Raw genomic sequence first — 56,885 nt, forward strand, 5'->3', positions numbered from 1 at the left:
TGGAGACCCAGCTGGCTCCGACCCTGTCGCACGGCGACGTCGTGATCCTCGACAATCTTCCGGCACACAAGAGTGCGAAAGCCGAGATGGCCGTCCGGGCCCGTGGCGCGTGGCTCCTGTTTCTGCCGCCCTACAGTCCGGACTTGAATCCGATTGAGCAGGTCTTCTCGCAGATCAAAGCGCACTTGCGCAAAGCCGAAGCCCGAACCATCGAGGCACTCTGGCGCGCCATCGGCGACATCTGCGATCTCGTGAAGCCTGAGGCGTGCCGCAACTACTTTACCGCCGCCGGATATGGATTCGTTTGAATGACCGCCGCTCTAGCCTCGCGGGTCCGGTTGCTTCATCGGCCGGGGCGCTCCCGGTTTCAAGGGTCCGAATCTGTCCTGCCCTATGGTTTTCAACCAGCGCTCGCGATGCCGTAGAGGCATGGCAAATGCGCCGCGAGGCGGCGGTACAGGGTGAAGAGGAATGCCTCGGCGACAGAGGGGGCAATTCTAAAGGGTGTAACGCAGCGCCTCGCTGGCCGTCGTCAGAACGGGCAGGAACCGCTCCTTCATCTCCTCCGCCGAGACGCGTCCGGCCTGAGCGCTGAGGTTCAGCGCAATCGTCACCTGACCGTCCTTCTGGATGACCGGGACTGCGATGGACCGCAAGCCGAACTCGAGTTCCTCATTGACGAGGGCATAGCCCTGGGAGCGGGTTTTCTCGAGCAGGGCGCGAAATGCGGCCTTGTCGGTCACGGTCTTCGGTGTCCGCGCTTCGAGGCGGACGCGCTGGAGATAAGCGTCAATCACATCCTCGGGCTGAAAGGCAAGGATAGCACGCCCCAAAGATGTGCAATAGGCAGGGAGGCGGCTTCCGACACCGAGGCCGATGGACATGATTCGGCGCGTTGCGGACCGGGCGATGTAGACGATGTCGTCCCCGTCCAGGATCGCAGCCGAGCTGGACTCGCCCGTTTCCTCCGAGACCCTTTCCAGGAAGGGCTGCACCCGGGACGGCAAGGATGCGGACGAGAGATAGGCATAACCCAGCCGCAGGATCCGAGGATTCAGTGTGAAGTATCGTCCATCGAAATTCGCATAATTCAACCTGGTGAGAGTCAGAAGGTAGCGCCGGGCTGCCGCGCGGGTGATCCCGGTCAGCTTGGCGACATCCGACAGGGTCAGACGCGGACGGCTCGCATCGAAGGCCTCGATCACGAGCAGGCCTTTTTCGAGACTTGCCACGAAGTCCTTGTCCGCATTGGCTGTCGCCGCACTTTCCTGCTCATCCATACTTCTCTCCAAGCGGCGGTCGCTGAACTTTGGTAGCCTTGACACCGCTGGGTCGTATCGTACTACATGTGCGATATAGCTTTCAATGTGCGCAAAGCGCACGAAAGGCTAGACAATAGGATGAAATGACCGCGATCCACGACCAAGATCGGGGCAATTCAGAGGGAGGAAACGGGAATGAAAGCCGCTAAGAGAATTCTAGGTGTTGCTGTCGGCGCCCTCATGCTGGGCGCGTCCTCCGTTGCCGCTGATACGATCAAGGTCGGCATCATCGGTCCATTTTCCGGCCCCTTTGCCCTCCAAGGGAAAAACTTCCAGGCCGGGGTCGAGGCCTATATGGCGCTCAACGGCAAATCCGTGAAAGGGCACGATATCGAGGTCATCTACCGCGACCTTCCGGCGGCCAATCCGGCGCAGTCGCGCGCCCTGGCGCAGGAGCTGGTGGTGAAGGAGAAGGTCCAGTACCTCGGCGGCGTCTATTTCACCCCTGACGCCATGGCGATCACCCCTCTGCTGACGCAGGCGAATACGCCTCTCGTGATCTTCAATGCCGCGACCTCCGCCATCATGACCCAGTCGCCCCTGGTGGTGCGCACCTCCTTCACGACGGCGCAGACGACGACCCCGCTGGGGAAGATCGCTGCCGAGAGAGGGGTAAAGAAAGTGATCTCGGCGGTCAGCGATTACGGTCCTGGTGTCGATGCCGAAGTCGCTTTCAAGAAAGCCTTCGAGGCCGCCGGCGGGAAGGTGGTCGAGGCCATCCGGATGCCACTGAACACGAATGATTTCAGCCCGATCATGCAGCGCGTGCGCGATTCCGGTGCCGATGCCGTGTTTGCCTTCCTCCCCTCGGGGCCGACGACTCTCGGCTTCGTGAAGGCTTACAACGAAACGGGCCTGAAGCAGGCCGGCATCAAGTTCTTCGCTCCGGGCGACCTGACGCAGGAATCCGATCTGCCTGCCCTCGGTGACGCCGCCGTGGGGCTTTTGACGACCTTCCACTACGCCGTCTCTCATGACTCTCCTGAAAACAAGCGTTTCGTTGAAGCTGCCACGAAGGCGATCGGCAGCGCCGATCAGCTCTCGTTCCCTGCCGTCGGCGCCTATGACGGGATGCATGTCATCTACAAGATGATCGAGGCGACGGAGGGCAAGCAGGATGCGCAGAAGGCGGTCGATGCCGTGAAGGGGTTGTCCTGGACCAGCCCGCGCGGGCCCGTCAGCATCGATTCCGAAACGCGCCATATCACGGAGAACATTTATCTTCGTGAGGTCGTGAAGGGCCCGGATGGGAAAACCTACAACAAGGAAATCCAGACCTTCCCGAACCAGAAGGATCCAGGTCTCGCGACCCAGTAACCGAGACGTCACGTGATTTGTAAGGAGACGCGGGCCGCCTGACCCGCGTCCTGCATCCAGCGGAAAGCCAGCGACCGAACCCCTTATGCAGACCATCCTCAGCATAGCGATCGATGCCCTTGCTTACGGCATGGCTCTCTTCATCATCTGCATCGGCCTGTCGCTCACGATGGGCCTGATGCGGGTGGTGAACCTCGCCCATGGCGCCTTCGCGATGATCGCAGGCTATATCGCCTCCTATGCTGCCCGGGATCTCGGCCTGGGCTATGCCGCCGCCATCCTTCTCGCCATCCTCGGCACCATCGTCATCTCGATCCCTTTGGAGCGTCTCCTCTATCGCCGGATCTATGGAAGCACGGAGCTGACGCAGGTGCTGATGACGATCGGCATCACCTTCTGCGTGATCGGCATCACGAATTACTTCTTCGGGCCGACGCTGAAGACCATCCCCTTGCCCGGCAGCCTGAGCCAGCCGGTCGATGTGGGCTTCCGGACCATAGCGGCGCACAGGCTCTTCGTGATCGCTTGCGGCCTTCTCGTGGCGGGAGGGCTCTGGTTCCTGATCGAGAAGACATCCTTCGGCATCAAGCTGCGGGCCACGGTCGACAATGCAGCCATGGCGGACGCCCTCGGTGTACGCACACAGGCTGTCTATGCGATCAGCTTTACCGTCGCCGTCGGGCTGGCTGCCCTGGGGGGAGTCGTCGGAGCAGAGTTCCTGCCCATCGAGCCCTATTACGCCCTGCGCTATATGGTGACCTTCCTGGTGGTGGTCTCCGTGGGCGGCGCCGGATCGATCCTTGGCGCCGTCGCCGCCTGTCTCCTGCTAGGAGCCGTGGATACGACCGGGCGCTATCTCATGCCCGATTTCGGAAACTTCTTCTTCTATGCCGCCGTGATCGCCATCGTCTGTGTGTTTCCGCGCGGGTTCTTCGGAAGGGCTGGGTAGCATGCAGCTCATCGCCCGAACGGAGAAGGTTGCGCGAGCGTCCTCGGCGGCAAGGTCGCGATGGATGCCGGACCTTGCCGGCATCGTCATCATCGCTGCCGTCGGCATGGCGGGTTACTGGCTCTTTCCGGACAATCTCGCGCTCTTGACCCGTATCGTGGCCGTGGCGCTCCTCGTTCTCTCGATCGATCTCGTCACCGGCTATTGCGGTGTGGCGACCCTCGGTCAGGCCGCTCTTTTTGGCGCAGGGGCCTATGCGGCGGGCATTGCCTGCGTGAACGGCATGACGGAACCGCTGACGCTCGTCCTGATCGGAGCCGTCGCGGGAGCTGTGGCGGGCCTGCTCATGGGATCGGTGATGCTTCGGGCCCATGGACTGGCCCAGCTCGTCCTCTCCATCGCCATCGTGCAGCTCTTCCATGAGGCAGCGAACAAGGCATCGGCCTATACCGGCGGCAGTGACGGTCTTTCCGGGCTCATGGTGAGCCCGCTTTTCGGCGTCTTCGCGTTCGATCTGTGGGGGAAGACGGCCTATCTCTTCGGACTTTCGCTTCTGGTTTTTGTCTTTATCGCTCTGAAATTCGTCGTTTCGTCGCCCTTCGGAATCCTCTGCCGGGGCATCAAGGAAGACCCGATCCGCGTGCGTGCCATGGGCGCTTTCGTTTTCCCGGTTCTCCTGAAGATGTTTGCGATCTCGGGCGCTGTTGCCGGCATCGGCGGGGCTCTGGCGGCCATCTCCACACAGGTGGTCGGCCTCGACAGCGTCAGCTTCGAGCTATCCGCCAACGCGCTCGTCATGCTGGTCCTGGGAGGACTCGGCACGCTTTACGGCGCTCTGGCGGGAACCGTCATCTTCATGGGGTTCGAGCACATGGTTTCCGCCATCAACCCCTTCCACTGGATGACCATGGTCGGCGCGCTGCTGATCGGCGTCGTGCTCGCGGCTCCCAGCGGACTGAGCGGCCTTCTCGGAACGATCTCCAGAGCCACCACGCGTGGCAAGGGAGGGCGGGGATGAGCCCACTCTTCCGCGTCGAAGGCTTGACCAAGAGTTTCGGCGGGCTTGCCGTGAGCCGAAACATTTCGCTCGCCATGAGCGAGGGGGAACGGTTGGCCCTCATCGGCCCGAACGGCGCCGGAAAAACCACCTTCGTCAATCTCGTGACAGGGCAGCTTCGGCCCAGTGCAGGCCGGGTCGTGCTCAACGGGGAGGACGTGACAGGTCTCGGCGCCGTCCAGCGGGTCCGAAAGGGACTGGTGCGCACTTTCCAGGTGACACGCCTCTTCTCGGACATGACCCCAGAAGAGCACGTCACCCTCACCGTTCTGCAGAGACAGGGCAGGGCCTCGCGCATCCTGGGCCGCTTCCATGGCCATTCGGAGGTGTCCGACGAAGTGGGGGCAATCCTCAGGACGCTCGGCCTGCTGGAGGTCGCACGGCGCAAGGTCGGCGAGATCGCCTACGGTCAGAGGCGATTGCTGGAGATCGCCATCGCCCTGGCCCTCCGGCCGAAGGTGCTGCTTCTCGACGAACCCGCCGCCGGCGTGCCCGCCGCCGATACGCCGAGGATCGAACAGGCGCTGGAAAGCCTCCCGCCGAGCCTCGCCGTCCTCATGATCGAGCACGACATGGACTTGGTCTTCCGCTTCGCTAGGCGCGTGGTCGTTCTGGCCTCCGGCGAGATCATTTTCGAAGGATTGCCGTCCGAGGTCGCCGCCGACGCAAAAGTCCGTGAAGCCTATCTGGGGAATTATGCCCATGCCCGCAGCGTCGCTTGAAGTTCGCGGATTGAGTGCGGGCTACGGCCCGACCCTTGTGCTGGAGGATGTGTCCTTTTCAGTGCCTGCAGGCGCACGGCTGTCGATCCTGGGTCGCAACGGCATGGGCAAGACGACGCTGCTTTCGACCCTCATGGGCCTGACCCGGCGCTATGGCGGCGAGATCCTCCTGAATGGCGCGAATGTAGCCTTGCTCAAGTCTTCCGAACGGGCCCGCAGAGGCATCGGCCTCGTGCCTCAGACGCGGGACATCTTCCGTTCGCTGACGGTTGAGGAAAACCTGATCGTCGGAGTGAAGGATCGGCCTCGCAGCGCCATTCAGGAAGCCTACGATATGTTTCCCCGTCTCCGCGAGCGGCGCAACAATCTCGGATGGCAATTGTCCGGAGGCGAGCAGCAGATGCTCTCGACTGCGCGCACTATTCTGGGCCGGCCGTCGGTTCTCCTGCTCGACGAGCCCCTTGAAGGGCTGGCGCCCGTGATCTGCGACGAACTGATGGACGCGTTCACGCGGCTGGCGTCCGCTGGAGAGATGACGATCCTCCTCGTCGAGCAGCGCCTGGAAAACGCCCTCGACTTCGCGGAATCCGTGCTGGTTCTGGAAAGGGGACGTATCGCCTGGCAGGGAACGAGCGAGGCTCTTCGGGCCGATGACGGGCTTGTCGAGCACTATATCGGCGTCGGCGCACTGCATTGAGGTAGAGCATGGCATTCGCACGCATCAACAATATCGTTCTGCATCACCAGGTGGTCGGTGCCTCGACAGGGCCTGCCCTTGTCTTCATCAACTCCCTCGGCAGCGATTTCCGCATCTGGCAGGCGGTCGTTCCGGCTTTCAGCGACCGCTACCGCGTCGTTCTCTACGACAAGCGCGGGCATGGCCTCTCGGATGCCCCTCCGGCCCCGTACCGGATGGACGATCATGTGGACGATCTTCTCGGGCTGCTCGACAGCCTCGAAATCGAGAAGGCGGCCTTTGTCGGCTTATCGGTGGGCGGCATGATCGCGCAACGCCTGGCGGCGCACGCGCCGGAGCGTGTTCAGGCCATCGTTCTCTGCTGCACCGCGGCCAAGATCGGCACCGCCGAGCTTTGGGCGGAGCGGATGTCTGCAATTGAGAAGGACGGCATCGAGCCGATCACGGACAATATCCTCCAACGCTGGTTCACGCCTCGTTTCCGCGACACGAACCCCGTCGACGTGGCAGGCTGGCGCAACATGCTGGTCCGCACCCCGGTCAACGGCTATCTCGGAACCTGCGCGGCGATCAGCGAGACGGATATGACCGCCGATGCCGGGCGCATCCGCGTTCCGGCCCTGTGCATCGCCGGGGACCAGGACGGATCGACCCCGGCTGAGGTCGTGCGCCATACGGCGGGACTCATTCCCGGTGCCCGTTTCGAACTGATCAAAGAATCCGGACACATTCCCTGTGTCGAAAAGCCGGTCACGCTGGCGCGGCTCATCAGCCAGCATCTTCAGGAGGCCGGATGTGTCTGAAAAGGAACCGAGCGAGCGCTACAGGACGGGCATGGCCGTCCGCCGTCAGGTGCTGGGCGACGCCCATGTGGACAGGGCGACGGCGCAGATGACGGAGTTCGATGCCGACTTCCAGACCTTCATCACCGAAGGAGCCTGGGGCTCCGTCTGGTCGAGGCCTGGATTGACGAGGCGCGAGCGCTCCATCCTCACCCTTGCGCTCCTGGCGGCGCTCGGTCAGGACGAGGAGGTCGCCATGCATGTCCGCGCCACGCGCAATACCGGCGCGACCAGGGATGACATCAAGGAGGCTCTGCTGCACGTGGCCGTCTATGCCGGCGTGCCGGCAGCCAACCATGCCTTCAAGATCGTCAAGAAGACCTTCGCCGAAATGGAAGCCAATCCCGAGCCACAAGAATAAGAGGCTGGGTATTCGCGCGATGCCGGACCTGGCATCGCAAGGGAGAGCCACGATGTCGGATCAGGGATCGTTCTATCAGCGGGATCGAAGCTGGCATCCTGCCGCCTTCACGCCGCAATACAAGACCTCGGTGCTGCGCTCACCGCAATATCCGTTGCTCTCGCTCGACAATACCGTTTCCGAAATGACCGGCCCGCGGTTCGGCCACGGCAAGATCGGCCCGCTCGACAACGACCTGATCCGCAACTACGCCAAGACCGGAGATCCCATCGGACAGCGCATCATCGTCTATGGCCGGGTGCTCGACGAGAATGCGCGTCCCGTCCCCAGTGCGCTTCTCGAGTTCTGGCAGGCCAATGCGGGCGGCCGCTACCGGCACAAGAAGGAAACCTACCTTGCCGCCATCGATCCCAATTTCGGAGGCTGCGGGCGCACCATCACCGACGAGGAAGGCCGCTACTGGTTCCGGACCATCAAGCCGGGCGCCTATCCCTGGCCCAATGGCGTCAACGACTGGCGTCCCGCGCACATCCATTTCTCGATCTTCGGCCATGCCTTCGCCCAGCGCTTGATCACGCAGATGTATTTCGAGGGCGACCCGATGATCTGGCAATGCCCGATCGTCACGACCATTCCCGACAAAGCGGCCGTCGAGCAACTGATCGCCGCTCTCGACCGGAACGGCACGCTGCCCATGGATGCCTTGGCCTACAAGTTCGACATCGTTCTGCGGGGCCGCCGCTCGACCATGTTCGAGAACCGGATGGAGGGGAACTGATGGTTCAGAAGCTCCGGACCTTGAAGGAATCGCCTTCGCAGACGGCGGGTCCCTACGTTCATATCGGCACCACGCCCAACTGGATCGGGATCACGGGCCTATGGGACGAGGACCTTGGCCGCATCGTCGCCTCTCCCGATGCCAGGGGCGAGCGGATCGTCATCAAGGGGCATGTGCTCGATGGAAGCGGAACGCCCCTCAAGGACGCCCTGATCGAGATCTGGCAGGCGGATGCCAATGGGCTCTACAACAGCCCCGAGGAGAAGCGCGGGCAGGCCGACCCGAATGTCTCCGGCTGGGGACGCCAGCCCACGGACGGCGTCACGGGCGAATACCGCTTCGAGACGATCAAGCCCGGCCGCGTGTCGTATAGGGACGGTCGTCCGATGGCCCCCCACGTCACGTTCTGGATCGTCGCCCGCGGCATCAATGTCGGCCTGCATACGCGCATGTATTTCGGGGACGAGGAGGCAGCCAATGCCGAATGTCCCGTGCTGGCACGCATCGAGCAAAAGCACAGGATCCAGACCCTCATCGCCTCGCGCGGAGAAGAGAACGGTGTGCCGACCTACACCTTCGACATCCATCTTCAGGGCGAGAAGGAAACGGTATTCTTCGACATCTGACAGCTGATCCGAAAGCAGATCATGGCCAAGTTTCAAAGCCTCAAGGAGGCTGTTGCCGAGAACATCCGCGATGGCGACACGGTCGCCTTCGAGGGGTTCACTCATCTCATCCCTCATGCCGCGGCTCATGAGGTGATCAGGCAGGGGATCAAGGACCTGACCCTGATCCGCATGACGCCCGACATCATCTACGACCAGATGATCGGCATGGGGCTGGCGAAGAAGGTCGTCTTCTCCTATGCCGGAAATCCCGGCGTCGGCCTGCTGCGCCGGATGAGGGACGCCATCGAGAACAACTGGCCCCGCGCCATCGAGACCGAGGAGCACAGCCACGCCGCCATGGCCAATGCCTATGAAGCCGGGGCAGCCGGACTGCCCTGCGCCATCTTCCGCGGCTATCGCGGGGCCGGCCTCAAGGAGGTCAACCCGAACATCAAGAGCATTCTCTGTCCCTTCACGGGGGAGGAACTCGCCGCCGTTCCGGCTCACCGGCCGGACGTGGCCGTCATTCATGCCCAGAAGGCCAGTAGGCGAGGCGATGTGTTGATCGAGGGTATCGTCGGCGTGCAGAAGGAGGTGGTGCTGGCCTCCAGGCGCTCCGTGGTGACCGTGGAAGAGATCGTGGAGGATTTCGACGATCTGCACCCGAACCTCTGCATTCTGCCGCACTGGACCGTCACGTCCATCGTCGAAGTACCCGGCGGGGCGCATCCATCCTATACCCATGGCTATTACGACCGGGACAATGCGGCCTATCTCGAATGGGACAGGATCTCTGCGGACCGCGATCTCTTCATGGCCTGGATGCGGGAGAACGTGCTCGATGCCGGCCCCGAGGTCTTCGCTCATCGTGTGAAGGGGCTGTAAGCATGACGAACCGTTCCGACTTCACGGCGAACGAGATGATGACCATCGCGGCGGCCCGGGCCCTGTCCAACGACGACGTATGTTTCGTGGGCATCGGGGCTCCTTCGGCCGCCTGCAATGTCGCCCGGCTCACCCATGCGCCCGACATCACCCTCATTTACGAAAGCGGCACCATCGGCACCGCGCCGAATGTTCTTCCGCTTTCCATCGGCGACGGCGAATTGTGCGAGACGGCCGTGACCACCGTATCCGTGCCGGAGATGTTCCGTTACTGGCTGCAGGGCGGTCGCATCTCCATAGGCTTCCTGGGTGCCGCCCAGATCGACCGTTTCGGCAACATCAACACGACGGTGATCGGCGACTACCGCAAGCCGAAGGTGCGCCTGCCCGGCGGCGGCGGAGCGCCCGAAATCGCCACTTCGTGCCAGGAGGTCTTCATCACCATGAAGCAGGCGACGCGAAGCATGGTGGAGACGATCGACTTCTATACTTCCTTCGGTCATGGGACGGGCGGGGACCATCGCCGGCGCCTCGGCATCACCACCAAGGGCCCCACGCTCCTGATTACGGATCTGGCCGTCTGGCGGCCCGATCCTGAGACCAAGGAGTTTACGGTCGTGTCCATGCACCCTGGCGTGGACCGCAACATGATTCAGGAAACCTGTGGCTGGACAGTGCGCTTCTCCGAAAGCGTGGAGGAGACGCCGCCACCATCCGACCTGGAACTGACGACCCTGCGCGAGCTTCAGGCGAGGACCGAGCGGGCACATGGCGGCAAGAAAGGAAACTGACAATGCGTGAAGCTTTTATCTGCACTTATGTGCGCACCCCCATCGGCCGCTATGGCGGCGTGCTCTCCGGCGTTCGCGCGGACGACTTGGCGGCCGTGCCGCTCAAGGCACTCATGGAGCGCCTCCCGAACCTCGATTTCGAAGCCGTCGACGACGTGATCTATGGCTGCGCCAATCAGGCCGGCGAAGACAACCGCAACGTCGCCCGCATGGCCATTCTCCTGGCGGGCTTGCCTGGGTCGATCCCTGGAACGACCATCAACCGCCTCTGCGGCTCGGGCATGGACGCGGTCATCGCCGCGGCGCGGGCCATCAAGGCCGGAGAGGCCGAGATCATGATCGCCGGCGGCGTGGAATCCATGTCGCGCGCTCCGTTCGTGATGCCGAAGGCCGATACGGCCTTCTCACGCAATGCCGAGATCTTCGATACCACCATCGGCTGGCGCTTCATCAACCCGTTGATCAAGAGCCAGTATGGCGTCGATTCCATGCCTGAGACAGGCGAGAACGTGGCTGCCGATTTCGGAATCTCCCGCGAAGACCAGGACGCTTTCGCCCTTCGTTCGCAGAGGAAGGCAGCGGCGGCGCAGGCCAATGGGCGCCTGGCCCGCGAGATCGTGCCGGTCACGATCCCGAGGCGCAAAGGCGATCCTGTCGTCGTCGACAAGGACGAGCACCCTCGTGCGGACACGACCCTGGAACAGCTGGCGAAGCTTCCGACGCCTTTCCGCAAGGACGGCACCGTCACCGCAGGGAACGCCTCCGGCGTCAATGACGGTTCGGCAGCCTTGATCGTCGCGTCCGAGGGCGCCGTGCGGAAATTCGGCCTCGAACCCATCGCCCGCGTCGTGGGCGGAGCGGCAGCCGGCGTTCCTCCCCGGATCATGGGCATCGGCCCGGCTCCCGCTACGAAGAAGCTCTGCGCGCGCTTGGGCCTCAAACCCAGTGACTTCGACGTGATCGAGCTGAACGAAGCCTTTGCGAGCCAGGGCATCGCCGTTCTGCGGGATCTCGGCATTCCGGAGGATTCGGAACACGTCAACCCGAATGGCGGGGCTATAGCATTGGGGCATCCGCTCGGGATGTCCGGTGCCCGCATCACCGGCACGGCCGCGCTGGAGCTCAAGCTCAGGGGTAAGAAACGCGCCCTTGCCACCATGTGCATCGGGGTAGGGCAGGGCATTTCCATTGCCCTCGAGGCGGTTTAACCTCGAGCCACACGATGACACAGACGCTCCCGCATTCCTTGCTGCAAGCGCTCGTCGGCGACGAGGAGGTGGGAGCTTTTTTCTCGGATGAGGCGGAGCTGGAGGCGCTGCTGCGCGTCGAGTCCGCCCTTGCCGTAGCCGAGGCCAAAGCAGGGCTCGTCAGCGAGGAAGCCGCAGGGCGGATCGCCGAAGCCTGCCGCGTCTTCCAGGCGGATTGGCCCCGACTGGCCTTGGGGCTTGCACAGGATGGTGTCATCGTTCCGGAGCTCGTGAGGCAATTGCGGAGGGCTGTCGGAGAGCCTTACGCCCAATCCGTTCACCTGGGAGCGACCAGCCAGGATATCATCGACACGGGTCTGATCTTGCGCCTGAAGGCGGTGATCGAGATTTTCGGTCATCGACTCGATGCGTTGATCCATGCTCTTCACGGCCTCAAGGACCGTGACGGTTCCATATCTCTGATGGCGCATACGCGGATGCAGCAGGCGCTGCCGTTTACTGCGGCCGACAAGATCGATACGTGGCTTCAACCTCTGGAGCGGCATCGGGAAGCCCTGGAGGCGCTTTCGCAACGTCTCCTCGTCGTCCAACTGGGCGGCCCCATTGGCACACGGAAAGAGTTGAAGGGCCATGGCGATGCCGTGGCCGATCGCATGGCGGAAATGCTCGGCCTTGGCTTTGCTCCGTCATGGCATTCGCAACGCGACAGGATCGGTGAATTCGCGGCCTTTCTCTCGCTCCTGACGGGGACCCTCGGAAAGCTCGGGCAGGATATCGTCCTGATGGCGCAAATCGAACTTGCCGAGGTGCGCCTCGCGGGCGGTGGCGGCTCCTCCGCGATGCCGCACAAGTCAAACCCGGTCCGTGCGGAGATCCTGGTCGCACTGGCTCGCTTCAACGCCGGCTTGCTCGGCACGCTCCATCAGGCGCTGATCCACGAGAACGAGCGCTCCGGCGCGGCCTGGACGCTCGAATGGATGGTTTTGCCGCAGATGACAATCGCATCGGCTGCCGCGCTGCATAAGGCGCAAGGTTTGATTGGAGACATACGCTTTTCGCGTTCCAAGGTGAGCGCCCGGTCGAGGGGGTAGGCTTCTTTCGAGAAGTTCTCTCCTTTCTCGATTGTCGTGATTTGCCGCATTGCGCGAGGGCGGGAAGAGACAAGCCTGTCTTCCGAAAGGGAGGAAATCGTTCATGCGCATTCAGGTCGCCATTATTGGAGCCGGTCCTGCAGGATTGCTGTTGGGGCGTCTCCTCGAGAAGGCCGGAATCGAGACGATTATCTTGGAGCGGCGCAGTCAGGACCATGTTCTCGGGCGCATCAGGGCCGGCGTTCTCGAGCAGGGAACCGTAGAACTGCTCGACAAGGCAGGAGTTGCGGAGAGGCTGCATGCGGAAGGCCTGATCCACGATGGCGTGGAGTTCTGCTTCGACGGTGACAGGCATCGTTTCAACTTCCGAGAGCTGATCGGCCGGACGGTCACGGTCTACGGCCAGACGGAAGTCACGCGCGATCTCATGCATGCCCGCGATGCCTCAGGCTCCAAGACGATCTACGAGGCGGACAACGTCACGCTCCATGATTTCGATGGCGACACGCCGCGGGTTAGGTATGTCAAGGGCGGCGTGGAGCATGAGCTGACATGCGACTTCATCGCGGGATGCGACGGCTATCACGGCGTTTCCCGCGCCAGTGTTCCGGAAGAAGCGATCAGGACATTCGAGCGTGTCTACCCTTTCGGATGGCTCGGTATTCTGGCCGACACGCCTCCGGTGGGGGAGGAGCTCATCTACGCTCACCACGAGCGCGGCTTCGCTCTCTGCTCCATGCGCTCGCCGACACGCAGCCGCTACTACATTCAGGTTCCTGCCGGCGAAAAGGTCGATGAATGGTCCGATGACCGCTTCTGGGACGAACTGCGGCGGAGGGTCGATGCAGAAACGGCGGGTACGCTGATCACTGGCCCCTCCATCGAAAAATCCATTGCTCTTTTAAGAAGTTTCGTCGCCGAGCCTCTTCGCTTCGGGCGGCTCTTCCTCGCCGGCGATGCGGCCCATATCGTCCCGCCCACGGGAGCGAAGGGCCTGAACCTTGCCGCGAGCGACGTAGGCGCTTTGGCCGAAGCGCTCATTGAATTCTATCGCGAGCGCTCCACCGCCGGCATCGATGGCTATTCATCCCGCGTCCTTGCGCGAATCTGGAAGGCGGAGCGGTTTTCCTGGTGGATGACCTCGATCCTCCACACCTTTCCCGATACCGATGCCTTCGGGCGGCGCATCCAGCGCGCGGAGTTCGACTATCTCCGGACTTCACCCGCGGCGGCCCGCTCCCTGGCGGAGAACTATACGGGACTGCCTTTCTGAGATCGCATCCTGCGGCCATCTGCCCTCAAGCGGCCCGCAGCAACATGCCGAAGAGATCGCGAGGCTCGTCCGGGTCGGCCAGGAGATCGAGTTCCTCATAAAAGTCACTGCCCAAGATCCGATCCTTCACGTAGCGAAGGGCCGAGAAGTCCTCGATGGCGAAACCAACCGAGTCGAAGAGCGTGATCTGCCGCTCGCTCGTGCGGCCGCTTTCCAGGCCGGCGATCACCCGCCAGAGCTCTTTCACGGGATGATCGGCGGCGAGCTGCTGGATTTCGCCTTCGATCCGTGTCTGCGGGGGATATTCGACGAAGATATCCGAGCGTTTCAGGATGTCGGGATGCAGCTCCGTCTTACCGGGGCAATCACCCCCGACGGCATTGATGTGGATGCCTGAGCCGACCATGTTGTCGGTCAGGATGGTCGCGTTCTGCTTGTCGGCGGTCACAGTGGTGACGATCTGCGCGGCCACCATAGCTTCCTCGACGGAGTCGCAGACCGTGATGTCGAAGCCCAATCCGGCAAGGTTGCGGACGCATTTCAGGCTGGCGGACCGATCGATATCGTAAAGCCGGAGCCTGTCGACACCGAGAAGAGCCTTGAAGGCGATGGCCTGGAATTCGGCCTGCGCCCCGTTGCCGATAATGCCCATGGTTCGCGCTCCTTTCGGAGCCAGATATTTGGCGGCAACCGCTGAAGTCGCGGCGGTTCGGAGGGCCGTCAGTATGGTCATCTCGGTCAGGAGCACGGGATAGCCAGTTCCCACATCCGCGAGCACGCCGAATGCAGTCACGGTCTGGCGGCCCTCGCGGGTGTTCTTGGGGTGCCCGTTGACGTATTTGAAACCGTAGACCTCGCCGTCGCTGGTGGGCATGAGCTCAATCACGCCCTCACGGCTGTGGGATGCCACGCGGGGCGTCTTGTCGAACAGTTCCCAGCGGCGAAAATCCGCCTCGATGTAATCCGCCAGTTCCCGTGTGAAGCGTTCCACTCCGATCGAGAGCACGAGCTTCATCATGTGGTCGACGCTGACGAAGGGAACGACATTGAGTTTGGTGTTCATGGGTCTTAACCGACTTTGGCAATGTGGCGGTAGCTCTGGGTCGGACGGTCGAGAACGCGCCGCCCCATGAGGCTTGCTACGAGATCGACCATGAGCAGAGCGGTGCGTCCGCGCTCATCGAGGAAGGGATTGAGCTCGACAAGGTCGAGACTGGTCACAAGACCGCTGTCGTGCAGCATTTCCATGATGAGGTGAGCCTCACGGAAGGTCGCGCCGCCTGGGACCGTGGTCCCCACGCCGGGCGCGATTCCAGGATCGAGAAAATCCACGTCCAGGCTCACGTGGAGGAGACCGTCAGCCGCGGCAACGCGCTTCAGGAAGGCATCGAGAAGCGGCGCCACGCCGTTTTCGTCGATGGCGCGCATGTCATGAACCGTCACCCCGGCTACGGCGAGGGCGGCCCGCTCCGCAGGATCGACGCTGCGTATCCCCATCATGCAGACATTCTGGGGCTTTACGGGCGATACGACGGGTGGAAAATACCCTTCGAAGCCTTCGAGCCCGGTTGCATAGGCCATGGGAATGCCGTGAAGATTCCCGCTCGTCGTGGTGTCGAGCGTATGAAAATCCGGGTGGGAGTCGAGCCAGAGGACGAAGAACTCGCGTCCGTCCTCGGCGGCACGGCGGGCCAGACCCGTCATGGAGCCCGCCGAGAGGCTGTGGTCCCCTCCGATGAAGATCGGCATGCCTTCGGCGCTGGCCTGAAACGCCGCTTCCGAGAGGGCTTCGGTCCAGGCCACCGTTTCCGGAAGAGCCTTGATGGCGCCGTTGGCGTGGCGGACTTCTCTGGGTGCGGGCGGAACGATATTGCCCCGGTCTTCCACCCTGTAGCCGAGATTCTGAAGCTCGCCCACCAGACCGGCCGTCCGGAATGCACTGGGCCCCATGTCGCAGCCTAGCCGGCCCGCGCCATCCTGAACGGGCGCGCCCAAGAGAATGCACGGCTTCTGCGTCGTCATCTGTCCCTCCGATATGCTGGGACACGCTAGCTGCAGAGCTTGGCGATCTGAACAGCCTAATTTGACAAATAGGTCAGACTAATAGAGCATTTTGGAAAGTATAATGTTTCATTTCGGTCAAGCATGGACGATCTCGATCAACGCCTGATCACGCTTCTGCGCCATAACGGCCGCCGGAGCGTCTCCGATCTCGCACACGACCTGGGCGTTTCCCGCGCGACCGTTCGCTCGCGGATGGAACGGCTGGAGCGGTCGGGCGATATCGTGGGTTACACCGTCATCCTGAGGGCAGACGCGGTCTCTCTTCCCGTCCGGGGCATCATGCTGATCGAGGTGGAGGGCAGGGCCGCGGACCGGGTGGTCGACGCGCTGGGGGGCTTTCCCGAGGTCAGCGCGATTCATACGACAAACGGCAAGTGGGATCTGGTCGTCGAACTGGGCGCAACCAGCCTGTCCGATCTGGACGCCATCCTCCGTCGCATTCGTCTCATCCCCGGCGTGATCGCATCGGAGACCAACCTCCTGCTGGCGACACCGCGCAGCACGCGTGCACGGCTCTAGGAGAACACCCATGACGATCAAGAGGCGCCTCACCGCACAATACGAACTGAACGGTGAGGCTCTTGATGGACTTTCCGCCTCAGGCATCGCCTTATCGGCGCGGTTACAACCTCACTGCGCGACCAGACCTGTAAGCCCCGGGGATCTGGTCACGGAGGGCGGGTTCCATCGACCGTTCAGCGCTTCCGGCCTCGGCGCATAAAGACGCATGGTCAGGTTGAAAGGCGCTTTCGGAGCAGGCAGCCAATTGGCCTCCTGGTCCTTGCCCGGGCTTTCGTTCTGCACATACAAGGTCAGTGAGCCGTCAGGATCATAGCGAAGGGGCATCCAGCTGCTGACGGCGAAGCGGTTGAGAGGATTGGCAACCTGGAAACCGTCAGAGTCGTAGAGTGTCAGCGACCAGAATGCGAAAGCCGGCGGGAGCGTGCCCGGCTCGAAACGCAGGGTGTACTTATTGGTTCCGTCGAGCGGCCTGCCGGCCTCGTCGCCGAGGCTTAACGGATAAATCGCATCCTCGGGCAGGTTGGCGCCAAGTCCGAATTGGGCCACGATGGCGCGCTTGAGATAATAATTGCCGTAAACGCCCATCGTGTCCGTGTTCATCGACCAATGATTGACGACACGCGCAAGGGTGGGGACCTTCCACTCCATGAGACGCTGCGCCATTGCAGGTGCGCTTTCAATACCCTTCTTCACGGCGGGGTCGAGCCGCGCGAAATCGAGATCTTTCCCAGGTTCGATGCCGATGCGCTTCAGGCGCGCGATGATCGGTTGATCGGTGATATGAGGCGGATGGAGCTTGAGAAGGTCAGCCGCATACGAAAAGTACTTCTCTCCAGGCATCGTATCGACCTGTATCTTGGGCGGCGTCTTCACGTCGACGCTCGGATCGATCTTTGCCGGCTCCAATGGTTTTTGCGGCTTTCCCCATTCCGACAAAGGCACAATCTTGAACCCGGCTTGGATTTTATGGACCGCCTCGTAATCCGGCGGGCCGTCCGTCTTGGTCCGTCCGATGATCCACACATAGGGTGTCGGCGCATCGATGCGCGTAAAGCCATTCGGGTCGCGTTACCGCGCCATCCCGGCGGAACGATCAGGAAATTGGCGGCCTGGGTGCCTGTGGTGCGCCAGCCGGGAGACGCGAATACATCGCTCCACATATCCAGCATGGGCAGAAGATAATAGCGCCCTCCCGTATCCGGCGCGGAGACGACAACGGGCTCCTTCGTCAGGTCGAGCCAGGCGCTGGAATAAAGGGTATCGAAGTTCGGGCGCACGACCGCCTTCATGTCGGCCGTGGGGAAAGCTTTGATATTGACGAAGGCGTTCATGGGACCGCCGATCCCGTCAACCCGAGGGTCCATGTTGATCAACTGCCTGCGGGTCACGTCCATCGTAACCATGGGATAGAAATAGACATAAGCCTCGATGGCGATGGTCTGCGCCTCGGCCTCGCTGAGCGGTTGGGCGCGGGTCTCAGTTCCGATGATGAAACTCGCCGCGCCAAGACCGATCGTCAACACGGTCCGCAGGATACGCCTTGCTCGGCCACGGGTGGGCAGCTCTTGATTGTCGTAAGCGCGATTGTGTTTCATGATGATATGTCTTCCCGGTAATGTTGCAGGACATGATGCGGATAAGCCTTTCCCGGAGATGCGCGAGGAATCGCCGGATGACAGTCGGCACGTTTGAGCGAGAAGGCTGCGGACGTGTCATGGCTTTTTGGCATTGTCGGTCGCCATCTGAATGCATGTGAGGATTTCGACGTAGCTTGGAGCGCCTCCGACTGACGTCTCCTGGGCGCACATTTCGCGCTGCCTGGCATCGAAGCCGCTCCACTGCCGCTCAAGCTGATTGCGGGCTTCGGTCTCGTCGCGGACGCAGTTAGGGTAAGGGCTCGGATCGCCGGATTCGAGCCGTGGAGCCGCCTTGCACATTGCTTCTATGTCAAATCGCGGCAGTTCATCGGCCCATGCGGCGACAATCATCAAAGGCAGCGCCATGAGACGTGCGATCCAGCTCATCCGGTTTCTCCATCCGTCTCGGAATGCCTCGCAGGATTGCAAACCCGTGAGATTCAGCGAAGCGCCACATACTTTATGCATCGCAATCGGCGATGCTTGACCGAACAGGGCAGGAGCTTGACATATTGGGACAGCGTGGCCGTACTTCTGGCGGCTCTTTCACTCCGCTTATTGGAGGGCATCCGTTCGCGCTGTCCTCAAGATTCATATTGCAGCCTGAGAGCTTGGCCGCGTATGGGTATGACGAATGTCTGAGACGGCATTTATTCCAGCGAGCAGGGCGCAGGTAACATTATGGCTTATGTCCAGTTCTACGACAGCCTTCCTTCCGGCTTTCGTCTGCTGAACCTGTTCGTTCGACCTGCGAAGAGTATTGCTCTTGCGGATAGTATTACACCGAATTTTGCCTCGTTCGGAATTCAGACAAGTCAAGGCTATGTGCCGGTCACATATTACGGCCCTGCTCTGAATCTCAATCAAGGTTCCGTATCCGCAATCACGTTCGGGTCGGATACCAGACCGTGGATTTTCTACGGCATCGCTTCGGAGACGACCGCTCTTTTCGAATATGCAAATGGTCTGGCCAATTTCCAGGCGAGCGGGGCCGCAGCCGCTGCGACAGTTATGGCCGGCGCCGACTCCATCAGGGGCTCGTCCAACGGCGACTATCTCGAAGGCTACGCCGGCAACGATACACTCAACGGCTCACGCGGCCAGGATACGATGGTCGGCGGCAGTGGCGACGATCTCTATTACGTCGATAACATGCAGGATCGTGTTATCGAATTTCACCGGTCTGGCCGCGATACGGTCGTAGCGAGCGTCGATTACATTCTTCCTGCCAGCATGGAGATCGAAGATCTCAGGGCTGCGTCGGGCACCAAGGAAGTATCTCTCACGGGAAACGGCGCCTCCAACCACATTATCGGCAACAGCGGCGCCAACACGCTTGCCGGAGGCGGAGGGCGCGACACGCTGGAGGGTGGAAGCGGAAGCGATGTCTATCTGGTCAACGACAGTCGAACGGTCATCGTCGAGGAGCACCGCAAGGGACGGGATACGGTCATGGCCCGCGTCGACTACGCGCTGACCGAAGGCAGTTCCATCGAGGATCTGTTGGCCGATGGAAACCGCAATATCGACCTGACCGGCAACAGCGAGGGCAACAGGATCACCGGTAACGATGCGGACAATGTCCTGCGGGGCGGCGGAGGTAACGACACGCTTTATGCGGGCGCCGGACGCGACGTTCTGCGCGGCGGCTCAGGAAAGGACGTCCTCTATGGAGGCAAGGGGCGCGATGTTCTCTACGGCGACGATGACAATGACATCCTCTATGCGGGCCCCGAGGGGAGCAGGATGTTCGGCGGCTTCGGCGACGATGTGCTGAACGGTTACTGGAATGACGATCTCCTGAACGGCGGCTATGGGAATGACAGGCTGAAGGGCCACACCGGAAACGACACGCTCTCGGGCGGTCCCGGAAACGATACGCTTGTGAGCGGCGAGGGCTATGACCGCTTCGTGTTCGATGCCCCGCTCAATTCACGCACGAATGTCGATACTCTCGAGGACTTCAACCCTTGGGCAGACCAGATCCGGCTCGATTCTTCCATCTTCAGCCGGCTCGGGAAAAAGGGGTTGCTCAGCGCCGACAAGTTCTGGATCGGCTCGAAAGCCCACGAGCAATCCGACAGGATCATCTACGACAAGGCCAAAGGTGCGTTGTACTACGATCCCGACGGAACCGGTTCCGTCCAGCAGGTCAAATTTGCGATCGTCGGCAAACTCGATCTCAGCGCGGCCGCCTTTCTCGTCATCTAGAATTTCTCGGTCCAGCGGATCGTGCTCGCACTTTCCCCAACTGACGCTCAACCTTCACGAGGGTTTCCGACCGGTCGCTAGAGGCTCGGTCTGATGCTGAGGAAGGGGCTCGAGAAGACCGATATCCGCTTTCCCGAGCCTATGCGGAAACCTTATGGCGTTCAAAACGCCCCAACCAACACTCGGATTTTCAGAGATCGGATTTTTGGGTGGGTTGGCGGAGAGGGTGGGATTCGAACCCACGGTGGGCTTGCACCCACGGCGGTTTTCAAGACCGCTGCCTTAAACCACTCGGCCACCTCTCCGGATACGCCCACTCGTAGTCTGGACTTCGCCCTTCTGCAAGGCCTCGCCCCTTTGGGTCATCAGTTCGCAACCCCGGGCGCTTCAAGCTTGGACGTCAGGCAGAAAAGGCCAGGAGACTCGTGTCCCGCAAGAAGGCACTTCGTTAACCACGGCATCGCGCGAAGGGAAAATGTCGCGCTTAAACCGGCATTGCCTGCGCCATATCTTGCGCGGCGGAATGTGCATTTGTCGTAAGGCTTTGAAATAATTATCGCATTTCCAGTTTCATGAAGGTTTTGGAGCGCTATGAAATTTCTGCTCGGGGTTTCTGCACATAGCGTCATTCCCGAATTTGCTTCACTTGGAGCCGTAGATTTCGGACTTATGTCTCTGATAAATTGAATCTTTTTGTGTTTTGAAATAATATTTCTTAATTTTCACCTTGGCCATTGACAAGCGGGGCCATTTAACTTTCCTTTAAGGACCCGAAAAACACTTTGGCTTGATGTTCGGCTGGAATGCGAGCCATGCGCCGTGCAAATCAGAGGATCCGAGACGACATGCTTTGTGATCGTGCTCAAGCGAAAACCGGACTGAAGGGAAGCTTTTCTCCCTTTCATCAACGGACTTTGCTCCGCATTGCAGGCGTGACCGTCATCGCGCTGACGGCGGCCAACTGCTCCTCGAATGTCAGAGGGGGAATTGACCCCAAATATGGTGTAGCGCCCAGCCCCAAAGTGGTTGCGGACGGTCAGCCGGTTCCGAAGGGCGGCGGTCGCAACATGGTCGGAAAGCCGTACACGGTCGCCGGTCGTACCTATGTTCCCAATGAGGCGCCGCGGCCGTCCGAAGGGCTGGCCTCCTGGTACGGCGTCAACTTCCATGGCCGGATGACCGCCAATGGCGAGGTGTTCGATCGCGATTCGATTGCCGCCGCTCACACGACCATGCCGCTGCCGAGCTATGCTCGCGTCACGAATCTGCAGAATGGTCATTCCATGATCGTTCGGGTGAACGATCGCGGCCCCTTCCATGGCAACCGCGTGATCGACGTTTCCGAGCGTGCGGCCGATGCCCTGGGCTTCAGGCGTCAGGGCACGGCCCGCGTCCGCGTCGAATATGTCGGGCGCGCCTCTACCAATGGCAGCGACGACCGCATCCTTCTGGCGAGCCTGAGGACGGACGGGCAGCCCGCGTCCCTGACCAACCCGGCCCCGACCATGATCGCTCAGGCTGCCCCTCAGCCGAACGCCCCGCGTCAGGCCATCGCCTTGCGCAGCTATGAGCCCGATAGCGAGGCTTATCCGACGCCCGCCCGCGCAAGCCAACCTTCCACCGGCGCTGGCGTCCTTGCCGGCAATGTGCCGCTCCCGCCCGAGCGTCCCTTCGACCTTGGGACAATTCCGAGCGCGGGTAGCCCCGTGGCACGGATGAGTTCGGTGTCGCCCGTGTTCGGCCAGGCGGCGCGCCCTGTTATGGCCAGTCTCTATGAGGCTCCGGCGAGCACCTCTCAGTCCGGCTTCCAGAAGACCAGCGCCTACGCGGCTCCCGCACCCTCGAAGTTCGTGGTTCGGTAAGCCTGCGGTCTCTGTTCGATTACTCAAGCCCAGCCATGCGCACAGCCTAACGTGGCTGAGCGTTGATTTGCGATTGACGCGCCACAGATTCGGGGTCTCCTAGGGGAAGAGCCTGAGGACATGACGATGCGTCAATTTCAGATCGCCCGGTTCGCGGCGGTAATCGGTCTTGCATGGGGCGGTCTTGCACTGGCTTCGGTCGGAGCCCAGGGCGTCCAGGCACAGGGCTTTCAGACGACAGCTCCCACGGCCATCCTCATCGATGCCGAGAGTCATGCGGTTCTTTTCGAAAAGAACGCCGATGAGCTGACGGCCCCTGCGAGCATGGCCAAAGTCATGACGGCCGAGATCGTTTTCAACGAGATCAAAAGCGGTCGCCTGAGCTTCGACAGCGAATTCATGATCTCCGAGAACGCCTGGCGAAAGGGCGGGGCCGGCTCCGGCGGCTCGTCCATGTTTGCCAAGGTGCATACCCCGGTCCGTCTGGAAGATCTCCTTCGGGGGTTGATTGTCCAATCGGGCAACGATGCGGCGATCGCCATTGCAGAGGGCATTGCAGGAACCGAGGACAATTTCGCCCGCATGATGAACGAGAGGGCGAAGCAGATCGGCCTCGCCAAGTCCACGTTCCGTAACGCGACCGGCTATGGGCATCCGGAGCAGAAGGTGACCGTGCGCGACCTGGCGAAGCTCGCCATTCACATCATCGAGACCTATCCCGACCTGTACAAGATCTTCGGGGAGAGGGAATTCACCTGGAACAAGATCCGCCAGCAGAACCGCAACCCCTTGCTGGCCATGGAGATCGGCGCCGATGGCCTGAAAACCGGTAATATCGAAGAGGCCGGCTATGGCCTGATCGGGTCCGCGGTCCAGAACGACCAGCGCCTGGTCGTCGTCGTGAATGGCCTCAAGACCGCCAAGGACCGGGCCGCCGAAGCCCGGAAGCTGCTGGATTGGGGCTTCAGGGCCTTCGAGAGCCAGCAACTCTTCGCAGCCGGTCAGGTTGTTGGTGAAGCACAGGTTTTCGGCGGGAACATGCGGTCGCTGCCGCTTGTATCCAAGAGGCCTGTTCGTGTACTTGTGCCTCGTGGAGAAGGCGAGCGGGTTACGGCTCGCATTGTCTACGCCGGCCCGCTCAAGGCTCCGATCCAGAAAGGAGCCGAGGTGGCCCGGCTCCAGGTTTATCGTGCGGATATGCAGGCCCTTGAGATGCCGCTTTATGCCAATGAAGATGTCCAGAAGGGCACGCTGAGCCAGCGGGCTTTGGACGGCTTCGTGGAATTCAGCACGGGCTGGGTCCGCCGCGCCTTCACGAGTCTTGTCGAAAGAATTTAATGGCGGGTTGTTTCATCACCTTCGAAGGCGGGGAGGGAGCGGGTAAGTCGACCCAGATCGGGAGGCTCAAGAATCGTTTGATCCAGCTCGACCAGCCCGTTCTCGTGACGCGAGAGCCGGGCGGCTCGCCCTACGCAGAGGAAATTCGCGCCTTCATCCTGGGGGGGCGCGCCAAGCATCTCGGGCCGTTTGCCGAGGCTCTGCTCTTCGCGGCAGCCCGGATCGACCATCTGGACACGACCATCGTTCCGGCGCTCGAAAGCGGGACTCATGTTCTCTGCGACCGCTTCGCGGATTCGACGAGGGCCTATCAGGGATCTGTCGGGAACATCGACACGACGCTGATCGACCAGCTCGAGAAAGTGACCCTGCGCGGCGTGAAGCCGGACCTTACCTTCATTCTCGATCTCCCGGCCGAGGTGGGCATTGCCCGGGCCGGAGCCCGTCAGGCCGGGAAGGGCGAGGGGGCCGACAGGTTCGAGGAGGAGGACATCACCTTCCATCAGTCCCTGCGCCAAGCTTATCTTGCCATCGCCCGGGCCGAGCCCAAACGATGCGTCGTCATCGATGCGGATCGGGAGCCTGACGCGGTGGAGACCGCGATCTGGGCCGCCGTGCGCGATCGCCTTCCCCAGATCGCCCAGGACGCCATGAGGCCCCTCGATGTCGCGTGACGATCAGGGCATGGCGGAGCCGGACCAGTTCGAGGGCGCCCCCCATCCCCGGGAGCAGTTTGCCTTTTTCGGCCATTCGGAGGGCGAGGAGGCTTTCCTCGAAGGACTGCGCAGCGGCCGCCTTCATCACGCCTGGCTGTTAGGCGGCCCTCAGGGCATCGGCAAGTCGACCCTTGCCTATCGCGTGGCCCGCACCGTGCTCGATCCGCACAAGGGAAGCGACAGGGCTCTGAGCAGCCTCGGCGTGCCGGCCGATTCACAGGTGGCCCGGCAGGTCGCGGCGCTTTCGCATCCCAATCTCGCGGTCTTGAGAAGGGCTCCTGCCACGGAGAAGAAGGCGGCTTCCACGACGATCCCCGTGGAGGCTGTCCGGCGGGCGCTGGGGATGTTCGGTTCGACCGCCGCCGATGGCGGATACCGGGTCTGCATCGTCGACAGCGCCGAGGACCTGACCGTATCGAGCGCCAACGCGCTGCTCAAGGTCATCGAGGAGCCGCCGCCACGCTCCCTCTTCCTCATCGTCAGTCATGCTCCCCAGAGGGTCCTTCCAACCATCCGCTCGCGCTGCCGCCGCCTGCTGCTGCGCCCCCTGGACGACAGCAGCATCAAGGCGGCCATCCGCTCGCTCGGCTCTCCCTGGTCCGAAATCCCTGACGAGGTGGTGGATCAGGCTCTTCGCTATGGAGAGGGCTCGGTGCGGCGCACCCTCGAATTGCTCGATGAAGAGAAGGTGGCCTTCATCGAACAGGTGACGAAGCTTCTCGACGCCCTGCCTCGCAGCGATACGAAGCAGGTCTTCGCCCTGGCCGAGGCCCTTTCCAAGCGGGATGCCGACGACAGTTATGAGCTGACCCTGGAAACCGTTCAGCGCTGGGTGTCCGAGCGGCTCCACGAGCGGGCGGGCCTCGGGGCCTCCCGCCTTGCGCCTTTGGTGGAGGTATGTGAGAAGATCGGCCGCGCGGCGCGCGAGATCGACGTGTTCAACCTCGACCGCCGGCCGTTCATCCTCACGATGTTCGACGATCTCGCCGACGCGGTTCGGCGAGCGGCCTGAAGCCTCCGCCGTCCATCGGATTCGAAGGGTATTGGTTTTTCAGGGTTTTAGGGATTCGACATGGCCGAGAAACAGAAATTCTACATCACCACGGCTATCTCGTACCCGAATGGGGCGCCCCATATCGGTCATGCCTACGAGGTCGTCGCCTCCGATGCGATCGCGCGTTTCAAGCGCATCGACGGCTATGACGTGTTCTTCATGACCGGCACGGACGAGCACGGCCTCAAGATCCAGCAGACGGCTGACAGAAGCGGCACGACGCCGAAGGTCTTCGTCGACGAGATGGCCGCCAAGTTCAAGGCCATGGCCGACCGGCTCGATTGCTCCTACGACCGGTTCATCCGCACCACGGATTCCGATCACCTGCCCTCGACCCAGGAACTCTGGCGCCGGATGCAGGAGAGGGGGGACATCTATCTCTCCAAGTATTCCGGCTGGTACTCGGTCCGGGACGAGGCCTATTACGACGAGAGCGAGCTGACGAAACAGCCGGACGGCAGCTTTCGCGCGCCCACCGGAACCCCGGTCGAATGGATCGAGGAGGAGAGTTACTTCTTCCGCCTTTCAGCCTACCAGGACCGCCTGCTCGCCCATTACGCGGCCCACCCGGACTTCATCAGCCCGGAAACCCGGCGGAACGAGATCGTCAGCTTCGTCCGGTCCGGCCTGCAGGACCTCTCGATCAGCCGCACGACCTTCAACTGGGGCCTGCCGGTGCCCGGCGATCCGAAGCACGTCATGTATGTGTGGATCGACGCGCTCAACAACTACCTGACCGGCTGCGGCTTCCCGGATGAGAACAATCCGCGCTGGCCCTACTGGCCGGCGGACGTCCATATCATCGGCAAGGACATCGTGCGCTTCCACACGGTCTACTGGCCGGCCTTCCTCATGTCGGCGGAGCTGCCGCTGCCCAAGCGCGTCTTCGGCCATGGCTTCCTGCTCAACAGGGGCGAGAAGATGTCGAAGTCGGTCGGAAACGTGGTCGATCCGTTCGACCTGGCTGACACCTATGGCGTCGATCAGATCCGCTACTTCTTCATGCGCGAAGTGCCCTTCGGCCAGGATGGCAATTACTCCCACGAGGCCATCGTCAACCGCATCAATGCGGATCTCGCGAACGATCTCGGCAACCTGGCGCAGCGGTCCCTGTCCATGATCGCCAAGAACTGCGACTCTTCGGTGCCGCAGCCGGGTGCGTTCACCCAGGCCGACCAGGACATTCTCTGGCTCGCAGACGCCTTGCCCGCGAAGGCGAGGGCGGCCATGAAGGACTTCGCCATTCACACCGCGCTTGCCGAAATCTGGGCCGTGGTCGCCGAGGCCAACCGCTACTTCGCATCCCAGGAGCCCTGGGTGCTGCGCAAGAGCGATCCGGCCCGCATGAACACCGTGCTTTATGTCACGGCCGAGGTTCTGCGCGCGGTCGGCATCCTGGCCCAGCCCTTCGTGCCGACGGCCGCGGCCAAGCTGCTGGATCTGCTGGCGGTTGCGCCGGAGGGCAGGGTGCTTGCGGCGGTCGGACCGGAGCATCGGCTCTCCGCAGGCATGGCCCTTCCGCAACCGGCGCCGATTTTCCCGCGTTATGTCGAGGCGGAGGTGTCCTGACGCGTCCGCTTTGATCGGCCCCTCTGGGCCCTCGGCGGAAGCGTTCAATGTACACCACCTTTATGTTCGCGACTGGGATCGAGAACAGCATTCCGACCATCAACAATGGCCGCACGCGCATCGATCAGATGGAGAAATGCGGCCATTACAGGCTCTGGCAAACCGATTTCGATCTCCTGAAGGAACTCGACATCCAGGTCCTGAGATACGGGCCGCCGCTCCATAGGACCTTCATAGGGCCGGGGCGTTATGACTGGTCCTTTGCCGACATGACCTTCGGCGATCTCGCTCGCCGCGACATCATTCCCATCGTGGACTTATGTCATTTTGGAGTCCCGGACTGGATCGGGAACTTCCAAAATCCCGATTTTCCCGAGCTTTTCGCCGTTTACGCCGAGGCCTTTGCGCGCCGTTTTCCCTGGGTGCAACTCTATACGCCGATCAATGAGATGTTTGTCTGCGCCCAGTTCTCGGCGGCTTATGGCTGGTGGAACGAGCAGCTGCGCAGCGATACGGCCTTCGTGACGGCGCTCAAGCACATCGTGAAAGCCAATGTTCTCGCCATGGAGCGGATCCTGAAGGTCCGCCCGGACGCCCTGTTCATCCAGAGCGAGTCGTCGGAATATTTTCACGCGGAAAATCCGGCCGCCATCAAGCCGGCCGAAATCATGAATGCGCGGCGCTTCCTGTCTCTCGATCTCAATTACGGCCGCCGCGTCGATTCGGAGATGTATGAGTTCCTGATGGACCACGGCATGACGCGGGACGAATATCACTTCTTCCTGAACCGCTCATCCCTGCGCCATCACTGCATCATGGGAAACGATTACTACGTCACCAATGAGCACCGAGTGCAGGCGAACGGCATGACGAAAGCGGCTGGGGACGTCTTTGGCTACGATGAGATCACCCGGCAATATTACGACCGCTACCGTCTGCCGGTCATGCATACCGAGACGAACTTCATGGAAGGGCCTACGGGCGAGGAAGCCGTCGACTGGCTCTGGAAGCAATGGGCGAATGTCCTTCGGGTGCGCAATACAGGGGTGTCGGTCGTGGGGTTCACCTGGTACTCCCTCACGGATCAAATGGATTGGGACGTGGCTTTGCGGCAGGAGAATAATCGGCCCACGCCCGTGGGGCTTTACGATCTCGACCGCAACATTCGTCCGGTCGGACGCTGCTACAAGCAACTGATCGACGCTTGGTGCGATGTCCTCCCGGCCCAAAGCGTATGCCTGACGGTCCCGGTCGTCCGGCCGCAAGACCATAATGAAGCCCCCGTTCTGCGGCACCAGGAGCGTCTCCGCCACATGCGGAGCAAAGAGGCCAAGGAGGACGAGGAGCCCGTGGCAACGACACAGGAAGCCCGCCGGTAGACGAAGACTTTGATCCGCTCTATGGAACCAGACCTGCTTGCCGCCTCGGAGGAGGGTGCTTCCACCCATGCTGGTCGATAGCCATTGCCACCTGGACTTTCCGGACTTTCAGAGCCGCCTCTCGGAGGTTCTGACCTCGGCCGCAGAAGCCGGCGTCGGCCGTATGGTGACCATCTCGACCCATGTGGCGCGCTTCGAGACCTATCGCGCCCTCGCCGAGGCTCACGAGAGCGTTTTCTTCACGGTCGGCACACATCCCCACAATGCGGCGCTCGAGCCCGATGTCCCGGCGGAGCGCCTCATCGAACTTTCGCGCCACCCGCGCTGCATCGCGATCGGCGAGGCCGGTCTCGACTATCACTACGACAAAAGCCCCCGGGACGTGCAGCAGCGGGTCTTCCGCACCCATATCGCGGCAGCGCGCGAGACGGGCCTCCCTCTGGTCATCCACGCAAGGAATGCGGACGAAGACATGATCGGAATCCTGTCAGAGGAGATGGGGCGAGGGCGCTTCGACGCGGTTCTCCACTGTTTCTCGTCCGGTGAAAGGCTCGCCCAGGTCGGTGTCGATCTAGGGCTCTACGTGTCTTTCTCCGGCATCCTGACTTTCCGGAACTCCGATGAAATCCGCCGGATCGCATCGGCCGTTCCCCACGAGCGCCTCCTGGTCGAAACGGATGCGCCCTACCTCGCTCCGGTTCCGCATCGCGGCAAGACCAACGAGCCCGCCTTCGTCGCTCATACGGCCCATGTGCTCGGCGACGTCATCGGCATGTCCGATGAAGCGGTTGCCAAGCTCACCACGGCCAATTTCTACCGTCTCTTCGCCAAGGCCGCGGTTGCTGACGCCAATCGGGGGCAGGCGCTCGCATCATGACGCTGCGACTGACCATCCTGGGCTGCGGATCCTCGGCCGGCGTGCCCCGCGTGGGCGTCGGTTGGGGTGCGTGCGATCCGAGCAATCCCAAGAATCGCCGCAGGCGCTGCTCCGTCTTGGTGGAGCGCATCGCTCCGAACGGCACCGTCACAACCGTGCTGGTCGATACGGGACCTGATGTCCGCGACCAGCTCCTCGGGGTCAATATCCGCCGCCTGGATGCGGTGCTTTACACGCACGAGCATGCCGATCACATCCATGGCATCGACGATCTGCGCCCTCTTGCCATCGCTCAGCATCAGCGCATCCCCGTCTATGCCGACCGGATGACCGCCGAGCTGCTCCAGATGCGCTTCGGCTATTGCTTCGAGACGCCCGCCGGAAGCAGCTACCCCCCGATCCTCAAGATGCATCATCTCCAGATCGGTACGACAACCTCTGTTTCCGGACCGGGCGGCTCCATCGAGGCCTTGCCGTTCAGGATGATCCACGGCGACATCGAGGCCCTTGGGTTCCGGTTCGGCTCCATGGCCTATGCGCCGGATGTCAGCCATATGCCCGAGGAGAGCCTGCCCTATCTGGAAGGCCTTGACGTCCTCGTCATCGATGCCCTGCGCTACACGCCGCACCCGACCCATTTTTCGGTCTCGGACGCCCTGAACCTGATCGACAGGGTCAAACCGAAGCGGGCGATTCTGACGAACCTGCACACGGATCTCGATTATGAGACCTTGCGCAGCGAGCTGCCGCCGCATGTTGAGCCGGCTTATGACGGGTTGCGGATCGAGACGAACTGACGATGACGAACACCCGGCAGACCAGCGAAGCCCTGACGGCGCCCTCGGTGAGCCGCAACCGGGATCCGATCCTTGCCGTCCTGCGCCGTGCCTTGCCGCCGAGCGGGACCGTTCTGGAAGTCGCCAGCGGTACGGGCGAGCACGCCATCCATTTCGCATCAGCCCTTCCGCATCTGGCGTGGCAGCCGACGGATCGTGACGAGCAGGCCTTGAGAAGCATCGCGGCCCATCGCGCTGCCGCCGGGCTTCCCAATCTTCTCGCGCCGCTTGCTCTCGACGCCTCCGCCGCGGAGTGGCCGATCAAGCGCGCCGACGCGATCGTCGCCATCAATATGGTCCACATCTCCCCCTGGAGAGCAACCGAGGGGTTGATGGCCGGGGCAGGGCAGATGCTTCCAATCGGGGGAGTGCTCTATCTCTACGGTGCCTACAAGGAAAGCGGGGTTCATACCGCTCCGAGCAACGAAGCCTTCGATCTGGATCTCAAGCAACGAAACCCGGAATGGGGCATCCGCGACCTCGAAGCGGTCGCAGGCCTCGCCAGGGACCATGGACTGGAGCTCATCGAGCGCATTCCGATGCCCGCCAACAATCTCAGCCTGGTGTTCAGACGGGCCTGATTGGGCGTTTGCGGCAGAAAACCCTTGCCTATAAATTAGAAATCACTAAATTAGGCAAAGTTGATATCTAAATGGCAGGCCTATGCCCAAGCTCGACCTAGACCTTGAGAGTTTTGAGATTCAGGCCACGGAAGTGGCCGATATCCTGCGCGCCCTCGCCAACGAGCGGCGGCTGATGATCCTGTGCAAGCTGGTGGAATGGGGGGAGGCCAACGTGACCTCCCTTTCGGAAGCCGTTGGGCTGTCGCAATCGGCCTTGTCCCAGCACCTGGCCAAGATGCGCGACGAGGGCATCGTGACCTTCCGCCGCGAGAGCCAGACGCTCTGGTATCGGATCGCCGACCCGCGCATCGAGCAGCTCTTCGCCACGCTCTACGGCCTGTTCTGCCGGCAACCGAAGGCCGACGAACAATCCGCCGGATAGCAGAGGAGGCTGCCGGTATGGAGCACTTCACCCCCGTTTCCGCCCTTGTCGGCGGTCTGATGATCGGCGCATCCGCGGCTCTTCTCCTGCTGCTGACCGGCCGCATCGCAGGCATCAGCGGAATCCTGGGCGGGTTGGTTCCGCCCACTCGCAACGAGGCCGCTTGGCGTCTGGCTTTTCTGGTCGGGATGCTGATCGCGCCTCTGGCCTATGCCGCATTGGGTGGCGCCTTGCCGAGCATTTCCATCGATGCATCCCTGCCTGTTCTGATCGTGGCCGGATTGCTGGTAGGATACGGCACCCGGCTCGGGGCCGGCTGCACGAGCGGTCACGGCGTCTGCGGCATCGGCCGGCTTTCGCCGCGTTCCATCGCCGCGACGCTGGTGTTCATGGCGACCGCCATCGTCACGGTTTTCGTCACCCGTCATGTCATCGGGATGTAAGCCATGCCCATGATCCTCGCCGCTTTCGCATCCGGCCTTCTCTTCGGTCTCGGCCTGATCGTCTCGCAGATGGTCGACCCGGCCAAGGTTCTCGCGTTCCTCGACATCTTCGGAAACTGGGATCCGAGCCTCGCTTTCGTCATGGGCGGTGCCGTCGTGGTGTCGTCGCTCGGCTATGGCGTCGCCAAAAGACGCGGCGTGCCGGTTCTTGCACCCTGCCTGGAGATACCGAGCCGCCGCGACATCGATCCGCGCCTCGTCGCCGGCGCTGCATTGTTCGGCATCGGCTGGGGCCTCGTCGGCTTCTGCCCCGGACCGGCCCTGACGGCGCTGACCTTCGGCCCATGGCAAGTTCCGGTCTTCGTGGCCGCAATGATTGCCGGCATGGCGCTCTTCCGCATCGCGCCTGCAAAGGTGCAGGTTTCCTTGCGCAGAACCGCTCCCGACCTGGACGGCTGAGTTCCAGGCAGCCTCCGTCCATCCTCGAAGAGGAAACCCCATGCTGACCGAGATCGCATCCTCCCTGCAGCCCGGCCGCCCCATAGTGAAGGGGTTCTATGAAAAGCGCACCGGAAGTATCCAGTACATCGTCACGGATCCCGATACAAAGGCATGCGCGATCATCGACCCGGTCCTCGACTTCGACCCCAAGTCAGGTGCGACGGCGACGACCTCGGCTGACGAGCTTCTCGCCTCTATCGAGGGTGAGGGCGCGACACTCGCGTGGATCCTCGACACGCATCCCCATGCCGACCATTTCTCGGCCGCCGGGTACCTGAAGGACAGGACCGGCGCGCCGACCGCCATCGGCGAAAAAGTGGTGGAGGTGCAAAAGCTCTGGAAGGCGATCTACAACCTGCCGGACAGTTTTCCGACAGACGGCTCGCAATGGGACCGGCTTTTCGCAGACGGCGAGCGTTTCAAGATCGGCAATCTGGATGCATCCGTCATGTTCACGCCAGGCCACACGCTGGCCTCCATAGCGTACCTGGTCGGTGATGCCGCTTTCATCCACGATACGATTTTCATGCCCGACAGCGGCACCGCGCGCGCCGATTTTCCAGGTGGCTCGGCAAGGGCGCTGTGGAAGAGCATCCAGCGCATCATGGCGCTGCCGGACGAAACGCGCCTGTTCACCGGTCATGATTATCGGCCGGGCGGCCGCGAGGCGCAGTGGGAAAGCACAGTGGCGCAGCAGCGGCGTGAGAACGAGCATCTCTTTCAGGCGAGGACCGAGGACGCATTCGTCGCCCTGCGCGAGGCACGCGATCGCGAGCTGCCCATGCCCCAGCTCATCCTGAACGCTCTGCAGGTGAACATCCGTGGCGGCCGCCTGCCGGAGCCGGAGAGCAACGGCAGACGCTATCTCAAGATTCCCCTCGATGCGCTGCCCGGCGCGCCCTGGGGCGTTTAAGCGCTTTGTTACTTGGCGGACGATTTTCTTGCCGCAGCGGCTTCAAGCTGAGGCCGCAGCGCGTCGAGGTTGTAGCCTGCATCCGAGGCCGCTTGCAGGATCTCGCTGGTCGAGAGCCGGTCGGCGGCTGAAAGCGCCCAAAGAGTGGTCGAGCGCGTACCGGTCCGGCAGAAGGCGAGGGCGGGTTTCTTCGACTCCGTAACAACCTGCCTGAAAGCCTCGACCTGATCGTTCGACAGCTGGCCCGGGACCACGGGGATGTGCTTATAGGTCAGCCCCAAGCGCATCGCCGCAGCGGCAAGCGCCTCGCCGCGCGGCTGATCGGGAGCCTCGCCGTCGGGACGGTTATTGATGATTGTTTTGAAGCCCGCCGCGGCCGCCTCCTCAAGATCCTTCTCGGTTATCTGCGGAGCGACCGAGAGATTGGGCGATAGCCTCACAGCTTTCATGGCAAGTCTCCTTCTTGGCATGCGAGTATGACTGGAACGAAGCCTTCTGTGTAGCGGTATCGACAGGCCGATTAATCTGGCCTGTCGATCGAACTCAGAGCAGGTTGAGGCTGCGCACCAGCATGTAGATGGCGACCACGAAGATCAGGGCGGCGAACACGGTGTTGAGCCCCCCTTTCTTGTCGGCGAGTGCCTTGGCCGCCCGCGCGCCGAGCAATCCGCCCAGCACGCCGCCGCCGATGAACAGGCCCGCGAGCGTCCAGTCGACCAATCCGGAAAGGGCATAGCTCGAGGCTGTGGTCAGGCCGAAAGCGGTCACCCCGACAAGAGAGGAGCCAACGGCATAGAGGATCGGCATCCCGGTCGCCAGGATCAGGCCCGGCACGATCAGGAACCCGCCGCCGATGCCGAAGAAGCCGGAGAGGGCGCCTGTGGCCAGTCCGATGCCCGCCAGCTTTGGGAAGTTCTCCCGGCTGAGCCTGACGGCCGCTTCGCCGCCGCCCGAGCGCTTGCGCAGCATGAGGGCGCCGACCACCATCATCAACACAGCGAAAAGGGCCAATAGTTTCTGGCCGTCCACCATCTTGCCGAGCGTCGAGCCTCCGAGGGCGCCGATCACACCCGCCACGGAAAAGACGAGCGCACAGCGCCATTTCACATTGCCGATGCGGGCATGATTGGCGAGATTGGTGGCGGCATTGGCCGCCACCGCGATGGCGCTCGTGCCGATGGCGACGTGAGGGTTGCTCACGCCGACCAGATACACGAGCAGCGGAACCGCCAGGATCGAGCCGCCCCCGCCCACAAGGCCGAGCGTGAAGCCGACAAGCGACCCCGAGGCCAGTCCGAGAACGCTCTGGGTGAAGGACAGCATCATCATGGCCTCCTTAGGCGGAACGGGCCTGGTTCGGCTGGGCGTAAACGGCCCGGTTCCATGGCGCCTTGATCAGGATCCGCGCCATGCCGCAGAAGCCGGTGATGCCAGCGACCATAAGGCCGACGCCGACGAAAGCGGGGATGGCGAAGAACCAGGGCGAAACGAGGAAGCCGAGGAGGGTTCCGAAGAGAGCCATGCTGCCCGCGCCGATCTGGACCTGGCGCTGGAGTTCGAGCGGCTGGCGACGGTCGACGGCAACTGGCAATCCCGCCTTCTTCCAGCCATCGATTCCACCCTCGACGATGAAGGCCTCGCAGGCGCCGCCCACCTTGCCGGCAAGCCGCGCAGCATTGCCTTTGGTGCGGGCGCCGCTCTTGCAATGAAAGATCACCGGTCTGCCTTCAAGCAGGGCGAGATCGGCCTCGTCGAGCTTCGACAGGGACATCAGCTTCGCGCCGGGGATCTTCTCGCGGGCATGCTCGTCGACCTCGCGGATGTCGACGAGAATCGCGCCCCGGTCCAGCAGGCGCTTTGCGTGTTCAGGTGAGAGAGAGGGAAGGGACATGCGATATCTCCGAAGGTGGCTCCTGTGAGCCATTGCTGGATTAGATATTGCTTATTTAGATATTGCTTATATATTGTCAATATCAATCGAGCCCGAACCACCGAGGAGGTTCACATCATGTCAGGCAAACCCTTCATCCGCGCCTTCTTCGACGAGCCGACCAATACCATCAGCTATCTGGTGGCGGATCCGGCGACAAAGAAAGCAGCGATCATCGATCCGGTCTTTGACTACGATCATAATTCCGGAACCGTCGACACGCGCTCGGTCGAAGCGATGCTGAAGGCAGCAGAGGAGGCGGGCTACACCATCGAATGGGCCCTGGAGACCCACGCCCATGCCGACCATCTGTCGGGCGCGCCCTATATCAAGGCGAAGACCGGCGCAAAGATCGGCATCGGCGAGCACATCAAGGACGTGCAGCGGATTTTCCGTCCGATCTTCAACGCCACGGATCTGGATACCGAAGGCCGTGATTTCGATCACCTGTTCAAGGATGGCGAGCGGTTCATGATCGGCAACCTCGCGGTCGAGGTGCTGCACACGCCCGGTCACACTCCAGCCGACGTTTCTTACAGGATCGAGGATGCGGTGTTCGTCGGCGATACAATGTTCATGCCCGACTACGGCACGGCGCGGGCCGACTTTCCTGGTGGCGACGCCTATAAACTCTTCCGTTCGATCAAGCGGCTTCTGGCGCTTCCGCCCGAAACCCGGCTGTTCATGTGCCATGACTACAAGGCGCCGGGACGCGACACCTATGCCTGGGAAACAACAGTGGGCGAGCAGCGTGAGAAGAATGTGCACGTGAAGGAAGGCGTCAGCGAGGACGAGTTCGTCGCCATGCGTACGGCTCGCGACGCCAAGCTCGCGGCGCCGAGACTGCTGCTCCCTTCGATCCAGACCAATATCCGCGCAGGCAAGTTCCCGCCCGCGCAGGCCAATGGCGTGCGCTACCTCATGATCCCGGTCAAGCTGAAAGGCGGCTCCGACACCGTCGTCTGAATGGGTCGCCATTAAAGCTGCGAGCGCCGATCCATCTCAGGGCCGGCGCTTCTTATTGCAACGGGATCCTTCGCAACAGAAGGACGAGGTCATTCTTTCACCACCTTTCTGTTCATCTTAGCCCACGGACAAGACTTGGCCGCTGCGAACAGGGAGGTTCAAGGGGTTGCCGTGCCTTTGATGCAGGAAAGAAAACGGTTTCGATCCGATCGCGTCATCGCCCTCGCTGTGTCTCTGATCGCCATCGCAGGGTGGGGCGGATGGATCTACTCTGCTCTCGATGCCGATCGGACCGAAAGGCAGCTACGAGGGCAGGTTTCCGCTCTTCTCGACTATCAATCGCTCTACGCCTCGCAGCGCAAAGCTGTAGAAGACGGGGAGCGCCAAATTGCACAGCTGACCGAGCAACTCTCATCGGCCCGGTCTGAGCTCGAGCGTCAGACGGCCAAGTACAAACAGACCGAATCCGAACTGGCAAAGGCAAGGGATCGGCTGGCGGCCCTGGATCCGATCCTTCGGGCGCCTGCCGTCGGAAGCGCGCCGGAGCTTTTGCGCATCACGCCGCTCCCGACAAAGGAGGATGTGAAAGCCGCCCAGGAGGCCCTTACACAACTCCGCTTCGGAACCATCAATGCCAATGGTGTCATGGGAGCCTCGACGCGACAGGCGATTGAGGAGTTCCAGCGCACGGTCGGCCTACCTGTGACCGGCGAACTTCAGCCTCAGACCCTGCAGGCTCTGATGCGAGCGGCCAAGGTCATCGCTGCGCAAGCTGAGAAAGCCAGATAGCAGCTTTTCTCGTCGGTATCATCGATCATCCTCCAGGCGCGGCGCTCTCTCTGTGCAATCTCGCGCCTGCAGCTTATCCTTGGAAAACAATGAGGGAACATCGAACCGCGTTCACATTCTCTTGAAGAGGCGACAAGCTCCTAAGGCTATTGCCAATTTTCATGCGCGCCGCGCTCCTGGCCGAACAGGAGCGGAGAAATTAACCTTCAGGAAACCTCGGCTTGGAAGTTTGCAGTCTCCTCAACTTCCAACGCGAGTATCCTGTAGATGCGAGTTACAAGCACGGCCATCGCAATCAGCATCCTCTCAAGCGCAAGCGCCTACGCGCAGGCCCCACGAATGCTTGAGACAAGCGAAAGCTGGAGTGCTTGGCGAGTTAAGGAGAACGGCTCCTCCATCTGCTACGTCTTTTCCGACGCCGCATCGAAGAAGCCGGAGCATCTCGATCACGGCAGGGTCAGCCTGTTCGTTCGCCGCCTGGACGGCGGAAAGATCCGCAGTGAAGCCAGCCTTCAGGCAGGCTATCAATTCGCGCCGGTTGCGATTCATGTGGCGGTGGACGGCAAGACGTTTACCATGATCCCTCGTGGCAACTATGCCTGGTTGCGCCGTACGGAACGCGAGGCCGAGTTCGTTCGAGCCCTCGAAAAAGGCCGCGTGGCCACGATCGAGGCGACGTCGAAGCGCGGTAACAAAACGACATATACGTTTGCTCTCAAAGGCTTCTCGGCAACAATGAAGGCGGCACGTCGAAACTGTCCGTAGCCCGGGGCTCTCACGTCCCGGTCACAGACATTGAGAGCAGTAGAGTTTCCCGTGAGACCTTAAGCCGATGATGCGTCGTAATCCTGGCCAAGAGCGGAAGGTCGGCCGGCCCGGATATCAGCCGTTGATCCGAACGTCGGCAGGGCAGGCCGATGATGACGCATTACCGCCCGACGAGGACTCGCATGACGATTGCGTCCAGGAGCGAACCATCCCGTCATCTGCATAGATATTTAAGTTCCATAATATATCTTATGCGAATCATAGATGGTCATATGCGGACACTTACCGCTGCTCTCTTCCTAGATATTTTTCAGCTTCTCTCCGGTATTTCCGGCTACGGCCTCTCCCTTGGCCGTTCGATCGGTCTTCTTGTGAGCTACGCTCCATAGAGCCTCGATCGTCTTTCAAGGACGTGACTACCATTCATTGCGGCGGATGTGCTCCGACCGAACGAGCTAGCTGCGTGTCCTGTTCCAACCCTGCGGACCTTCGCACGTTGCCCGCAGCTCTGTCTGAGGTCGATCCATGGGCGGTTGGAGCCCGGACGTCCATCATGATGATTTGTCTCTTACATTATTTTGGGACGAAGTGGATTCGGGGTGCCTTCGAAGAAATCGGCCTGTCAAGCAGCTCCAGCCATCGACGCAGTTCTTAAGCCGGGCTCCAATTCTCTCTTGCCCTACCGTCTTGCCCTGCCCTCCTCGTCCGCACCATAGAACGCGCGACAGGAGTGCAGACGATGAACTAATCTCTCATAAGTCGCGCCAGAATAACTCCTGACCGATCTGAGCTTGTCGGTCAGTTTCTTGGGTCTCGAGGTTCAGAAAACGACTTTGACTTTTGTCCGGCCCGCGTAATCGGACATGAAGCCATCCTTCTTTCTCCGAACAAGAGCTGCATATCCCATGAGCGCAGCAGTGATGATCATAAATCCAATGACCCCACCTAAAATCATTCTCACGGGACGGGAGAAGCCGGACGGCCGAGAGCTGAAGGATGCAGGCTCGACAATTTCGATCGTTGGGCCGAGCTCTCGGACATAGGCGCTGTCCAGACGCGACCGGTGCTGCTCCTGAAGCATTCTTTCCAGGCTTTCCGTGACGGTTTTATACCGGGCTTCGAGGAGCTTCATGGTGCTGGTCATCGCGTTGAGATTGAACAAAGCCTCACGCGTTTTCTTTATGTCTTCCAGCAGGATCGGAACGTCCGCCTGCCCCATACTCTGTCTTTGCCGTTCGAGCGCAATGAGGCGATCCGAAAGAACGGAATGCTCGACAGCCTCGTCCGGCACGCCTTGCTCTAGACGCAACGAACTCATCTTCTCAGATATGCTTGACAGTTCTGCCTGTGCCTTTGCGATTTCGGCCGTGTAGAAATTTGATGGGTCCCGTTCGAACAATTGCTGCCTTTTTGCGAGATATGACTCGATATGGGCGGCAACAATCTGTTCGGCCAATTCCGGATCGGGGTCCTGTATACCGACCGCGATCATCGCGGCTCCTTCTACACGACGTATGCGCAGCCTTTCAGCGAGACTTTTGGCAATGGCAACAGCAGGATCGACATCCCGCTTGGAAGGAGATGCGGTTGATCCGGCTCCAATGTTTTTGCTCAATGACAGAACATCGTTTGCGATCCCCGATGCGTTGCCTTGCATCTGATCGAGAAGCGATTTTTGAGACGTGGCAAGCTTATCGAGCCCTACTTTGGAGATCGTCGATTCAATGACCTCGCGACTTCTCAGCAGGTGCATCTCCGTAAACAAGGCCGCATCCAGCGAGACCTGAACGTTCTCGCCCCAGTTTCTGTGTTCCTCTCCAGGCCTGATTGGAAAATACTCTCTTCCAAACCGATACAGAAGCGTGCTTTCCGCCGTGAATTGCGGTGTAGCGATCAGGGAAACGGCCATGAAGGCCAGGGTTGTCGCCACGATTAGGAGCTTTCGCTCTCGCAATACGCCAAGCAAGTCGATAGGCGCCAGTGCTCTGTGAATCATGTTTGAGCTCCGTTCGTCAGTATTCCGGATTCCCCATGGGCGAGGTGTTGCCGCATAACTTAAATTCGATAGAGACAAGAGAAGTGCGATCTCTATCCAAAAGAACCGGATAAACGCGCCATGCAGGAAAACAGCGGATGCCAAATATCCAACAAAGCTGATGCACAAGCTCAGAGCAATGGACGCATCATGCTTCTGATTGGCAAAACTGAAATACCTGACACTGCGTAGACAGACCGTAAATGCAAGGATGATGAGCATGCCGAGTTTCACGAACCCAGCAATCCCCTCCTCCGCCAAAGTTTCCAAATAGAGACTATGGGCATTTGGCTCAGCTCCAGGATTCACGCCAAGAGCGAGGGCATACTGATTATAGAGAATGGGATATTGCCCCAGCCCAATTCCAACGAATGGGTGATCGAAAAACATATACAGCGCAGTACTCATGACAGCGATCCGACTGCTTAACGAAGGATCGCTGACTGCCTGCTCTCCCATAACCAGGTTTTGAGTCGCCTGAACGATCAATGCAATCCGATCGATGAAAGCGCTGGGCATTGCGAACAATCCCAGACAGCCAATCATGAGGGCCGCGCCGAGCAACCACCATCTTGCTCGAAGGGTCAGTATCGACGCCACAGCCATGGCAGCAATCGCAAATATCGTTCCTCGAGAGAATGTGAGCAAAGACGCGGCTAGGATCGCCACGGCACAGAGAAAATAGGCTATCCGCCAGAATATGGGCTTTTCATATATGGCCAAGAAAAGTGCTAATGGCAGGGTCATTGCCAAAACCTGTCCATAGTAGTTTGGGTCCGGCAACGCTCCGGATATTCTCCATTGTTGTATGCTTCCGGCAATTTGCTTCATTGAGGCTTGCGAGAGACCGAACATATTCTGATCGAAGCTGCCAGTAAGGTATTGCCCCACACCAAGCATGGCAACAATGCCCATGCTTAAAACGGTCAGCTTGATCGCCAAAATCAGACGATCTCGGGATGTAAGCGAAAGGGCCAGAACGACGACTGTGCTGATGTCCCTGACCTGTTCGGTCAGCTTTTCTAGAGTCGGATCAAGATTTTCGACGTGAACGAGAGATAATAGGGAAACCCCATAAGCCAAAACCAGAATTGGCAAGAAAGCCCATGCACGCGCCGGCTTCTCCCGACCGAAAGCCCAGCGCACGAGAAGCACGAAAGCGAGGCCGAAAGTGAGACGAAGCTGAATTCCAGGCAATCCATGTACGTTTGACGCAACGCCAAAGATGTTCGTAACAGTGCCGGCGACCAACAATGCGATGCCATATTCAGGCCATCGGAAGATGATTAATGCCGCCAAAACGAGCCCGATGATCAGCAGGGTCTCCAATAAACCCACTGCACCCATCGCGAGCAGTGATGTCGCAAGAACAATGCCGAGCAGCAAGGACTTCTGAAGCAGGTTTAGGTCCTCGGAGAGCGCTATCGTATTCATGATTACGGCAGGAGAAGCTGTTGCCGCTTCGCCCTGGTCAAGGCCGTGAAAGCGGAGAAAAGAGAAGGAGATGTTATCGAAAGCACAAGCCCGTAGCTGACAAATCCGACAACGACCAGGACGACGAGTTTGATGGTAGGGCTTTGGAAGTGCGCCAGGTGCTCCACACCTGCCGTTGCGGCTATCATCATAGCGGTAGAAAAAAGCGGACCTTTCAGAGACCGTGCGAAAATTGCAGGGCCGATCCCGACAAGCTTTTCCGCAACCTTCAGCCGAAGGAACGAGATGCCGATTGTGAGCCCGATTTGCCCGATTACGAAGCCTACAATCCCCCAGCGTGTGGAGACGATTGCGATCATGGGAGCGAGGATCAATGACAGAATATTCGTCCATGTCAGGACGGACGGTCGCCCTATCGCTTTGAAGAGATCGCCTAAATTGAATGATATGGAGTGGAGCATTGCATATATGGTCAGCACTTGTACAACAGGAATGACGTCGGTCCATTTCTCGCCGTAGAGAACCCGAACGAACGGGTCGGCAACGATCATTAATCCTGCTGCAGCAGGCAGCGTTAATGCTGCAATTCCAACCAGGCTGTCTTCATAAGAACGCCTGAGTGCGGGGAGATCGGCCTGGATAGCGCCATAAGCCGGAAACAGGGCTTGGCTGGCGGCCCAGCATATTCCTAAGATGATTTGATCCGTTAAAGTGAAGGCTAGCGCATAGACCCCAAGCGTCGCCACGTCGAAGAAATGTCCGATCAGCATATAATCGGCATTGCGGCACAGAATGCTTAGTATGCCGACGATGGTCAGCTGCAGCCCGAATGGCAGAATTTCCGAAACAATTTTTCGATCCAGGGACAGGCGCGGCGACCATCCTGACAGCCACCAAAGCGCCAGGAGTCCGACGACCATTCCAACGATATGACCATAGATAAGGCTCCAAGCGCCAAAGCCTGAGAATGCCAAGACGATTCCTATCATCGTCTTGGTGAGAGCCTTGAGGATTTCCGGCACAATTCTTTTCCGGAAGGCAAGGTCGCGCTGGAGAATGCCGACGAAGACCGACGATGGACCCGACAGGAGAAGGCACACCGATAAGGCCCGTATGATGTCGACTGAGCGATGATCAAAGAAAACTTCCGAGATGATCGGAGCGGCCAAGAATGCCGCGCCTCCGATAAGCAACGCGCCGATCAGACTGATCGCCATGGCGACAGCCGCCGTCTTCTCCGGTTCCTGCCGGTGCCACACGACAGAAGCTCCGACGCCGCCCTCTGAGAGCGATTCCAAAAGAGCAAGAACCGTCAGCCCAGCGGCTATGAGCCCGAAGTCATCGGTTCCAAGCACGCGCGCCAGAACCGCCATATTGAGCAAAGCTATGAGTTTCGTGCTTACGAACGCCAGGTGGGCCCAGAATGCTCCGGCGACGATCTTGCGGTTCAACTCCTGGCGGGAAAGCATCGATGCGCTACCAGAACCGAAATGCCTGAGATGGAGCCATGGAATTCCTACGCATCGGGGCCTCCTCACGCTTCTTGAAATTTAAGGACACATCCCCTGCCCGAAATGAGTTCGTATATAAGTGTGATTTTCCGTCTCAATTCTTGAGCCGCATGGTTCAAATCTATCTCAGTCTCGGTTCCAATCCGTATTGATCTTTGGGGCTATAGGGCTTCTCCTTATTTTCCCTGCTCTAGGACCGCCTGGAGAAAGCCACTGGAAAGGGAAAGCGCCAAGCTTGGGAGTTTTGAAGAATGGCTGAACGGTGCGATTCAGGAACGAGCCTCCCATCTGCTCCAGCTCTTACCCGAGTGCGAGAGGGAGGCGATCTCGGTATGAGGAACGAAAAGCTCAGGAAACAGGGGCGCTCCTGACTGGATATATCCAGGCCTATGCCATAGGAAGCGGTGGGGGGCGGTAGATGCCTGGTCGTGTCTAGAGGAGAGGCTGTCCCAGTATCGCAGATGTGGCCGCGCGAACCCTAAAGAGCGAAGCCCCCTCCCCGAGGCCAACATGGTGACGTTTGACATCAAAAGGGGGAATTTTTCCAGCGATGTTCTTCCCGCCATAGAACGAGAATGCAATCCGGTAGCCGGCTTGACGAAGAGCCTCATGCGTCCGTTGATCGAAACTGTCCGATGAGCCGACAGGATAAGCGATTGATTGAATTTTGCGCTCTGTCTCGCGCTCGAGAATTCTTTTCGAGAGAAGAACTTCTTCGAGCTGAAGATCCTTTGGCAGGTGGCTTAGCAGAGGATGCGAGTGGGTATGAGAGCCGATGGCCATCCCATTCTGGGCCATCTCTCTCAATTCATGCTGATTGATGAAGAGCCTCTGATCTGAAGGTTCTCTCTCCACACCGGTAGCTCGAGAGATCTCCTTCATGAACCTCTCTTTATCGATCGCATGCCCAGACTTGTAGATCGATAGGAGACGATTGATCGTAGCAAGCTTATTAGAACTCAGATCGAAATTCAGCCGCTCAGGGTAATTCAAGGTCAGTTGTTCACTTCTCGAATTCCTCACCATGTAGGCAATCCGATCCCACCAGGGCAGTTGCTGGCTACCGATGTAAGAGGTGCATATGAAGAACGTTCCCTGAACCTTGTGATTTCTTAATATAGGGTATGCATAATCAAAATTGTCTTTGTACCCGTCGTCAAAGGTAATCAGGATTGCAGCGTCAGGGAAGGCCGTACGCCCCTCGACAAACCTTATCGCTTCATCCAAGGAGGCGATGTGATAGCGAGATTTGAGCCACGTAATTTGTTCGTCGAGGTCGCCAGGAGTGGCGGAATATAAATTCGGATCTCCGACCGTATCGCTTCGAGAACCGATCCTATGATAATTCAGCACCACCAAGCAGTTCCGCCTCGGCAATTTCTCTAGAATCCTCATGGCGCCGGATGCCGCCATGATGGACGCAGCCCTTTGTCTTTTCGATTTTCTTTGAGCGCCAAATGCATCCGACCAATTCACATCCGTGCTCATTCCATAGCTGCCATTGGTAATATGCCTCTCGACTGCTGGGCCAACGGTTGTGAATGGATCAACCAGCGGAAAGCAAATCGTTCGTGCGTCATTGTCGATTGGGCGCAATCTTAACGCGAAGCGCATCGTATATAGAATGCCCCAAAGGGATCTCTTCCTGGCTACCCCCTTCGCAACGCCTCTAAAGCATCATTTGGGGCCAGGTTGCTGAGGCACTAGAAAGGACGTGAAAGTCCGGCGCAGGTTTCCCGTGATCTGAAGAGTACATCTTCGCGACAACATGGCCAACGTTGAGATCATGCAGAGGCCAGACATTCTCGGCGCTCAGATTCAATATCGCGGGACGACTATTGTGGACTGCCTCATCGAGGTTTGTTTCACCGTCTTTGAATGCTCCAAATGGCATGAAGGGCTTATGACTTACTACGCCTGATAGACTTGTATAAGTTTCAGATAGATAAGTAGATTCATTAGCAATGAGCTGACGGACAAGCCTTTATCCAATGCTCTGCGCCATCCTGGCAAGAATGTATTTATAACATCCGCTGGACGTACTCGATGGATCAGGCAACCCAGTTTTTCCGCGTGAAATTAATCGGGGGAGATTCAAAAAGAGTTTTCGATGTTATTCTAAGCGCTTTCGCCATCGTCATCCTGGCACCCTTGATGGCGATGATATACCTGTTGATCGTGATAACGGACGGAAGGCCCGCGATTATCAGGCATCGACGCCTGGGGCCCTATGGATCAACATTCCCCTGCCTGAAGTTTCGCACGATGGTCGTTGATGCCGCCGAAGTGCTTGCGCGCCATCTCGACAGCAATCCCGAAGCTCGCGAGGAATGGCTGCAAAATCACAAGCTCAGAAACGATCCTCGCATCACGGTTTTCGGTGCGATCCTGCGCAAGACCAGTCTCGATGAGTTGCCCCAGTTCTTCAACGTTCTCTTGGGGCACATGAGTCTTGTCGGACCTCGCCCCATTACGCCCGATGAGGTCAGGCACTATAAGGATGCAATGCTCTTTTACTGCCAGACGCGCCCTGGAATAACCGGCTTATGGCAAGTCAGCGGGCGGAACAGGGTCTCATATTCCCAGCGCGTCAAACTCGATGAGGAATATGTCGCAAACTGGTCGTTCAAACGCGACCTCGTCATTCTCATGAAGACGGTTGTTTGCGTGGTGAGAATGGATGGATCATAGGGTTGAGGACGACTTGTGTCTCATGCCGGCTGGGACAGCCGCCCATCACCATAGCGATTCAGGTCTGTCCATGACGGTATTCGGATCGATCACGCTGTCAAACAGGCCCGAGGCACGCTGATAGTCGCCATAGGTGACCCGCCCTACCCCCGCCAGTACATTGCGCGTTACGTTAATGCCGCGCGACGGCATCTCCATATCCGTATACTCGTTCGCGATCATGATCCCGATCGCGGGTTTTCCGTAGCGGTAAAATCGCTTGTCGTATGTATGAAAGACCTTGTTCTCCTGGACAATCGTCGATGGAGCATTATCGAGGTAGATGTTGACGCTGAAGTTATCGTAGACGCTGTTCTCTACGATGCTCACACCCTCGGTCGACAACGTGCCGATCCCCTCGCCATAGTTGCGATAGACCCGGTTTCCCACCACCCGGCTCCCATTGGAAGCAAGCAGGCTAATACCTTGCGCCCATCCGCCATCCGAATTCCGCGAGATGTTCTCCAAACAATTGTTCCAGACTTCGTTCTGTTCGACGATATTGGCGGAGGAGTGACCTGGTTGCGAATGTCCGACCCAGATGCCGGCCTTCAGGCTTCCATAAACCTTGTTGTTCGCGATCCTCACATGCTGCGTTCCCCATGCAGCAATGCCTGTGCGCGTGGCGTTGCGAACGGTGAAGCCGCTGAAATGCACGTAGTTCGCACTAATCTGCACAAGGTTGGTATCGGGCGGAGTGCCGGAGCCGTCGATGATGACCTGCTCCGCAGAGGCCGGTTCGATCATGACAGGAAGTTCTGCACTCCCGCCGGTTGAAATGTCGACGACCTCTTTATAGAGCCCGCCTTGAACGGCGATCTTCGTTCCGGGTCCGGCTTCTTGGGCCGCCTTGGAGATCGTTCGGAAAGGACGGCTGACCGTTCCAGGATTGGTGTCGTCGCCCGTGGTCGAAACGAAGAGCGTGACGGCAAAGACAGGCTCGGCATGAAGGATTGCGAGCGCAAGGATGATCGAAACCCGCGTTCTATCGAAAGTCATGGCCGCCTCCCGGTTGAGGATGCATAACAGTTTTCCAAGGCACCGAGGAGGCACTCAAAAGTGTAGGCCTGGAGGGCCGCACGATGAGCGCTGGTTGCAAGAGAATGTCTCAATTCCAGAAGAGTAAACGGGATGACTATTTCGCCGATGGGATCTGGCGCGCCGCCGGCATTGTGTAATCTTTCGACGCAGTATCTCAGGCGCTGAAGCGACGAGACGGACAAGCGGGGCTGCCGGTCACCATGCATATCGCACTTCTTCTGAACAGCCTGGATGGGGGCGGCGGCGAGCGGGCTCACGTGATGCTGGCCAATGCCTTGGCTTCCAACGGCCATGATGTCGAGCTCATCGTCGTCAATCGCACGGGGCCTTGCGAGGCGCTCATCTCGCCATCGGTGCGGGTGACTGATTTGGCGGCCGGGCGCGCCGTCCGGAGCCTGCCGAAGCTCGTTCGGACCCTGCGCGCCCATCCTCCCGACATTCTGGTTTCCGCGCTGGTCACCGCGAATGTTCTGGCCGCCCTGGCCGGTCAAGTCCTGCGGGATTTGCCCATGGTCGCAATCGAGCACGGCGACATGAACGCCGTCTATCATGTGGACAAGAAGCAGTTGGCCGCACGGATCGGATACAGGCTTGCGCCATGGGTTTACGGCCGGTTTGCGCGCATCTTCTGCGTCGATCAGAGCAGCTTGCTTTCCGTTGCCGCGTTTACCAGGCGGCAGGATTTGCCCCTATCGGTGATGCCCAATGTCGTGATTGGAGACGATGCCGATCGAATGGTCGCCCAGGATGCCGCGCATCCATGGATCGGCGGCGAACTGCCCGTCTTCCTCAACATCGGGCGAATGGTCGAGCAGAAAAATCACTCCCTGCTGCTTCAGGCCTTTGCCCGTGTCATCGAGAAACGACCTGCTCGTTTGATCGTCCTGGGAGACGGTCCGCTCAAGGAGGCGCTGGAGCAGGAGCGTGACGCCCTTGGATTGCGGGACTGCGTGGACATGCCCGGTTTTCGCAATCCTTTTCCCTTTCTGTCCGGGGCGGCGGCTCTCGTGCTCAGCTCCCGATGGGAGGCCCTGCCGACGGTCGTCATCGAAGCGCTCTATGTGGGCTGCCCCGTTGTGGTGACAAAGGCCTCGATGGGCACCCTCGAACTGGTTGGATTCGGGCGGTACGGTCGGATCGCGGAGCGGGAAGCCCCTGAAGCGCTCGCTCAGGAAATACTCGCGGTCCTGGACGAAAAGGTGGATAAAGAAGCTCTGCGCTCGCAAGGAGCCAAGTACACCGGCCGTGCGGTGGCAAGTCTGTATGAGCAGGAATTCATGAATGTGCTGAAGGAGGCCGCGGGAAGAGGGCAGCGCTGAGCGATACAGATCGCGACAGATGTCGGGTGACAGCCGGCCACAGGAAGCTTGGCCGCAGTTTTTATGGGTGCGCAGCTGGACACCTACCAAGTGAGTACTCCATAATCGGTCCCTGTTGGCGCAGAGGATCGGGATGATCTTGTTGTTGGTTGCAGCCCTGCTGGGCGGATCCTTTACATTTGCAATGCTCTTGCCTTACGGGATTTTGTCCGCGTTCATTGGCGCGCCTCTCGGGGGAAGCTTCCTGTGCCTTCTGGCGGGCTTGGTCCTGGCTCTCCTGAGGAGCAGGGTCGAACGCAGCGCCTGATGCGCCCTCCCCGGCCCTCCTATACTCCCTGGCCCAAACCGGATGTTGTAAAGGCAGGCACGCTGCTGTAAACGCACTGGCGCGTTGACTGACGCGCGCTTCCTGATCCTTGGAGCGCCTGCGCGGAACGCTCGATCGGGAAGGAAATTCGAAAAGCCTGGGGCCTCGGGCGCCGGTTCGCCGCATTTCCCCTTTTAATCAAAGGCTTACCTGCCTGGACCTCGCATCGAGGCGGCGGGCGCCCCCTGAAGTCGGTTTCGATAGAAAAGTGGATTGAGCGGATGAATGCTCCCGCCCCCAAAGTTTCGTTCGTGTCCCTGGGCTGTCCCAAGGCCCTGGTCGATTCCGAACGCATCATCACCCAGCTTCGCGCCCAGGGCTACCAACTGACGAAAGAGCATGACGGGGCCGATGTGGTCATCGTCAACACCTGCGGCTTTCTCGACAGCGCCAAGGCGGAATCCCTGGAGGCCATCGGCGAGGCCATGGCCGAGAACGGCAAGGTCATCGTCACCGGGTGCATGGGAGCGGAGCCGGAGCAGATCCGGGAGCAGTTCCCGAACGTGCTCGCCATCACGGGGCCTCAGGCCTACGAGTCGGTGGTCTCGGCGGTGCATCAGGCCGCGCCGCCGGCCCACGATCCCTTCATCGATCTCGTCCCGCCGCAGGGCGTGAAGCTGACCCCACGCCATTACGCCTATCTGAAGATCTCGGAAGGCTGCAACAACCGGTGTTCGTTCTGCATCATCCCGAAACTGCGCGGGGATCTGGTCAGCCGTCCCATTGGAGATGTGCTGCGCGAGGCCGAGCGGCTTGCGAAGGCCGGCGTCAAGGAACTCCTCGTCATCTCGCAGGACACCAGCGCCTACGGCCTCGACATCAAGTACCAGCCGAGCCTGTGGAAGGACCGCGAGGTCCGCACCCGTTTCTTCGAGCTCGCCAAGGAGCTGGGCGAACTCGGCATGTGGGTGCGCATGCATTACGTCTATCCTTACCCCCATGTGGACGAGGTGATCCCGCTCATGGCGGAAGGCAGGATCCTTCCCTATCTCGACATTCCCTTCCAGCATGCCTCGCCGCGCGTCCTCAAGGCCATGCGCCGTCCGGGCAACCAGGAAAAGACCCTGGAGCGCATCCGGAAATGGCGCGAGATCTGCCCGGACCTTGCCATCCGCTCGACCTTCATCGTCGGCTTCCCGGGCGAGACGGAGGAGGATGTGGACTTCCTCCTGCAATGGCTGGAGGACGCGAAGATCGACCGGGCCGGATGCTTCCAGTACGAGCCGGTCCAGGGAGCCCCTGCCAACGACATTCCCGATCAGGTTCCGCCCGAGGTCAAGGAGGAGCGCTGGCACCGCTTCATGCAGACCCAGCAGACGGTCAGCGCTGGAATCCTCAAGGGCAAGGTGGGTAAGACCCTGCCCGTCATCATCGACGAACAGGGCCCGACGGTTGCCACCGGGCGCTCGCAATACGATGCGCCCGAGATCGACGGCGTCGTCTATGTCGCGTCCGCCAAACCGCTCAAGCCGGGCGAGATCGTCAACGTGAAAATCGAGTCCTCGGACGAGTACGACCTGCACGGAAGGGTGGTTTAAGCCACATCATAGCCGAGGCTATGGTCCTCCCCCCTGGCTGCCCTGGGGGAGGACCAAGGCGCAATCGAACGTCAGGCTCCTGCGATCCGGGTGCTCGCGATCGTGTGCACGCCCGCGGCTTCCAGATCACGCCGCGCCTTTTCCAGCGACCCGTTCGCGTCGATAGCCCGGGAGGCATCTTCGATCAGATAGGTCTCGAAGCCCGCCGCTGCGGCGTCGAGCGCGGTCCAGGCGACGCAGAAATCGAGCGCGAGACCGGCACAGAAGACCCGGCGAAAGCCTCGTGCCCAGAGATAACCCTCGAGGCCCGTCGCGGTCTGACGATCCGCCTCCTTGAAACCGGAATAGCTGTCGATGCCGGCATTGTAGCCCTTGCGAAGGACGAGCTGGGCATGTGGGATCTCCAGATCGCGGGAGAGCTCGGCCCCCTGCGTGCCCTGCACGCAGTGGTCGGGCCAGAGCACCTGCGAGCCGTAAGGCAGCTCCGTCGTCTCGAAAGGCCGTTTGCCGGGATGGCTCGAAGCGAAGGAGGCATGGCCCTTCGGGTGCCAATCCTGCGTCAGCACCACATGTCGAAAGACCTTGGCGAGCCGGTTGATGGGGGCGATCACCGCATCGCCGTCGGGTACGGCCAGGGCGCCTCCCGGAAGAAAATCGTTCTGGACGTCCACGACGATGAGAACATCGTCATCGCCGGGCTTGATTGCGTTGCCTGCGGTCATGTCGTCGTTCCTTGTGCACCGGCCTCGATGCCCTAACAGCGAAAAAGGCAGCCGGTTTCCCGACTGCCCTCTCCATCCAAAATCCGCTGAAGGTTATTGCGGGATCTTGTCCTCGATGCCCTTCACGTAGAAATTCATGCCGAGAACCTGCTCGTCCGAGAGCGCGCCGCTGCCCTTGCACTCGATCTCCTTGCCGTCCTGGCCGACGACCGGGCACTTGAAGGGGTTGAGCTTGCCGGACTTGATCGCGGCCTCGGTCTCCTCGGCCATCTTCTTCACGTCGTCGGGCATATTCTTGTAGGGCGACATGACGACCATGTGGGCCGCAAGGCCGCCCCAGGTGTCCTCGGACTTCCAGCTGCCGTCGAGAACGGCCTTGGCGCGGGCGACATAATAATCGGACCAGTTGTCGACGATGGCCGTGAGCTGGGCCTTCGGGGCGAAGCGCTCCATGTCGGAGGCCTGGCCGAAGCCGAACTTGCCGCGCGCCTCGGCGGCCTGGATCGGAGCCGGGCTGTCCGTGTGCTGGGCCAGCATGTCGACGCCCTGGTCGAGCAGCGCCTTGGCGGCGTCGCCTTCCTTCGCGGGATCATACCAGGTGTTGGCCCAGACGACCTTGATCTTGACGTTCGGGTTCACCGACTGCGCACCCAGGAAGAAGGCATTGATGCCGGCGATCACTTCCGGAATCGGGAAGGCACCCACATAGCCGATGGTGTTCGTCTTGGTCATCTTGCCGGCGATCTGGCCGATGATGTAGCGGCCCTCGTGGAACTTCGCGGCATAGGTCGAGAGGTTCGGAGCGCGCTTGAAGCCCGTGGCATGCTCGAACTTGATGTTCGGGTACTTCTTCGCGACCTTAATGGTCGGCTCCATGAAACCGAAGGAGGTCGTGAAGATCAGGTCGTGGCCGGTACGGGCCAGTTGCTCGATGGCGCGCTCGGAATCGGCCTCGGGCACGCTTTCCACGAACGTGGTCGAAACCTTGTCGCCGAGAGCCTTCTCGATGGCCTTGCGGCCCTGATCGTGCTGGTAGCTCCAGCCATGGTCGCCGACCGGTCCGACATAGATGAAGCCGACCTTGATCTTGTCCTTCGCCTGCGCGGCTGCGCCGGTTGCGGACAAGGCTACGATGGCCGCCCCCGCCAAGGCTCCAAAGACTTTCCCTGAAAACATGCTCGTTACCTCGAGTTTTGGTTTCCTACATTCCGTCGCAGGTCTGAGGTGTTCTGGCAAGAATTCCTTTGCCTACACCTTGGTCAGATTAGCATCACTTTGCTCACCGGTCAGGCACGAAAGGCGCCCCGAGCGACCCGGGCGCGCCGATGGCGCGGCCATGACGGATGGAGAGGAGCAGGAGAGCAAGGATCGTCGCCAGGTAAGGTACGGCCGAGAGGAGCTGGGACGGCACCCCGAACTGGGCTGCCTGGGCATGAAGCTGAAGCACCGTCGCCGCTCCGAAGATATAGGCTCCGACCAGGGCCCAGCCCGGACGCCAGGCTGCGAAAACAACGAGCGCAAGGGCAATCCAGCCGCGTCCCGCGGTCATCCCCGGAGACCAGAAGCGGGTATAGACCAGGGCGAGATAAGCGCCGGCCAAACCGGCGCAGGCGCCCCCGAACAGGATGGCGAAGAAGCGGACACGCCGCACCGGCAGGCCAAGGGCATTGGCCGAGGTGTGGTTCTCGCCGATGGAACGCAAGGTGAGCCCCGACCGTGTCCTCGTGAGATAGAGGCCGACCAGGACGGTCAGGACGATCGACGCATAGACGAAGAGGTCCTGCTCGAAGAAGAGGCGCCCGATCATGGGAATGTCGCTCAGGACGGGAATGTCGACAGGCGCCACCGGATCGCGCCGCGCGCCGACGAAGGGCGCGCCGATCAGGCCCGAGAGACCCAACCCGAAGATGGTGAGCGCAAGGCCGGAACCGGTCTGATTGGCGGCAAATCCCAGGACGAGAAGGGCGAAGAGCGCGGCCATCAGGGTCCCGGCCAGCATGCCGGCGGCCACGCCGAGGAGCGTGGAATCGAAGGTCACGGCGGCGGCGAAGCTGCAGGCGGCCCCCATCGCCATCATGCCCTCGACGCCAAGGTTCAGCACGCCGGAGCGCTCGGTCACCAGCTCTCCCATGGCTGCGATCAGCAGCGGCGTGGATGCCGTGACGATGGTGAGGAGAATGGCCTCGAAAGTGGTCACTTGCCCCCTCCCCGTGTCGTTAAGCGAATGCGGTAGCTGACGAGCGCGTCCGCCGCCAGAACGCACATCAGAAGGATGCCCTGGAAGGCCTGCGTGAGATCCAGGGGCAGCTTCAGGAGGATCTGCGCGCTCTCGCCGCCGATGAAGGTCAAGGCGACGACGAGGGAAGCGATCAGGATTCCGATGGGGTTGAGCCTGCCCAGGAACGCCACGGTGATGGCCGTGAAGCCGTAGCCGGGAGAGATCGAGGGCTGGAGCTGCCCGATCTGCCCCGCCACCTCCGAGATGCCGGCGAGACCCGCCAGGCCGCCCGAAATGGCAAATACCGCCATCGTGGTCGCCCGCGAGCTGAACCCGGCGAAGCGGGCCGCACGGGGCGCGTCGCCCGTCAGCTTGAGCCTGTAGCCGAACAACGTCCGCCCCAGCACCACGGCCGTCACGAGGACCGCAATGACGGCGAAGACCGCTCCGTAGTGAACGCGGCCCGCCTCGAAGACGGGCGGCAAGGTCGCGGCGGGATCGAAGGTCACCGATTGCGGGAAGTTGAAGCCCTTCGGGTCGCGCCAGGGGCCGCGCACCAGATAATCGAGCACAAGCTGCGCCACATAGACGAGCATGAGGCTCGTCAGGATCTCGTTGACGCCGAAGCGGGTCTTGAGAAAGGCCGGGATCAGGCCGTAGAGCGCACCGCCGACGATGCCGAGCAGCAGCATGGCGGGCAGCACCCAGAACCCGGCATCGGTGCCGTGGGTCTTGAGCGCGAGCCAGCTCCCGAGCACGGCTCCGATGACGTATTGCCCCTCCGCGCCGATGTTCCAGAGATTGGCGCGAAAGCAATAGGAGAGCCCGATAGCGATGAGGGCCATGGGCGTCGCCTTGACGATGAGTTCCTGGATCGCCCAGGGATCGCTCAGCGGCTGGAGCACATAGACATCGAAGGCGGCCACCGGCGAGCGGCCCATGATCCAGATGACGAGGCCTGCGATCAGGAAGGCCGTGATGAAGGCCGCGACCGATGCAAGGACGCGCATCCCGACGGAGGCATTGGTGCGAGGCGTCAGCTCAAACCGCATGGGCGCCCCCTTGAGCTTGTGCGACACCTAGCATTTCAAGGCCCACGGCCTCCTTGGTCCATTCGCCGATGGGCTTGAGCGGGCTCATGGTGCCCTGGTGGATCACGGCCATGCGGTCCGCCACCTCGAAGAGCTCGTCGAGATCCTGGCTGACGACGACAACGGCGCTGCCGTCGCGGGCCAAATCGACGAGGGCCTGCCGGATAAGGCGCGCGGCGCCGGCATCGACGCCCCATGTGGGCTGATCGACGACGAGCAGTCTGGGCTTGCGGATAATCTCGCGGCCGATCACGAATTTCTGCAGGTTGCCGCCGGAGAGCTTGCGCGCCTGCGGATCGCCCTCGGGGGTGCGCACGTCGAAACTCTGGATGATCGTGCGGGCGAGCCGCTTGGCGGCATTCGCCAGGATGAACCCGGTGCGGCTCACTTCGGTGGCCGCGTGCGAGATGAGGGTGTTCTCGCTCAGGCGATGGGTCGGCGCCGCCGCGTGGCCGAGGCGCTCCTCCGGCACGAAGGCCGCGCTGAGGCGCCTGCGGGCATCGATTCCGAGCGTTCCCGCGGGCTTTCCGGCGATGACCACCGCATCAGGCCTCTCAGCGAGACGCTCGCCCGACAGAGCCGCGAACAGCTCGGTCTGGCCGTTGCCCGCGATGCCGGCGATGCCCACGACTTCGCCGGCCCGCGCCACCAGATTGATCCCGGTCAGCGCCTGCCCATGAAGGCCTGCGGGAGGCATGGAGAGCTGCGAGATCTTGAGCATCTCGCCCTGGGGGTGATGCGGAGCGTCCGCGCGGATCTCGCCGACCTCGTTGCCGACCATGAGAGCGGCAATCTCCCGGGCGCTGCTCGCCCGCGGATCGATGGTGGCGACCACGCGCCCTGCCCTCAGGATCGTTGCGCGACGGCAGAGGCGTCGCACTTCCTCCAGCTTGTGGGAGATATAGAGGATGGAGCAGCCTTCGGCCGACAGCCTGTCCAGGGTCAGGAAGAGGTGCTCGGCCTCCTGCGGGGTGAGCACGGAGGTCGGTTCGTCGAGAATGAGCAGCCGCGGCTTCTGAAGCAGGCAGCGGACGATCTCGATGCGCTGCCGCTCCCCGGCGGAGAGCGTCCACACGGCCCGGTCGGCATCGAGGGCGAGGCCGTAGGTGCGGCTGATCTCGCCCAGCTTGCCGCGCACCGTGGCGAGGCTCCATTCTCCGGACAGGGCCACGGCGATGTTCTCGGCCACGGTCAGCTCGTCGAACAGCGAGAAATGCTGAAACACCATGCCGATGCCCAGCGTCCGGGCCTCGACCGGCGACCCGATAGCGACGGGGCGGCCCTGCCAGCGAATTTCGCCGGCGCTCGGCTCGATGACGCCGTAGAGGATCTTCACCAGCGTCGACTTGCCGGCTCCGTTCTCACCCAGCAGGGCATGGATTTCGCCCGGCTCGATCGACAGATCGATCCCGTCATTGGCGAGAAGATCGCCATAGCGCTTGCTGATCTCTTTAAGTTCGACGAGGGGTGGTCCCGAGGGTGGTACGTCTGCCTTCACACAAGCGTCTCTGAACTTAAAGGTTGAAGCCGGGTCGGAATATGCACATGGATGACGGCCCGCGCGAAACTTGGCAAGTCCCGCCGGTTCCCCTTTCCTTTGTGGAATGATCATAGGGAAGCGGCGCGCCGGTCGGCAATGCCGAATCCATGGTTTATTGTGGGTCCGCAAGCCGTCCACAGCCTGGGAGTGGAAGAAGCCATGACCGAGAGCGCCTATAACATTGCCGTCGTCGGTGCCGGAGCCGTCGGCCTCAGTGCCGCGATGGCCTTCGCCCGCGACGGTTTCAAGACCATCCTCGTCGGCGGCCTCGATGTGCGCCGGGACGGGCGCACGGTCGCCCTCCTCAACGGCTCCGTGCGCTTTCTCGAAGCCCTCGGCGTCTGGCCGGCACTCTCACGGGAGGCCGCGCCCCTCGAGACCATGCGCATCATCGACGACACGGGCAGCCTGTTCCGTCCGCCGCCGGCCTCCTTCCGGGCGGGAGAGATCGGCCTCGACGCGTTCGGATGGAACATCGAGAACATCACCCTCGTGGAAAAGCTCGCGGAAGCCGCCCGGACTTGCGACAACCTGAGCCTCGTTCCGGAATTTGCAACCGGCTTCGAGGCGGACGAGACGGGCGCGCTTCTGACCCTGGCCGACGGCAGGACCATCCGGGCCGGTCTCGTCGTCGCCGCGGACGGGCGCAACTCGCGGCTGCGCCAGATCGCGGGAATCGGCACGCAGACCTGGTCCTATCCGCAATCCGCCGTGACCGTGATCCTGGCCCATGAGCGGGATCATCGGGAGACCTCGACCGAGTTTCACACCCGGCATGGGCCCTTCACCCTGGTTCCCCTGCCCGGCCGCCGGTCCAGCCTCGTCTGGGTCACGAGCAAGGACGAGGCGGAGAGGCTGTCGAGGCTCGACGATGCCGCTCTGGCGCTCGCCATCGAGCGCCAGGCCCAGTCGCATCTCGGCGCCATGCGGATCGACGGGCCGCGCGGGCTCGTGCCCATGACCGGCCTGTCGGTCAGCCGTTACTGGGCCCCGCGCCTCGCCCTCGTCGGCGAGGCTGCCCATGTCTTCCCGCCCATCGGGGCGCAGGGCCTCAACCTGGGCTTCAGGGATGTCGCCTCCCTGCGGGATGCGGTCGTGGACGGCCAGGATGCGGGCCATGATCCCGGCTCCGACGAAGCCCTGCTGCGCTATCAGCGCAGCCGCGATCTCGATGTCCGCCTGCGGACGGCCGCGGTGGACGGCCTCAACCGGACCCTTCTGACCGGCATGATTCCCACCGATTTCCTGCGTGGGGCCGGTCTTCTGGCCCTCAGCAACATCGGCCCCCTCCGCCGGATCGTCATGCGCGAAGGCGTTCTGCCGCGCGTCGGCGTGCCCCGGCTGATGCAGGGCGCCTCACCTGCTTAGGGGAAAAGGTCGTAGGGCAGGATGCCGGTCTTCGTGGTGAGGTAGAGAAAGCCCGTCAGGGTCAGCATCGAGACCAGCGTGCCGATGAGGACGCAGGCCGAGGCGCGCTCGACGCCCACATCGTACTGGGTCGAGATGACGAAGATGTTCAGGGCGGGTGGAAGCGCCGCCATGATCATGGCGGCATAGGTCCAGGTCTGGCCGAAGTCGCCCAGTGCCGAGAGCGCCACCCAAACCAGGAGCGGATGCACGATCAGCTTGACGAAGACGAGGGCGGGAACCTCGCCGGGCATCCGCCGCAAGGGCCTCAGGGCCACCGTCACGCCGAGAAGGAAGAGAGCGCAGGGCGCGGCCGCCCCCGACAGCCACGTGACCATCTGGTCGACGGGCTGGGGCAGCTTGAGATGCATGTAGCTCGCAGCGATGCCGATGGCCGTGGCCACGTTGAAGGGATGGGTCACGACCCGCCAGACGATCCGGCGGATCGTCGCCGCGAGGCTTAGCCTCTCCAGGCCTGCCAGTGACATCAGCAGGGGCACGACGGAGAACAGGAACAGGTTGTCGAAGACGAAGATCAGCACCACGGGAGCGCTGGCGCCGGCCCCGAGCGCCGCGAGAATGAGCGGCGGCCCCATATAGCCGATATTGGAATAGGACCCCGCTACGCCCTGCATGACCGCCTGTGGCAGC

General features: G+C 61.1%; 54 protein-coding genes, 1 tRNA gene and 1 pseudogene (1 of these 56 running past the window's edge). 37 read left to right on the forward strand and 19 right to left on the reverse strand.

Going from position 1 to position 56,885, the window contains the following annotated elements; genetic code table 11:
* On the forward strand, positions 1 to 308 hold a 308-nt coding region (locus tag L879_RS0109740; RefSeq protein ID WP_027315945.1), incomplete at its 5' end, for a transposase.
* Between the two features lie 189 nt (positions 309 to 497).
* On the opposite strand, the gene L879_RS0109745 is transcribed toward L879_RS0109740, so the two are convergent.
* The gene (locus tag L879_RS0109745) at positions 498 to 1,280 is read right to left on the reverse strand and encodes an IclR family transcriptional regulator (protein WP_027315947.1); all 783 of its coding nucleotides are present in this window, start codon (positions 1,278 to 1,280) and stop codon (positions 498 to 500) included.
* Positions 1,281 to 1,502: 222 nt separating this feature from the next.
* Here L879_RS0109745 and L879_RS0109750 point away from each other — a divergent pair, with 222 nt between their 5' ends.
* From L879_RS0109750 to pobA, 14 genes are all read left to right on the forward strand, one after another.
* Complete coding sequence (locus L879_RS0109750; RefSeq protein ID WP_438268118.1) at positions 1,503 to 2,639, forward strand: ABC transporter substrate-binding protein; 1,137 nt, start codon at positions 1,503 to 1,505, stop codon at positions 2,637 to 2,639.
* 85 nt (positions 2,640 to 2,724) lie between these two features.
* Positions 2,725 to 3,588, forward strand: a complete 864-nt coding sequence (locus L879_RS0109755; RefSeq protein WP_027315949.1) for a branched-chain amino acid ABC transporter permease — start codon at positions 2,725 to 2,727, stop codon at positions 3,586 to 3,588.
* A gap of 1 nt (position 3,589) precedes the next feature.
* On the forward strand, positions 3,590 to 4,606 hold the full coding sequence (locus tag L879_RS0109760; RefSeq protein ID WP_035459246.1) for a branched-chain amino acid ABC transporter permease: 1,017 nt from the start codon (positions 3,590 to 3,592) through the stop codon (positions 4,604 to 4,606).
* Positions 4,603 to 5,367: an ABC transporter ATP-binding protein gene (locus L879_RS0109765; protein WP_027315951.1), complete on the forward strand. Its 765-nt coding sequence runs from the start codon at positions 4,603 to 4,605 to the stop codon at positions 5,365 to 5,367. Before L879_RS0109760 ends, L879_RS0109765 begins: the two co-directional genes overlap by 4 nt.
* Positions 5,348 to 6,064 (forward strand): ABC transporter ATP-binding protein, encoded by a 717-nt coding sequence (locus tag L879_RS0109770; RefSeq protein ID WP_027315952.1) that lies wholly within the window; start codon positions 5,348 to 5,350, stop codon positions 6,062 to 6,064. The genes L879_RS0109765 and L879_RS0109770 overlap by 20 nt, the downstream gene beginning before the upstream one ends.
* Positions 6,065 to 6,072: 8 nt before the next feature.
* Complete coding sequence (gene pcaD, locus L879_RS0109775) at positions 6,073 to 6,867, forward strand: 3-oxoadipate enol-lactonase (RefSeq protein WP_027315953.1); 795 nt, start codon at positions 6,073 to 6,075, stop codon at positions 6,865 to 6,867.
* Positions 6,860 to 7,267, forward strand: coding sequence for a 4-carboxymuconolactone decarboxylase (gene pcaC / locus L879_RS0109780; protein ID WP_027315954.1), 408 nt, complete (start codon positions 6,860 to 6,862; stop codon positions 7,265 to 7,267). The genes pcaD and pcaC overlap by 8 nt, the downstream gene beginning before the upstream one ends.
* Before the next feature lie 52 nt (positions 7,268 to 7,319).
* Positions 7,320 to 8,045 carry a protocatechuate 3,4-dioxygenase subunit beta gene (gene pcaH / locus L879_RS0109785; RefSeq protein ID WP_027315955.1) on the forward strand — a complete coding sequence of 242 codons (726 nt, stop codon included), beginning with the start codon at positions 7,320 to 7,322 and terminating at the stop codon, positions 8,043 to 8,045.
* Complete coding sequence (pcaG, locus tag L879_RS0109790; RefSeq protein ID WP_027315956.1) at positions 8,045 to 8,671, forward strand: protocatechuate 3,4-dioxygenase subunit alpha; 627 nt, start codon at positions 8,045 to 8,047, stop codon at positions 8,669 to 8,671. Before pcaH ends, pcaG begins: the two co-directional genes overlap by 1 nt.
* Before the next feature lie 21 nt (positions 8,672 to 8,692).
* Positions 8,693 to 9,538 (forward strand): CoA transferase subunit A, encoded by an 846-nt coding sequence (locus L879_RS0109795; RefSeq protein WP_027315957.1) that lies wholly within the window; start codon positions 8,693 to 8,695, stop codon positions 9,536 to 9,538.
* A 2-nt stretch (positions 9,539 to 9,540) separates the two neighbouring features.
* The gene (locus tag L879_RS0109800) at positions 9,541 to 10,329 is read left to right on the forward strand and encodes a CoA-transferase subunit beta (RefSeq protein WP_027315958.1); all 789 of its coding nucleotides are present in this window, start codon (positions 9,541 to 9,543) and stop codon (positions 10,327 to 10,329) included.
* Positions 10,330 to 10,331: 2 nt separating this feature from the next.
* Positions 10,332 to 11,537: a 3-oxoadipyl-CoA thiolase gene (gene pcaF, locus L879_RS0109805; protein WP_027315959.1), complete on the forward strand. Its 1,206-nt coding sequence runs from the start codon at positions 10,332 to 10,334 to the stop codon at positions 11,535 to 11,537.
* 14 nt (positions 11,538 to 11,551) lie between these two features.
* Positions 11,552 to 12,628: a 3-carboxy-cis,cis-muconate cycloisomerase gene (locus L879_RS0109810; protein ID WP_027315960.1), complete on the forward strand. Its 1,077-nt coding sequence runs from the start codon at positions 11,552 to 11,554 to the stop codon at positions 12,626 to 12,628.
* Positions 12,629 to 12,731: 103 nt separating this feature from the next.
* On the forward strand, positions 12,732 to 13,901 hold the full coding sequence (pobA, locus tag L879_RS0109815; RefSeq protein WP_027315961.1) for a 4-hydroxybenzoate 3-monooxygenase: 1,170 nt from the start codon (positions 12,732 to 12,734) through the stop codon (positions 13,899 to 13,901).
* A gap of 25 nt (positions 13,902 to 13,926) precedes the next feature.
* Here pobA and ocd read toward each other — a convergent pair whose 3' ends face one another.
* Positions 13,927 to 14,964 (reverse strand): ornithine cyclodeaminase, encoded by a 1,038-nt coding sequence (gene ocd / locus L879_RS0109820; RefSeq protein WP_027315962.1) that lies wholly within the window; start codon positions 14,962 to 14,964, stop codon positions 13,927 to 13,929.
* Between the two features lie 5 nt (positions 14,965 to 14,969).
* A complete protein-coding gene (rocF, locus tag L879_RS0109825; protein WP_035459249.1) occupies positions 14,970 to 15,923 on the reverse strand; it encodes an arginase in 954 nt (317 codons plus the stop codon).
* Between the two features lie 123 nt (positions 15,924 to 16,046).
* On the opposite strand from rocF, the gene L879_RS0109830 reads away from it, so the two are divergent.
* Entirely contained in the window at positions 16,047 to 16,484 is a 438-nt protein-coding gene (locus tag L879_RS0109830) for an Lrp/AsnC family transcriptional regulator (protein ID WP_027315964.1), read from the forward strand.
* Between the two features lie 111 nt (positions 16,485 to 16,595).
* On the opposite strand, the pseudogene L879_RS21115 reads toward L879_RS0109830, so the two are convergent.
* Positions 16,596 to 18,082, reverse strand: a pseudogene (locus L879_RS21115) (DUF1254 domain-containing protein).
* 117 nt (positions 18,083 to 18,199) lie between these two features.
* Positions 18,200 to 18,511 (reverse strand): hypothetical protein, encoded by a 312-nt coding sequence (locus L879_RS0109840; protein WP_027315965.1) that lies wholly within the window; start codon positions 18,509 to 18,511, stop codon positions 18,200 to 18,202.
* Positions 18,512 to 19,135: 624 nt separating this feature from the next.
* Between L879_RS0109840 and L879_RS0109845 the strand changes: the two genes are divergently transcribed.
* On the forward strand, positions 19,136 to 20,335 hold the full coding sequence (locus L879_RS0109845; RefSeq protein WP_161634653.1) for a calcium-binding protein: 1,200 nt from the start codon (positions 19,136 to 19,138) through the stop codon (positions 20,333 to 20,335).
* A gap of 215 nt (positions 20,336 to 20,550) precedes the next feature.
* On the opposite strand, the gene L879_RS0109850 is transcribed toward L879_RS0109845, so the two are convergent.
* Positions 20,551 to 20,640, reverse strand: a tRNA-Ser gene (locus L879_RS0109850).
* Positions 20,641 to 21,249: 609 nt separating this feature from the next.
* On the opposite strand from L879_RS0109850, the gene L879_RS0109855 reads away from it, so the two are divergent.
* From L879_RS0109855 to L879_RS0109915, 13 genes are all read left to right on the forward strand, one after another.
* A complete protein-coding gene (locus tag L879_RS0109855; RefSeq protein WP_245265208.1) occupies positions 21,250 to 22,197 on the forward strand; it encodes a septal ring lytic transglycosylase RlpA family protein in 948 nt (315 codons plus the stop codon).
* Positions 22,198 to 22,323: 126 nt separating this feature from the next.
* The gene (locus L879_RS0109860) at positions 22,324 to 23,535 is read left to right on the forward strand and encodes a D-alanyl-D-alanine carboxypeptidase family protein (protein ID WP_438268117.1); all 1,212 of its coding nucleotides are present in this window, start codon (positions 22,324 to 22,326) and stop codon (positions 23,533 to 23,535) included.
* Positions 23,535 to 24,209 (forward strand): dTMP kinase, encoded by a 675-nt coding sequence (gene tmk / locus L879_RS21120; protein WP_035459251.1) that lies wholly within the window; start codon positions 23,535 to 23,537, stop codon positions 24,207 to 24,209. The genes L879_RS0109860 and tmk overlap by 1 nt, the downstream gene beginning before the upstream one ends.
* Positions 24,199 to 25,263: a DNA polymerase III subunit delta' gene (locus L879_RS0109870; RefSeq protein ID WP_027315969.1), complete on the forward strand. Its 1,065-nt coding sequence runs from the start codon at positions 24,199 to 24,201 to the stop codon at positions 25,261 to 25,263. The genes tmk and L879_RS0109870 overlap by 11 nt, the downstream gene beginning before the upstream one ends.
* Before the next feature lie 60 nt (positions 25,264 to 25,323).
* Complete coding sequence (gene metG / locus L879_RS0109875) at positions 25,324 to 26,874, forward strand: methionine--tRNA ligase (protein WP_027315970.1); 1,551 nt, start codon at positions 25,324 to 25,326, stop codon at positions 26,872 to 26,874.
* Between the two features lie 47 nt (positions 26,875 to 26,921).
* On the forward strand, positions 26,922 to 28,253 hold the full coding sequence (locus tag L879_RS0109880; protein ID WP_027315971.1) for a family 1 glycosylhydrolase: 1,332 nt from the start codon (positions 26,922 to 26,924) through the stop codon (positions 28,251 to 28,253).
* A gap of 67 nt (positions 28,254 to 28,320) precedes the next feature.
* The gene (locus L879_RS0109885) at positions 28,321 to 29,130 is read left to right on the forward strand and encodes a TatD family hydrolase (protein WP_027315972.1); all 810 of its coding nucleotides are present in this window, start codon (positions 28,321 to 28,323) and stop codon (positions 29,128 to 29,130) included.
* A complete protein-coding gene (locus tag L879_RS0109890; RefSeq protein WP_035459253.1) occupies positions 29,127 to 29,927 on the forward strand; it encodes an MBL fold metallo-hydrolase in 801 nt (266 codons plus the stop codon). Before L879_RS0109885 ends, L879_RS0109890 begins: the two co-directional genes overlap by 4 nt.
* 2 nt (positions 29,928 to 29,929) lie before the next feature.
* Positions 29,930 to 30,547, forward strand: a complete 618-nt coding sequence (locus tag L879_RS0109895) for a DUF938 domain-containing protein (protein ID WP_027315974.1) — start codon at positions 29,930 to 29,932, stop codon at positions 30,545 to 30,547.
* An 82-nt stretch (positions 30,548 to 30,629) separates the two neighbouring features.
* On the forward strand, positions 30,630 to 30,971 hold the full coding sequence (locus L879_RS0109900; protein ID WP_027315975.1) for an ArsR/SmtB family transcription factor: 342 nt from the start codon (positions 30,630 to 30,632) through the stop codon (positions 30,969 to 30,971).
* Between the two features lie 17 nt (positions 30,972 to 30,988).
* Complete coding sequence (locus L879_RS0109905; protein WP_027315976.1) at positions 30,989 to 31,414, forward strand: YeeE/YedE family protein; 426 nt, start codon at positions 30,989 to 30,991, stop codon at positions 31,412 to 31,414.
* A gap of 3 nt (positions 31,415 to 31,417) precedes the next feature.
* Positions 31,418 to 31,873: a YeeE/YedE family protein gene (locus L879_RS0109910; protein ID WP_027315977.1), complete on the forward strand. Its 456-nt coding sequence runs from the start codon at positions 31,418 to 31,420 to the stop codon at positions 31,871 to 31,873.
* Positions 31,874 to 31,913: 40 nt separating this feature from the next.
* A complete protein-coding gene (locus L879_RS0109915) occupies positions 31,914 to 32,828 on the forward strand; it encodes an MBL fold metallo-hydrolase (protein ID WP_027315978.1) in 915 nt (304 codons plus the stop codon).
* 8 nt (positions 32,829 to 32,836) lie between these two features.
* Here the strand turns inward: L879_RS0109915 and L879_RS0109920 are convergent, their stop codons facing one another.
* The 3 genes from L879_RS0109920 to L879_RS0109930 all read right to left on the reverse strand — a co-directional run bounded on the left by L879_RS0109920 (position 32,837) and on the right by L879_RS0109930 (position 34,719).
* The gene (locus L879_RS0109920; protein ID WP_027315979.1) at positions 32,837 to 33,277 is read right to left on the reverse strand and encodes a protein tyrosine phosphatase family protein; all 441 of its coding nucleotides are present in this window, start codon (positions 33,275 to 33,277) and stop codon (positions 32,837 to 32,839) included.
* Between the two features lie 94 nt (positions 33,278 to 33,371).
* A complete protein-coding gene (locus L879_RS0109925) occupies positions 33,372 to 34,154 on the reverse strand; it encodes a sulfite exporter TauE/SafE family protein (protein ID WP_027315980.1) in 783 nt (260 codons plus the stop codon).
* A gap of 10 nt (positions 34,155 to 34,164) precedes the next feature.
* Positions 34,165 to 34,719, reverse strand: a complete 555-nt coding sequence (locus L879_RS0109930) for a rhodanese family protein (RefSeq protein WP_027315981.1) — start codon at positions 34,717 to 34,719, stop codon at positions 34,165 to 34,167.
* Positions 34,720 to 34,836: 117 nt separating this feature from the next.
* On the opposite strand from L879_RS0109930, the gene L879_RS0109935 reads away from it, so the two are divergent.
* The 3 genes from L879_RS0109935 to L879_RS0109945 all read left to right on the forward strand — a co-directional run bounded on the left by L879_RS0109935 (position 34,837) and on the right by L879_RS0109945 (position 37,278).
* Entirely contained in the window at positions 34,837 to 35,724 is an 888-nt protein-coding gene (locus L879_RS0109935) for an MBL fold metallo-hydrolase (protein WP_027315982.1), read from the forward strand.
* A 135-nt stretch (positions 35,725 to 35,859) separates the two neighbouring features.
* Positions 35,860 to 36,513 carry a peptidoglycan-binding domain-containing protein gene (locus tag L879_RS0109940; protein WP_027315983.1) on the forward strand — a complete coding sequence of 218 codons (654 nt, stop codon included), beginning with the start codon at positions 35,860 to 35,862 and terminating at the stop codon, positions 36,511 to 36,513.
* Between the two features lie 339 nt (positions 36,514 to 36,852).
* Positions 36,853 to 37,278 (forward strand): invasion associated locus B family protein, encoded by a 426-nt coding sequence (locus L879_RS0109945; protein WP_051435201.1) that lies wholly within the window; start codon positions 36,853 to 36,855, stop codon positions 37,276 to 37,278.
* Between the two features lie 823 nt (positions 37,279 to 38,101).
* Here the strand turns inward: L879_RS0109945 and L879_RS0109950 are convergent.
* From L879_RS0109950 to L879_RS0109960, 3 genes are all read right to left on the reverse strand, one after another.
* Complete coding sequence (locus L879_RS0109950; protein ID WP_027315985.1) at positions 38,102 to 40,750, reverse strand: O-antigen ligase family protein; 2,649 nt, start codon at positions 40,748 to 40,750, stop codon at positions 38,102 to 38,104.
* A 2-nt stretch (positions 40,751 to 40,752) separates the two neighbouring features.
* On the reverse strand, positions 40,753 to 42,219 hold the full coding sequence (locus L879_RS0109955) for a lipopolysaccharide biosynthesis protein (protein WP_027315986.1): 1,467 nt from the start codon (positions 42,217 to 42,219) through the stop codon (positions 40,753 to 40,755).
* 474 nt (positions 42,220 to 42,693) lie between these two features.
* Entirely contained in the window at positions 42,694 to 43,737 is a 1,044-nt protein-coding gene (locus L879_RS0109960) for a polysaccharide deacetylase family protein (protein WP_161634654.1), read from the reverse strand.
* A 570-nt stretch (positions 43,738 to 44,307) separates the two neighbouring features.
* Between L879_RS0109960 and L879_RS21125 the strand changes: the two genes are divergently transcribed.
* Positions 44,308 to 44,952 carry a sugar transferase gene (locus L879_RS21125; protein ID WP_035459257.1) on the forward strand — a complete coding sequence of 215 codons (645 nt, stop codon included), beginning with the start codon at positions 44,308 to 44,310 and terminating at the stop codon, positions 44,950 to 44,952.
* 45 nt (positions 44,953 to 44,997) lie between these two features.
* On the opposite strand, the gene L879_RS0109975 is transcribed toward L879_RS21125, so the two are convergent.
* Positions 44,998 to 45,990, reverse strand: a complete 993-nt coding sequence (locus L879_RS0109975) for a right-handed parallel beta-helix repeat-containing protein (protein WP_027315988.1) — start codon at positions 45,988 to 45,990, stop codon at positions 44,998 to 45,000.
* Between the two features lie 242 nt (positions 45,991 to 46,232).
* Between L879_RS0109975 and L879_RS21130 the strand changes: the two genes are divergently transcribed.
* Positions 46,233 to 47,351: a glycosyltransferase gene (locus L879_RS21130; protein ID WP_051435202.1), complete on the forward strand. Its 1,119-nt coding sequence runs from the start codon at positions 46,233 to 46,235 to the stop codon at positions 47,349 to 47,351.
* Positions 47,352 to 47,939: 588 nt separating this feature from the next.
* Positions 47,940 to 49,256 carry a 30S ribosomal protein S12 methylthiotransferase RimO gene (rimO, locus tag L879_RS0109990; RefSeq protein WP_027315990.1) on the forward strand — a complete coding sequence of 439 codons (1,317 nt, stop codon included), beginning with the start codon at positions 47,940 to 47,942 and terminating at the stop codon, positions 49,254 to 49,256.
* 71 nt (positions 49,257 to 49,327) lie between these two features.
* Here the strand turns inward: rimO and L879_RS0109995 are convergent, their stop codons facing one another.
* The 5 genes from L879_RS0109995 to L879_RS0110015 all read right to left on the reverse strand — a co-directional run bounded on the left by L879_RS0109995 (position 49,328) and on the right by L879_RS0110015 (position 54,785).
* Entirely contained in the window at positions 49,328 to 49,978 is a 651-nt protein-coding gene (locus tag L879_RS0109995; protein ID WP_051435203.1) for a nicotinamidase, read from the reverse strand.
* A gap of 93 nt (positions 49,979 to 50,071) precedes the next feature.
* The gene (locus L879_RS0110000) at positions 50,072 to 51,154 is read right to left on the reverse strand and encodes a BMP family ABC transporter substrate-binding protein (protein ID WP_035459260.1); all 1,083 of its coding nucleotides are present in this window, start codon (positions 51,152 to 51,154) and stop codon (positions 50,072 to 50,074) included.
* A 103-nt stretch (positions 51,155 to 51,257) separates the two neighbouring features.
* The gene (locus L879_RS0110005; protein ID WP_027315993.1) at positions 51,258 to 52,175 is read right to left on the reverse strand and encodes an ABC transporter permease; all 918 of its coding nucleotides are present in this window, start codon (positions 52,173 to 52,175) and stop codon (positions 51,258 to 51,260) included.
* A complete protein-coding gene (locus L879_RS0110010) occupies positions 52,172 to 53,248 on the reverse strand; it encodes an ABC transporter permease (RefSeq protein ID WP_027315994.1) in 1,077 nt (358 codons plus the stop codon). The genes L879_RS0110005 and L879_RS0110010 overlap by 4 nt, the downstream gene beginning before the upstream one ends.
* Complete coding sequence (locus L879_RS0110015) at positions 53,238 to 54,785, reverse strand: ABC transporter ATP-binding protein (protein WP_027315995.1); 1,548 nt, start codon at positions 54,783 to 54,785, stop codon at positions 53,238 to 53,240. Before L879_RS0110015 ends, L879_RS0110010 begins: the two co-directional genes overlap by 11 nt.
* A 201-nt stretch (positions 54,786 to 54,986) precedes the next feature.
* On the opposite strand from L879_RS0110015, the gene L879_RS0110020 reads away from it, so the two are divergent.
* Positions 54,987 to 56,195, forward strand: a complete 1,209-nt coding sequence (locus L879_RS0110020; RefSeq protein WP_027315996.1) for a UbiH/UbiF family hydroxylase — start codon at positions 54,987 to 54,989, stop codon at positions 56,193 to 56,195.
* On the opposite strand, the gene L879_RS0110025 is transcribed toward L879_RS0110020, so the two are convergent.
* Positions 56,192 to 56,885, reverse strand: partial view of an AEC family transporter gene (locus L879_RS0110025; RefSeq protein WP_027315997.1) — the 3' portion only. The gene runs 278 nt beyond the window's last position; only the last 694 of its 972 coding nucleotides appear in the window; its start codon lies beyond the right edge, outside the window; its stop codon occupies positions 56,192 to 56,194. The genes L879_RS0110020 and L879_RS0110025 overlap by 4 nt on opposite strands.

It is taken from the genome of Microvirga flocculans ATCC BAA-817 (genome assembly GCF_000518665.1).
Lineage (GTDB): Bacteria > Pseudomonadota > Alphaproteobacteria > Rhizobiales > Beijerinckiaceae > Microvirga > Microvirga flocculans.

Bases quoted from the DNA above. Each gene is read 5' to 3' on its own strand.
- pcaG (WP_027315956.1), top strand. From the start codon at position 8,045: ATGGTTCAGAAGCTCCGGACCTTGAAGGAATCGCCTTCGCAGACGGCG.
- rimO (WP_027315990.1), top strand. From the start codon at position 47,940: ATGAATGCTCCCGCCCCCAAAGTTTCGTTCGTGTCCCTGGGCTGTCCC.
- L879_RS0109885 (WP_027315972.1), top strand. From the start codon at position 28,321: ATGCTGGTCGATAGCCATTGCCACCTGGACTTTCCGGACTTTCAGAGC.
- L879_RS0109890 (WP_035459253.1), top strand. From the start codon at position 29,127: ATGACGCTGCGACTGACCATCCTGGGCTGCGGATCCTCGGCCGGCGTG.
- L879_RS0109760 (WP_035459246.1), top strand. From the start codon at position 3,590: ATGCAGCTCATCGCCCGAACGGAGAAGGTTGCGCGAGCGTCCTCGGCG.
- L879_RS0109935 (WP_027315982.1), top strand. From the start codon at position 34,837: ATGTCAGGCAAACCCTTCATCCGCGCCTTCTTCGACGAGCCGACCAAT.
- L879_RS0109895 (WP_027315974.1), top strand. From the start codon at position 29,930: ATGACGAACACCCGGCAGACCAGCGAAGCCCTGACGGCGCCCTCGGTG.
- rocF (WP_035459249.1), bottom strand. From the start codon at position 15,923: ATGACGACGCAGAAGCCGTGCATTCTCTTGGGCGCGCCCGTTCAGGAT.
- L879_RS0109915 (WP_027315978.1), top strand. From the start codon at position 31,914: ATGCTGACCGAGATCGCATCCTCCCTGCAGCCCGGCCGCCCCATAGTG.
- L879_RS0109755 (WP_027315949.1), top strand. From the start codon at position 2,725: ATGCAGACCATCCTCAGCATAGCGATCGATGCCCTTGCTTACGGCATG.
- L879_RS0109945 (WP_051435201.1), top strand. From the start codon at position 36,853: ATGCTTGAGACAAGCGAAAGCTGGAGTGCTTGGCGAGTTAAGGAGAAC.
- L879_RS0109880 (WP_027315971.1), top strand. From the start codon at position 26,922: ATGTACACCACCTTTATGTTCGCGACTGGGATCGAGAACAGCATTCCG.
- L879_RS0109795 (WP_027315957.1), top strand. From the start codon at position 8,693: ATGGCCAAGTTTCAAAGCCTCAAGGAGGCTGTTGCCGAGAACATCCGC.
- L879_RS0109745 (WP_027315947.1), bottom strand. From the start codon at position 1,280: ATGGATGAGCAGGAAAGTGCGGCGACAGCCAATGCGGACAAGGACTTC.
- L879_RS0109955 (WP_027315986.1), bottom strand. From the start codon at position 42,219: ATGCTTTCCCGCCAGGAGTTGAACCGCAAGATCGTCGCCGGAGCATTC.
- L879_RS0109910 (WP_027315977.1), top strand. From the start codon at position 31,418: ATGCCCATGATCCTCGCCGCTTTCGCATCCGGCCTTCTCTTCGGTCTC.
- ocd (WP_027315962.1), bottom strand. From the start codon at position 14,964: ATGAACACCAAACTCAATGTCGTTCCCTTCGTCAGCGTCGACCACATG.
- L879_RS0109900 (WP_027315975.1), top strand. From the start codon at position 30,630: ATGCCCAAGCTCGACCTAGACCTTGAGAGTTTTGAGATTCAGGCCACG.
- tmk (WP_035459251.1), top strand. From the start codon at position 23,535: ATGGCGGGTTGTTTCATCACCTTCGAAGGCGGGGAGGGAGCGGGTAAG.
- metG (WP_027315970.1), top strand. From the start codon at position 25,324: ATGGCCGAGAAACAGAAATTCTACATCACCACGGCTATCTCGTACCCG.
- L879_RS0109810 (WP_027315960.1), top strand. From the start codon at position 11,552: ATGACACAGACGCTCCCGCATTCCTTGCTGCAAGCGCTCGTCGGCGAC.
- L879_RS21125 (WP_035459257.1), top strand. From the start codon at position 44,308: ATGGATCAGGCAACCCAGTTTTTCCGCGTGAAATTAATCGGGGGAGAT.
- L879_RS0109840 (WP_027315965.1), bottom strand. From the start codon at position 18,511: ATGAGCTGGATCGCACGTCTCATGGCGCTGCCTTTGATGATTGTCGCC.
- L879_RS21130 (WP_051435202.1), top strand. From the start codon at position 46,233: ATGCATATCGCACTTCTTCTGAACAGCCTGGATGGGGGCGGCGGCGAG.
- pobA (WP_027315961.1), top strand. From the start codon at position 12,732: ATGCGCATTCAGGTCGCCATTATTGGAGCCGGTCCTGCAGGATTGCTG.
- L879_RS0109925 (WP_027315980.1), bottom strand. From the start codon at position 34,154: ATGATGCTGTCCTTCACCCAGAGCGTTCTCGGACTGGCCTCGGGGTCG.
- L879_RS0109765 (WP_027315951.1), top strand. From the start codon at position 4,603: ATGAGCCCACTCTTCCGCGTCGAAGGCTTGACCAAGAGTTTCGGCGGG.
- pcaD (WP_027315953.1), top strand. From the start codon at position 6,073: ATGGCATTCGCACGCATCAACAATATCGTTCTGCATCACCAGGTGGTC.
- L879_RS0109770 (WP_027315952.1), top strand. From the start codon at position 5,348: ATGCCCGCAGCGTCGCTTGAAGTTCGCGGATTGAGTGCGGGCTACGGC.
- L879_RS0109950 (WP_027315985.1), bottom strand. From the start codon at position 40,750: ATGAATACGATAGCGCTCTCCGAGGACCTAAACCTGCTTCAGAAGTCC.
- L879_RS0109860 (WP_438268117.1), top strand. From the start codon at position 22,324: ATGCGTCAATTTCAGATCGCCCGGTTCGCGGCGGTAATCGGTCTTGCA.
- L879_RS0109975 (WP_027315988.1), bottom strand. From the start codon at position 45,990: ATGACTTTCGATAGAACGCGGGTTTCGATCATCCTTGCGCTCGCAATC.
- L879_RS0109800 (WP_027315958.1), top strand. From the start codon at position 9,541: ATGACGAACCGTTCCGACTTCACGGCGAACGAGATGATGACCATCGCG.
- L879_RS0109930 (WP_027315981.1), bottom strand. From the start codon at position 34,719: ATGTCCCTTCCCTCTCTCTCACCTGAACACGCAAAGCGCCTGCTGGAC.
- L879_RS0109750 (WP_438268118.1), top strand. From the start codon at position 1,503: ATGCTGGGCGCGTCCTCCGTTGCCGCTGATACGATCAAGGTCGGCATC.
- pcaF (WP_027315959.1), top strand. From the start codon at position 10,332: ATGCGTGAAGCTTTTATCTGCACTTATGTGCGCACCCCCATCGGCCGC.
- L879_RS0110010 (WP_027315994.1), bottom strand. From the start codon at position 53,248: ATGCGGTTTGAGCTGACGCCTCGCACCAATGCCTCCGTCGGGATGCGC.
- L879_RS0109995 (WP_051435203.1), bottom strand. From the start codon at position 49,978: ATGACCGCAGGCAACGCAATCAAGCCCGGCGATGACGATGTTCTCATC.
- L879_RS0109905 (WP_027315976.1), top strand. From the start codon at position 30,989: ATGGAGCACTTCACCCCCGTTTCCGCCCTTGTCGGCGGTCTGATGATC.
- L879_RS0110000 (WP_035459260.1), bottom strand. From the start codon at position 51,154: ATGTTTTCAGGGAAAGTCTTTGGAGCCTTGGCGGGGGCGGCCATCGTA.
- L879_RS0110020 (WP_027315996.1), top strand. From the start codon at position 54,987: ATGACCGAGAGCGCCTATAACATTGCCGTCGTCGGTGCCGGAGCCGTC.
- pcaH (WP_027315955.1), top strand. From the start codon at position 7,320: ATGTCGGATCAGGGATCGTTCTATCAGCGGGATCGAAGCTGGCATCCT.
- L879_RS0109870 (WP_027315969.1), top strand. From the start codon at position 24,199: ATGTCGCGTGACGATCAGGGCATGGCGGAGCCGGACCAGTTCGAGGGC.
- L879_RS0109920 (WP_027315979.1), bottom strand. From the start codon at position 33,277: ATGAAAGCTGTGAGGCTATCGCCCAATCTCTCGGTCGCTCCGCAGATA.
- L879_RS0109845 (WP_161634653.1), top strand. From the start codon at position 19,136: ATGGCCGGCGCCGACTCCATCAGGGGCTCGTCCAACGGCGACTATCTC.
- L879_RS0109830 (WP_027315964.1), top strand. From the start codon at position 16,047: ATGGACGATCTCGATCAACGCCTGATCACGCTTCTGCGCCATAACGGC.